The 54,928-nt window shown below is 68.0% G+C and carries 58 protein-coding genes and 1 tRNA gene (2 of these 59 cut by a window edge); 27 read left to right on the forward strand and 32 right to left on the reverse strand.

Going from position 1 to position 54,928, the window contains the following annotated elements; genetic code table 11:
• A protein-coding gene (locus AC3IRM_RS06920; protein ID WP_489205473.1) for a cold-shock protein crosses the window boundary here: on the forward strand, positions 1–61 show its end. 149 nt of this gene lie to the left of the window's left edge; the window shows 61 of its 210 coding nt (coding positions 150–210); the start codon falls outside the window, past its left edge; its stop codon occupies positions 59–61.
• Between the two features lie 71 nt (positions 62–132).
• Here AC3IRM_RS06920 and AC3IRM_RS06925 read toward each other — a convergent pair whose 3' ends face one another.
• Both AC3IRM_RS06925 and AC3IRM_RS06930 read right to left on the reverse strand, forming a co-directional pair.
• On the reverse strand, positions 133–612 hold the full coding sequence (locus AC3IRM_RS06925; protein WP_489205474.1) for a glycine zipper 2TM domain-containing protein: 480 nt from the start codon (positions 610–612) through the stop codon (positions 133–135).
• 156 nt (positions 613–768) lie between these two features.
• On the reverse strand, positions 769–1,230 hold the full coding sequence (locus AC3IRM_RS06930) for a hypothetical protein (protein WP_489205475.1): 462 nt from the start codon (positions 1,228–1,230) through the stop codon (positions 769–771).
• Between the two features lie 78 nt (positions 1,231–1,308).
• Between AC3IRM_RS06930 and AC3IRM_RS06935 the strand changes: the two genes are divergently transcribed.
• Entirely contained in the window at positions 1,309–2,112 is an 804-nt protein-coding gene (locus tag AC3IRM_RS06935; RefSeq protein WP_489205476.1) for a tRNA threonylcarbamoyladenosine dehydratase, read from the forward strand.
• Between the two features lie 9 nt (positions 2,113–2,121).
• Here the strand turns inward: AC3IRM_RS06935 and AC3IRM_RS06940 are convergent, their stop codons facing one another.
• Both AC3IRM_RS06940 and AC3IRM_RS06945 read right to left on the reverse strand, forming a co-directional pair.
• Entirely contained in the window at positions 2,122–2,889 is a 768-nt protein-coding gene (locus AC3IRM_RS06940; RefSeq protein WP_489205477.1) for a TatD family hydrolase, read from the reverse strand.
• A gap of 8 nt (positions 2,890–2,897) precedes the next feature.
• On the reverse strand, positions 2,898–3,137 hold the full coding sequence (locus tag AC3IRM_RS06945; protein WP_489205478.1) for a DUF6116 family protein: 240 nt from the start codon (positions 3,135–3,137) through the stop codon (positions 2,898–2,900).
• A gap of 175 nt (positions 3,138–3,312) precedes the next feature.
• On the opposite strand from AC3IRM_RS06945, the gene AC3IRM_RS06950 reads away from it, so the two are divergent.
• The 5 genes from AC3IRM_RS06950 to AC3IRM_RS06970 all read left to right on the forward strand — a co-directional run bounded on the left by AC3IRM_RS06950 (position 3,313) and on the right by AC3IRM_RS06970 (position 8,957).
• Positions 3,313–4,104, forward strand: coding sequence for a glycine zipper 2TM domain-containing protein (locus AC3IRM_RS06950; RefSeq protein WP_310234337.1), 792 nt, complete (start codon positions 3,313–3,315; stop codon positions 4,102–4,104).
• Between the two features lie 136 nt (positions 4,105–4,240).
• A complete protein-coding gene (locus AC3IRM_RS06955; RefSeq protein WP_489205479.1) occupies positions 4,241–5,404 on the forward strand; it encodes an acyl-CoA dehydrogenase family protein in 1,164 nt (387 codons plus the stop codon).
• Positions 5,405–5,483: 79 nt separating this feature from the next.
• A complete protein-coding gene (locus AC3IRM_RS06960) occupies positions 5,484–6,035 on the forward strand; it encodes a GNAT family N-acetyltransferase (protein ID WP_489205480.1) in 552 nt (183 codons plus the stop codon).
• Positions 6,032–6,676 carry a glutathione S-transferase family protein gene (locus AC3IRM_RS06965; protein ID WP_489205481.1) on the forward strand — a complete coding sequence of 215 codons (645 nt, stop codon included), beginning with the start codon at positions 6,032–6,034 and terminating at the stop codon, positions 6,674–6,676. Before AC3IRM_RS06960 ends, AC3IRM_RS06965 begins: the two co-directional genes overlap by 4 nt.
• Before the next feature lie 10 nt (positions 6,677–6,686).
• Positions 6,687–8,957, forward strand: coding sequence for a thiamine pyrophosphate-dependent enzyme (locus AC3IRM_RS06970; RefSeq protein WP_489205482.1), 2,271 nt, complete (start codon positions 6,687–6,689; stop codon positions 8,955–8,957).
• Positions 8,958–9,194: 237 nt separating this feature from the next.
• Here AC3IRM_RS06970 and AC3IRM_RS06975 read toward each other — a convergent pair whose 3' ends face one another.
• Positions 9,195–9,692: an OmpA family protein gene (locus tag AC3IRM_RS06975; RefSeq protein WP_489205483.1), complete on the reverse strand. Its 498-nt coding sequence runs from the start codon at positions 9,690–9,692 to the stop codon at positions 9,195–9,197.
• A 171-nt stretch (positions 9,693–9,863) separates the two neighbouring features.
• Positions 9,864–10,724, reverse strand: a complete 861-nt coding sequence (ygfZ, locus tag AC3IRM_RS06980; RefSeq protein WP_489205863.1) for a CAF17-like 4Fe-4S cluster assembly/insertion protein YgfZ — start codon at positions 10,722–10,724, stop codon at positions 9,864–9,866.
• Positions 10,725–10,749: 25 nt separating this feature from the next.
• Between ygfZ and AC3IRM_RS06985 the strand changes: the two genes are divergently transcribed.
• The 9 genes from AC3IRM_RS06985 (at position 10,750) to lolD (ending at position 17,208) form a co-directional block, all read left to right on the forward strand.
• Complete coding sequence (locus AC3IRM_RS06985; RefSeq protein ID WP_310154288.1) at positions 10,750–10,917, forward strand: DUF1674 domain-containing protein; 168 nt, start codon at positions 10,750–10,752, stop codon at positions 10,915–10,917.
• A gap of 81 nt (positions 10,918–10,998) precedes the next feature.
• Positions 10,999–11,394, forward strand: a complete 396-nt coding sequence (gene sdhC, locus AC3IRM_RS06990; RefSeq protein ID WP_310154290.1) for a succinate dehydrogenase, cytochrome b556 subunit — start codon at positions 10,999–11,001, stop codon at positions 11,392–11,394.
• Positions 11,391–11,810, forward strand: a complete 420-nt coding sequence (sdhD, locus tag AC3IRM_RS06995; protein ID WP_489205484.1) for a succinate dehydrogenase, hydrophobic membrane anchor protein — start codon at positions 11,391–11,393, stop codon at positions 11,808–11,810. The genes sdhC and sdhD overlap by 4 nt, the downstream gene beginning before the upstream one ends.
• A 7-nt stretch (positions 11,811–11,817) precedes the next feature.
• Complete coding sequence (gene sdhA / locus AC3IRM_RS07000) at positions 11,818–13,608, forward strand: succinate dehydrogenase flavoprotein subunit (RefSeq protein ID WP_489205485.1); 1,791 nt, start codon at positions 11,818–11,820, stop codon at positions 13,606–13,608.
• 14 nt (positions 13,609–13,622) lie between these two features.
• Positions 13,623–14,405: a succinate dehydrogenase iron-sulfur subunit gene (locus AC3IRM_RS07005; protein ID WP_232135770.1), complete on the forward strand. Its 783-nt coding sequence runs from the start codon at positions 13,623–13,625 to the stop codon at positions 14,403–14,405.
• Positions 14,406–14,497: 92 nt separating this feature from the next.
• Complete coding sequence (locus AC3IRM_RS07010) at positions 14,498–14,755, forward strand: FAD assembly factor SdhE (RefSeq protein ID WP_489205486.1); 258 nt, start codon at positions 14,498–14,500, stop codon at positions 14,753–14,755.
• Between the two features lie 34 nt (positions 14,756–14,789).
• Positions 14,790–15,173: a hypothetical protein gene (locus AC3IRM_RS07015; RefSeq protein ID WP_489205487.1), complete on the forward strand. Its 384-nt coding sequence runs from the start codon at positions 14,790–14,792 to the stop codon at positions 15,171–15,173.
• A gap of 69 nt (positions 15,174–15,242) precedes the next feature.
• On the forward strand, positions 15,243–16,484 hold the full coding sequence (locus AC3IRM_RS07020) for a lipoprotein-releasing ABC transporter permease subunit (RefSeq protein WP_310154300.1): 1,242 nt from the start codon (positions 15,243–15,245) through the stop codon (positions 16,482–16,484).
• Entirely contained in the window at positions 16,477–17,208 is a 732-nt protein-coding gene (gene lolD / locus AC3IRM_RS07025; protein ID WP_489205488.1) for a lipoprotein-releasing ABC transporter ATP-binding protein LolD, read from the forward strand. Before AC3IRM_RS07020 ends, lolD begins: the two co-directional genes overlap by 8 nt.
• A 79-nt stretch (positions 17,209–17,287) precedes the next feature.
• Here lolD and AC3IRM_RS07030 read toward each other — a convergent pair whose 3' ends face one another.
• The 7 genes from AC3IRM_RS07030 to AC3IRM_RS07060 form a co-directional block, all read right to left on the reverse strand.
• Positions 17,288–18,154 carry a DMT family transporter gene (locus AC3IRM_RS07030; protein ID WP_489205864.1) on the reverse strand — a complete coding sequence of 289 codons (867 nt, stop codon included), beginning with the start codon at positions 18,152–18,154 and terminating at the stop codon, positions 17,288–17,290.
• Positions 18,155–18,213: 59 nt separating this feature from the next.
• Positions 18,214–19,245: a UDP-N-acetylmuramate dehydrogenase gene (murB, locus tag AC3IRM_RS07035; RefSeq protein ID WP_489205489.1), complete on the reverse strand. Its 1,032-nt coding sequence runs from the start codon at positions 19,243–19,245 to the stop codon at positions 18,214–18,216.
• 8 nt (positions 19,246–19,253) lie between these two features.
• Positions 19,254–20,306, reverse strand: coding sequence for a quinone-dependent dihydroorotate dehydrogenase (locus AC3IRM_RS07040; RefSeq protein WP_489205490.1), 1,053 nt, complete (start codon positions 20,304–20,306; stop codon positions 19,254–19,256).
• Positions 20,306–20,596, reverse strand: coding sequence for a DUF4190 domain-containing protein (locus AC3IRM_RS07045; protein ID WP_489205491.1), 291 nt, complete (start codon positions 20,594–20,596; stop codon positions 20,306–20,308). The genes AC3IRM_RS07040 and AC3IRM_RS07045 overlap by 1 nt, the downstream gene beginning before the upstream one ends.
• Before the next feature lie 204 nt (positions 20,597–20,800).
• Entirely contained in the window at positions 20,801–22,336 is a 1,536-nt protein-coding gene (amaB, locus tag AC3IRM_RS07050) for an L-piperidine-6-carboxylate dehydrogenase (RefSeq protein ID WP_489205492.1), read from the reverse strand.
• 103 nt (positions 22,337–22,439) lie between these two features.
• A tRNA-Arg gene (locus AC3IRM_RS07055) sits at positions 22,440–22,516 on the reverse strand.
• Between the two features lie 76 nt (positions 22,517–22,592).
• Positions 22,593–24,410 (reverse strand): sensor domain-containing diguanylate cyclase, encoded by a 1,818-nt coding sequence (locus AC3IRM_RS07060; protein WP_489205493.1) that lies wholly within the window; start codon positions 24,408–24,410, stop codon positions 22,593–22,595.
• A gap of 155 nt (positions 24,411–24,565) precedes the next feature.
• Here AC3IRM_RS07060 and AC3IRM_RS07065 point away from each other — a divergent pair, with 155 nt between their 5' ends.
• Genes AC3IRM_RS07065 through AC3IRM_RS07075 form a run of 3 tightly spaced genes read left to right on the forward strand, consistent with a single transcriptional unit; the run spans position 24,566 to position 26,706 of the window.
• The gene (locus AC3IRM_RS07065; protein WP_489205494.1) at positions 24,566–26,125 is read left to right on the forward strand and encodes a calcineurin-like phosphoesterase C-terminal domain-containing protein; all 1,560 of its coding nucleotides are present in this window, start codon (positions 24,566–24,568) and stop codon (positions 26,123–26,125) included.
• Entirely contained in the window at positions 26,122–26,259 is a 138-nt protein-coding gene (locus tag AC3IRM_RS07070; RefSeq protein ID WP_489205495.1) for a hypothetical protein, read from the forward strand. The genes AC3IRM_RS07065 and AC3IRM_RS07070 overlap by 4 nt, the downstream gene beginning before the upstream one ends.
• On the forward strand, positions 26,260–26,706 hold the full coding sequence (locus AC3IRM_RS07075) for a YdeI/OmpD-associated family protein (protein WP_489205496.1): 447 nt from the start codon (positions 26,260–26,262) through the stop codon (positions 26,704–26,706). It begins immediately after the preceding gene.
• A gap of 348 nt (positions 26,707–27,054) precedes the next feature.
• Here AC3IRM_RS07075 and AC3IRM_RS07080 read toward each other — a convergent pair whose 3' ends face one another.
• The 7 genes from AC3IRM_RS07080 to AC3IRM_RS07110 form a co-directional block, all read right to left on the reverse strand.
• On the reverse strand, positions 27,055–27,909 hold the full coding sequence (locus AC3IRM_RS07080; protein ID WP_489205497.1) for a C13 family peptidase: 855 nt from the start codon (positions 27,907–27,909) through the stop codon (positions 27,055–27,057).
• Positions 27,910–27,949: 40 nt separating this feature from the next.
• Positions 27,950–28,639: an acireductone synthase gene (gene mtnC, locus AC3IRM_RS07085; RefSeq protein ID WP_489205498.1), complete on the reverse strand. Its 690-nt coding sequence runs from the start codon at positions 28,637–28,639 to the stop codon at positions 27,950–27,952.
• Positions 28,640–28,910: 271 nt separating this feature from the next.
• A complete protein-coding gene (locus tag AC3IRM_RS07090) occupies positions 28,911–29,465 on the reverse strand; it encodes a 1,2-dihydroxy-3-keto-5-methylthiopentene dioxygenase (RefSeq protein WP_489205499.1) in 555 nt (184 codons plus the stop codon).
• A gap of 110 nt (positions 29,466–29,575) precedes the next feature.
• Positions 29,576–30,223, reverse strand: a complete 648-nt coding sequence (locus AC3IRM_RS07095; protein WP_489205500.1) for a methylthioribulose 1-phosphate dehydratase — start codon at positions 30,221–30,223, stop codon at positions 29,576–29,578.
• A gap of 29 nt (positions 30,224–30,252) precedes the next feature.
• Positions 30,253–30,498: a hypothetical protein gene (locus tag AC3IRM_RS07100; protein WP_489205501.1), complete on the reverse strand. Its 246-nt coding sequence runs from the start codon at positions 30,496–30,498 to the stop codon at positions 30,253–30,255.
• Complete coding sequence (locus AC3IRM_RS07105) at positions 30,495–31,802, reverse strand: amino acid permease (RefSeq protein WP_489205502.1); 1,308 nt, start codon at positions 31,800–31,802, stop codon at positions 30,495–30,497. Before AC3IRM_RS07105 ends, AC3IRM_RS07100 begins: the two co-directional genes overlap by 4 nt.
• Positions 31,803–31,896: 94 nt before the next feature.
• On the reverse strand, positions 31,897–33,408 hold the full coding sequence (locus AC3IRM_RS07110) for an amino acid permease (protein ID WP_489205503.1): 1,512 nt from the start codon (positions 33,406–33,408) through the stop codon (positions 31,897–31,899).
• 198 nt (positions 33,409–33,606) lie between these two features.
• Between AC3IRM_RS07110 and AC3IRM_RS07115 the strand changes: the two genes are divergently transcribed.
• A complete protein-coding gene (locus tag AC3IRM_RS07115; RefSeq protein ID WP_489205504.1) occupies positions 33,607–34,203 on the forward strand; it encodes an NUDIX hydrolase in 597 nt (198 codons plus the stop codon).
• Between the two features lie 69 nt (positions 34,204–34,272).
• On the opposite strand, the gene serA is transcribed toward AC3IRM_RS07115, so the two are convergent.
• A complete protein-coding gene (gene serA / locus AC3IRM_RS07120) occupies positions 34,273–35,505 on the reverse strand; it encodes a phosphoglycerate dehydrogenase (protein ID WP_489205865.1) in 1,233 nt (410 codons plus the stop codon).
• Between the two features lie 132 nt (positions 35,506–35,637).
• Here serA and AC3IRM_RS07125 point away from each other — a divergent pair, with 132 nt between their 5' ends.
• From AC3IRM_RS07125 to AC3IRM_RS07135, 3 genes are all read left to right on the forward strand, one after another.
• A complete protein-coding gene (locus AC3IRM_RS07125) occupies positions 35,638–37,023 on the forward strand; it encodes an FAD-binding oxidoreductase (RefSeq protein WP_489205505.1) in 1,386 nt (461 codons plus the stop codon).
• Positions 37,024–37,099: 76 nt separating this feature from the next.
• Positions 37,100–37,399, forward strand: coding sequence for a DUF2388 domain-containing protein (locus AC3IRM_RS07130; RefSeq protein WP_489205866.1), 300 nt, complete (start codon positions 37,100–37,102; stop codon positions 37,397–37,399).
• Positions 37,396–39,210 carry a DUF7844 domain-containing protein gene (locus AC3IRM_RS07135; protein WP_489205506.1) on the forward strand — a complete coding sequence of 605 codons (1,815 nt, stop codon included), beginning with the start codon at positions 37,396–37,398 and terminating at the stop codon, positions 39,208–39,210. The genes AC3IRM_RS07130 and AC3IRM_RS07135 overlap by 4 nt, the downstream gene beginning before the upstream one ends.
• Before the next feature lie 155 nt (positions 39,211–39,365).
• Here AC3IRM_RS07135 and efpL read toward each other — a convergent pair whose 3' ends face one another.
• From efpL to AC3IRM_RS07155, 4 genes are all read right to left on the reverse strand, one after another.
• Positions 39,366–39,932 carry an elongation factor P-like protein EfpL gene (gene efpL, locus AC3IRM_RS07140; RefSeq protein WP_489205507.1) on the reverse strand — a complete coding sequence of 189 codons (567 nt, stop codon included), beginning with the start codon at positions 39,930–39,932 and terminating at the stop codon, positions 39,366–39,368.
• Complete coding sequence (locus AC3IRM_RS07145) at positions 39,929–40,510, reverse strand: retropepsin-like aspartic protease (RefSeq protein WP_489205508.1); 582 nt, start codon at positions 40,508–40,510, stop codon at positions 39,929–39,931. The genes efpL and AC3IRM_RS07145 overlap by 4 nt, the downstream gene beginning before the upstream one ends.
• Positions 40,510–41,280, reverse strand: a complete 771-nt coding sequence (locus AC3IRM_RS07150) for an SDR family oxidoreductase (protein WP_489205509.1) — start codon at positions 41,278–41,280, stop codon at positions 40,510–40,512. The genes AC3IRM_RS07145 and AC3IRM_RS07150 overlap by 1 nt, the downstream gene beginning before the upstream one ends.
• 79 nt (positions 41,281–41,359) lie before the next feature.
• Positions 41,360–43,936, reverse strand: coding sequence for a sensor domain-containing protein (locus AC3IRM_RS07155; protein ID WP_489205510.1), 2,577 nt, complete (start codon positions 43,934–43,936; stop codon positions 41,360–41,362).
• 366 nt (positions 43,937–44,302) lie between these two features.
• Here AC3IRM_RS07155 and AC3IRM_RS07160 point away from each other — a divergent pair, with 366 nt between their 5' ends.
• From AC3IRM_RS07160 to AC3IRM_RS07170, 3 genes are read left to right on the forward strand one after another with little or no spacing between them, the layout of a single operon-like run.
• Positions 44,303–44,533 carry a FeoA family protein gene (locus AC3IRM_RS07160; protein WP_489205867.1) on the forward strand — a complete coding sequence of 77 codons (231 nt, stop codon included), beginning with the start codon at positions 44,303–44,305 and terminating at the stop codon, positions 44,531–44,533.
• Entirely contained in the window at positions 44,530–46,386 is a 1,857-nt protein-coding gene (feoB, locus tag AC3IRM_RS07165; RefSeq protein WP_489205511.1) for a ferrous iron transporter B, read from the forward strand. Before AC3IRM_RS07160 ends, feoB begins: the two co-directional genes overlap by 4 nt.
• 10 nt (positions 46,387–46,396) lie before the next feature.
• Positions 46,397–46,639 carry a DUF6587 family protein gene (locus tag AC3IRM_RS07170; RefSeq protein ID WP_489205512.1) on the forward strand — a complete coding sequence of 81 codons (243 nt, stop codon included), beginning with the start codon at positions 46,397–46,399 and terminating at the stop codon, positions 46,637–46,639.
• A gap of 16 nt (positions 46,640–46,655) precedes the next feature.
• Here the strand turns inward: AC3IRM_RS07170 and AC3IRM_RS07175 are convergent, their stop codons facing one another.
• The 6 genes from AC3IRM_RS07175 to AC3IRM_RS07200 all read right to left on the reverse strand — a co-directional run bounded on the left by AC3IRM_RS07175 (position 46,656) and on the right by AC3IRM_RS07200 (position 51,104).
• Entirely contained in the window at positions 46,656–46,955 is a 300-nt protein-coding gene (locus AC3IRM_RS07175) for an EF-Tu C-terminal domain-related protein (RefSeq protein WP_489205513.1), read from the reverse strand.
• A 324-nt stretch (positions 46,956–47,279) separates the two neighbouring features.
• Positions 47,280–47,684: a hypothetical protein gene (locus AC3IRM_RS07180; protein WP_489205514.1), complete on the reverse strand. Its 405-nt coding sequence runs from the start codon at positions 47,682–47,684 to the stop codon at positions 47,280–47,282.
• 2 nt (positions 47,685–47,686) lie between these two features.
• Positions 47,687–48,277 (reverse strand): bactofilin family protein, encoded by a 591-nt coding sequence (locus tag AC3IRM_RS07185; RefSeq protein ID WP_489205515.1) that lies wholly within the window; start codon positions 48,275–48,277, stop codon positions 47,687–47,689.
• 623 nt (positions 48,278–48,900) lie between these two features.
• A complete protein-coding gene (locus AC3IRM_RS07190) occupies positions 48,901–49,260 on the reverse strand; it encodes a hypothetical protein (RefSeq protein ID WP_489205516.1) in 360 nt (119 codons plus the stop codon).
• Positions 49,261–49,466: 206 nt separating this feature from the next.
• A complete protein-coding gene (locus tag AC3IRM_RS07195; RefSeq protein ID WP_489205517.1) occupies positions 49,467–49,802 on the reverse strand; it encodes a hypothetical protein in 336 nt (111 codons plus the stop codon).
• A gap of 126 nt (positions 49,803–49,928) precedes the next feature.
• Positions 49,929–51,104: a thiolase family protein gene (locus AC3IRM_RS07200; protein WP_489205518.1), complete on the reverse strand. Its 1,176-nt coding sequence runs from the start codon at positions 51,102–51,104 to the stop codon at positions 49,929–49,931.
• A 173-nt stretch (positions 51,105–51,277) separates the two neighbouring features.
• On the opposite strand from AC3IRM_RS07200, the gene AC3IRM_RS07205 reads away from it, so the two are divergent.
• Complete coding sequence (locus tag AC3IRM_RS07205; protein WP_489205519.1) at positions 51,278–54,115, forward strand: S8 family serine peptidase; 2,838 nt, start codon at positions 51,278–51,280, stop codon at positions 54,113–54,115.
• Positions 54,116–54,648: 533 nt separating this feature from the next.
• Here the strand turns inward: AC3IRM_RS07205 and AC3IRM_RS07210 are convergent.
• Positions 54,649–54,928 carry the 3' portion of a carbonic anhydrase family protein gene (locus tag AC3IRM_RS07210; RefSeq protein ID WP_489205520.1) on the reverse strand. 443 nt of this gene lie beyond the right edge of the window, so 280 of the gene's 723 nt are visible here — the last part of the coding sequence; its start codon lies beyond the right edge, outside the window — the gene reads right to left on this strand; it ends in the stop codon at positions 54,649–54,651.

Genomic DNA, 54,928 nt, shown 5'->3' on the forward strand with positions numbered 1-54,928 from the left:
TTCATTTGAAGTCGTGCAGGGCCAGAAGGGTCTGCAGGCGGATGCCGTCACGCCGCTCTGATCCCGACGGATTCGAGCCAGAAAAAACCCGGCTTGCGCCGGGTTTTTTCCTGTCCGGTCGCGCGGCGCCGATCAGTAGGCGTAGGCCTGACCGTTCTGCACGCGCACGTTCGAACCCTCGCGCAGACCGCTGACGTCGCCCTGCGAGAGCACCGTCGTCCGGCCGTCCTGCATGCGCACGTGGACGTTGTACACATTGCCGCCTTCAGTGCGGTTCTGGATCGCGTTGCCGGCAACGGCGCCACCAATCGCACCCGCGCCGATCGCGACGTTGCGACGGCCGTCGCTGTCGGTATTGCGACGCGCGAGTTCCTTTGCAGCGACCGCACCAACGACGCCGCCGATCAGCGGGCCGGCGATATTGGGATTGCTGTTGCCGCGGACGGTTTCGATCCGGGTGACGGTGCCGCAGTCATAGCAGTTCGCGGGTCGCCCATAGCCGCTGTTGCCGTAGCCACTGTTGCCGTAGCCGGAGCCATATCCGGGTGAGGTCGCACAGCCGGCGAGCGCGATGGATGCGGCGAGTACGGTTCCGATCAGAGCAGTCTTCATGGGGGAAGCCTCCGCTGCTTACGCAGCACTTGTAAGGGAGCGCGGGCGGGATCGACCCGACGCCCCAACGCTAGGCAGGGTTGCGTGAATGCCGTAGCAATTCGGCCGGCGCGGTCGGAAGCGTGCAGCACCCGTTCAGTCGAGTCACGCGGCCCCTTATCCGCGCATGTCCTGGTGACAGCTGCTGCAGGTCGTTCCGATCGAGTCCATCGTCTTGCGCAGGCTGGTGCAGTCCGCAGGCGGTGACGCCAGGGCCGCGTCGAGCGTGCGGCGAGCATCGGCGGCATGCGCGGCGAAGCCACGGTGGTCACGCAGGTCGGGAAACGCGGGTTCGAGATCGTTCGACAGGGCCCGCATCGTCTGCAGGTGTCCAGAGGTGTCCGTCTGCCCGCAGCGGTTCGAGTCCAGCTTTTGCGAAAGCTGTGCCATCTGCGCCTGGTAGAGGTGCATGAGTGCGGCGGGATAGCGGTCCTGCCACGTCTTGCGGGCATCGAGCGTGCGCAGCATCACCACGATCAATACGACGCCGATCAGCAGACCGATCGCGAACACCACCAGATAGCCGGCTGCCGAAGACGGCGCGCCCGGCGGCGTGGTGGTCGGGGGTGGGGTGGACATCGCGATTCCTGGCAGGACGCTGGGCGGCGCGACACTAACATGCGGCCGCATGGGCACCACCGCCGTTAAACTGTGCACATGGATGAAGACGCACGCGCACGCTTTTCCGGCATCGAGCGCCTGTACGGGCAGGGCAGCGTCACGCGCCTGCTGCAGCGGCATGTCGTGGTCGTCGGTCTGGGCGGTGTCGGTTCGTGGGTGGCCGAAGCCCTGGCGCGGACCGGCGTCGGCGCGTTGACGCTGATCGATGCCGACGACATCTGCGTCTCCAACACCAATCGTCAGCTGCCTGCACTTGCGGGACAGTACGGTCGCAACAAGGCCGAGGCGATGGCCGAGCGCTGCCGCGCGATCAATCCTTCGATGACACTGCACGCCGTGCAGGCGTTCGTGACCCCGACCAATCTGGAGGAGATGCTGGGCGGCGGTTTCGATCTCGTCATCGATGCCTGCGACAGCTTCCGCAGCAAGGTGGAACTGATCGCCTGGTGCCGGCGCCGCAAGCTGCCGGTGATCACGGTCGGCGCCGCCGGCGGACGCATCGATCCGACCCTGGTCCGCGTGCGCGATCTGTCGCGCACGGAACACGATGCGATGCTCGCGCTGATCCGCAAGAAGCTGCGCGCGGAGTTCAATTTTCCGAAGACGGCCAAACGCTACTTCGGCGTTTCGGCGATCTACTCGCTGGAGAACGTGCGATACCCGCAAGCCGACGGCACCGTCTGCGGCCTGCGCCCACAGCTCGGTCCCGACGCGGCCCTGAATCTCGATTGCGGCAGTGGCCTGGGCGCGGCGACACACATCACCGGCGCGTTCGCGTTTGCGGCCGTGGGCCGCGCAATCGAACTGCTGCTCAAGCCGTCGGCTGAGGCTGCAGCCTGACGTCGCGTTTCAGCCCGCTGGGATCCGGAACAGCGCCAGCGCATTGCGCGAGGTCTGCGCCGCGACTTCATCGGGCGTGATGCCGCGCAGCTGCGCCACCACGTCGCGGATGCGCGTCAACCGTGCGGGCTCGTTGCGCTGGCCACGGTGGTCGGCGTCGGGCTGGTCGGGCGCGTCGGTTTCGAGCAGCAGCTGTTCGAGCGGCATGTCCGTGACCACACGATGCAGACGCTTCGCACGGTCATAGGTCAGTGGCCCGCCGAGTCCGATCAGAAAACCGATCTTCCACAGCTGCGTCGCCTGTTCGGGGCTGCCGCTGAAGCTGTGGACCACGCCACGCAATCCCTGGAACCGCCGCAGCAGGCCGATGGTTTCTTCCACCGCACGCCGCGCATGCACGATCACCGGCAGATCATGCGCATGCGCGAGCCGCAGCTGACCTTCGAAATAATGCAGTTGCGCATCGGGATCGAGGCCCTCGACAAAGTGATCCAGTCCGCACTCGCCGATGGCGACCGGGCGCTCGCGCTCGACCCACTCGGCAAGTGCATCGAGGTGCTCGGGCCGGTGGTGGGCCAGGAATGTCGGATGCAGGCCGTACGTCGCGTGCAGGCCGGGTGCGGCCGCGCAGACATCGCGCAGCTTCGGCCAGGCCTCAGCGTGGGTCGCCGGAATCACCTGGTGCGTGATCCCGGCCTGCCGCGCTCGCGCGATGACAGCCTCGCGATCGGGGTCGAACTCCGACGCATCGAGATGGCAGTGGCTGTCGACCAGCATGGCAGTGCTCAGGAGCGACGCGCCTCGCCGTCCAACGGCGGCCGGGGCGGTTCGTCGCCCGGCTTGGGCGTACGTTTGCGCTTGGCCAGTACGACGGTCGCCAGGCCCAGCAGCACCTCGTCGATCAGGATGATCGGGTCGGGAATCAGCAGGTTCACCCCGAACAGCACGGCGGTGACCATGAAGATGCGCGGATAGCTCAGCCGCGACAGCCAGGCGATAAGCGGGACGGACAGGGGATTGCGCACGGCGGCCTCCAGCGGCGGGATTCACAACAGCAAATGGACGCTAGCACGCGCTTGTGCAACCCCGGTTTAGCGGGTCCTCAGGCTGGAGGGTCATATTCCGGGGGCTGTTCAGCATGCGAATGCTGCAATCGGCACCAAGAACGCAACAGGCCGTCCAGGTCGAAAGGAGAGAGCGATGAAGAGCAACACGATCGCGATTGCATTGGCTTCCCTGCTCGTGGGCGGCGTGGCCGTCGGCGCGTATCACAACAGCCGCGATGCGGTCGATCCGGTTGCAGGCGCGGATGTGCCCGGCGCCATCGACGCGAAAACCGGCGAGCCTATCGGCACCGCAACCGATGCGCTGGACTATGCCGATGTCGTCGACGTCCGCCCGGTCACCGAAACCGGCGAACTCTACGCGACCGTGCTCGGCAGCGAGCCGATCCGCGAAACCATGACCAGCAGCTCGCCGCGTGAGGTCTGCGAAGACGTGGTGGTGCAGGAGCGGCTTCCGGAACGCGACGGCAATGTCGGCGGCACGGTGGCCGGCGCACTGATCGGTGGCCTGGTCGGCAACCAGGTCGGCAGCGGCAACGGCCGCAAACTGGCGACTGCCGCCGGCGCGACTGCCGGTGGCTTCGTGGGCAACCGGGTCGATCGCAACCATGTCGGCGGCCGGGTCGTGGAGCGCGTCGATCGCCAGTGCCGCACCGTGCAGGATTCGTCGCAGTCCTCGCGCGTCGTGGCCTACAACGTCAGCTACCGCAACCCGGATGGCACAACGGGCTCGATGCGCACCGACGCCAAGCCGGGCAACCGCATCCTGCTGGGCGATGAAGAGCGCACGGTCGGCTACGACGTGACCTACGTCTACGACGGTACGGAGCGCACGATCCGCATGGACGAGCGTCCGGAGGAGCGTCTGCCGGTCATCAACGGCCGGATCATGACGGCCGCGATGGAGTCGTCGGCCGAGCGCCAGTAACGATTCACCGCGTGATCGCGTGATCGCGTGACCCGAAGGGCCGGCCAATGCCGGCCCTTCGCACGTCGGGGCCCTGGTCGGCACGCAATCGTTGCCCTAGATACAATCGGCCCATCACCCTCCGGGACGATCCGCCATGGCCCTGCATCCCTACGATCTCTACGACGTGCGCTCGCTGTTGTCCGACGAGGAGCGTGCAGTACAGGATGCGGTGGCGCGTTTCACCGACGAACGCGTGCTGCCGATCATCGGTGACTGCTTCGACCAGGCGCGCTTCCCGAACGAACTGGTTCCCGAGATGGCCGGTCTCGGCCTGCTCGGCGCGACCTTGCCGGAAGAGTACGGCTGCGCCGGGCTTAATTCGGTCAGCTACGGCCTGATCTGCCAGGAACTCGAGCGCGGCGACTCGGGTCTGCGCAGCTTCGCCAGCGTGCAGTCCTCGCTGTGCATGTATCCGATCTTTGCCTACGGCTCCGAAGCGCAGCGCCGACGCTGGCTGCCCGACATGGCCAAGGGCGAGGTCGTCGGCTGCTTCGGCTTGACCGAGGCGCACGGCGGCTCGGACCCGTCAAACATGAAGACCCACGCCAAGCGCGACGGCGACGACTGGGTGCTCAACGGCTCGAAGATGTGGATCACCAACGGCAATCTGGCCCACGTGGCGATCGTCTGGGCGCAGACCGAGGACGGCATCCAGGGCTTCCTGGTCGAGAAGGATTTCGCCGGCTTCAACGCCCAGGAGATCAAGCACAAGATGAGCCTGCGCGCGTCGGTGACCAGCGCGCTGTATTTCGATGGCGTGCGCGTCCCGGAGGCCAACCGCCTGCCGAACGTCAAAGGCCTGAAAGGCCCGCTGGGCTGCCTGACCCAGGCGCGTTACGGCATCACCTGGGGGCCGATCGGTGCGGCGATCGCCTGCCTCGACGAAGCGCTCAATTACTCCAAAGAACGCATTCTGTTCGAGCGCCCGGTCGCGGCGACGCAGAGCGCGCAGATCAAGATGGCCGACTGGGCGCGCCGCATCACCGGTGCACAGCTGCTATCGCTGCAGCTCGGCCGTCTGAAGGACGCCGGCAACATGCAGCCCACGCAGGTGTCGCTGGCGAAGTGGAACAACTGCCGCATGGCGATCGACATTGCGCGCGAAGCGCGTGACCTGCTGGGCGGCGCCGGTATTACCACCGAACACTGTCCGATCCGTCATGCGCTCAATCTCGAATCGGTGATCACCTACGAGGGCACCGAAACCGTGCACCAGCTCGTGGTCGGGCGTGAGCTGACCGGCATCAACGCGTTCTGAAGAAAACCGGCTGGCCGATCGCCGGTGCGAGGTCGATCCGGTGCCGGCCCGCTGCGAAGACGTTCCAGGAGGCCGCGACGTGTCGTATCCGGATGTCCAGCTCGAAACCGAACGCCTGCTCCTGCGCTTGCCGCGGATCGAGGATTTCGAGCGCTACGCTGAACTGAGAGCCGACGAGGCCGCCTGCCGCCATATCGGCGGGCACCTGCCGCGCAGTGCGGCGTGGCGCAGATTCCTGCAGATGCCGGGCGCCTGGGCCGTGCAGGGCTTCGCGATGTTCTCGGTGATCGAGAAATCCAGCGGTCACTGGGTCGGACAAACGGGGCCGTGGAAGCCGGAAGGCTGGCCCGGGAACGAGATCGGCTACGTCTTCCATCCCGATGCTTGGGGGCGCGGCTTCGCGTTCGAATCTGCGGTGGCCGCGATTGATTGGGCATTCGATTTGCTCGGCTGGGATGAGATCGTCCACTGCATCGCGCCAGACAACATGGCCTCGCAGAGAGTCGCGCAGCGCCTGGGCTCGACCCTGCGCGGACCGGTGCGCCTGCCGCCGCCGGCGCACGAGGCCGCGGTCGAACTCTGGGGCCAGACGCGCGCCGAGTGGCAGGCGGGCAGGGCGTCCCGGGGATGACGACCGTCTACGGGTACTCGCCGTCCGGCAACTGCCACAAGGTGCGTTTGCTGCTCGAGCAACTTGGCCGGCCCTACACGTGGATCGAAACCGACAGCAGTCGCGGCGAGACGCGCACGCCGACGTATCTGGCGAAGAATCCGAACGGCCAGGTGCCGATGCTGGCACTCGAGGACGGCCGCGTCCTGGTCGAATCGAACGCGATCCTGTGTTTCCTCGCCGCCGGCACGTCGTTGTTGCCGACCGATCCCTGGCAGCACGCGCAGGCGCTGCGCTGGATGTTCTTCGAGCAGTACAGCCATGAGCCCGCGATCGCGGTTGCGCGTTTCATCCGCGGCTGGACCGAGGCCGATTCGCCGCGCCGCTCTGAACTGTCGGCGCTGCAGGCGCGTGGCCATCGCGCGTTGAAGGTGATGGACGGCCATCTCGCGGGCGGTGCCACCTGGTTTTCCGGCGATGTCTACGGTGTCGCCGACATCGCGCTGTTCGCCTACACCGCCGTCGCGCCCGACGGCGGCTTCGACCTGACCCGGTATCCGGCGTTGCGCGATTGGCTCGCGCGCGTGCGCGGCACGCCGGGTTTCATCGACATGCCGGCGCCTGCGCCGGTCAACGCCGCGAGGCTCGCGGCCACGGACTGAAGGTGCATCGATGTTCGCAGTCGTTCCCGATCCGATCCCCGCCCGCATGAAGGGGATCAACCGCGCCGAGATCTGCGACGCGAATTTCCAGCAGTTCGTTCGCGACTGGGACGGCCCGCGCGCTGCGGTGCCGGCCGACGGCGCGCCGGTTCTCCACGGCAGCGCGCTCGATGCACGTGGCTTCCGCGAGCTGTTCGAGTCGCAGCTGATCAGCCGGCATCTCGATCTGATGGCGCGGGTGCTGCGCGTGCAGAACAAGGTCTTCTACACGATCGGCTCCAGCGGCCACGAAGGCAATGCGATGGTCGCGCGGGCCACGCGGCATACCGATCCGGCCTTCCTGCACTACCGCAGTGGCGGCTTCATGGCCGAGCGGTTCCGCAAGGTGCCGGGCATGGATCCTGTGATGGATTCGGCGCTGTCGTTCGCCGCCAGTGCGGACGATCCCGCGAGCGGCGGTCGCCACAAGGTCTGGGGCAGCAAGCCGTTGTGGGTGCTGCCGCAGACCTCGACGATCGCCTCGCACCTGCCCAAGGCGCTCGGCACCGCGATCGCGATCGAGCACGCGCGCCGCATCGGCCATGCGCTGCCGGTGCCGGCCGACAGCCTCGTGGTGTGCTCGTTCGGCGATGCGTCGAGCAATCACGCGACCGCGCAGACCGCGTTCAACGCGGCGGCCTACACCGCGTACCAGAAGCTGCCTGCGCCGGTATTATTCGTCTGCGAGGACAACGGCATCGGTATTTCGGTGCGAACGCCGGATGGGTGGATCGCACGCAACTTCGCGCACCGGCCGGATCTCGACTACTTCGCCGCCGATGGTCTCGATCTGGCCTCCGGCTACGGGGAGGTGGAGCGCGCCGTCGCTCACTGCCGTCGCACACGACGGCCGACATTCCTGCATCTACGGACCACGCGGCTCATGGGCCACGCCGGCACCGATTTCGAGATCGAGTGGCGCGCGCTGGCGGAACTGTGTGCGGTCGAGGCCAGTGATCCCTTGCTGCGCAGCGCCGCGATCGCACTCGAATCCGGCCTGTTGTCGAAGGGCGAGTTGCTGGCGCTTTATGAAGCGATGCGAATTCGCTGCTTCGCCGCGGCGGAAGACGCCGACAGCCGTCCGCGACTGACCCGGCTTGACGATGTGATGGCGCCGCTCGCGCCGTATTCGCCCGGGCCGGTCCACGCTGAAGCAACGCGCGTTCCCGACGCGGCAGCACGCATCGCGGCCTTCGGCAGCGATGCCGCGCTGCCGGAACGCCTGCCGCCCAGACATCTGGCGGTGCAGATCAACCAGGCCCTCCACGACCTGTTCGTGAAGTATCCCGACGCGTTGCTGTTCGGTGAGGACGTCGCGCAGAAGGGTGGCGTCTACACCTTGACCAAGGGCTTGCAGAAAGCCTTCGGCGGCCGACGCGTGTTCAATACCTTGCTCGACGAAACCACGATCCTCGGTCTAGCGCAGGGTTTCGCGAACATGGGCATGCTCGCGCTGCCGGAGATCCAGTATCTGGCGTACTTCCACAATGCCTGCGACCAGATCCGCGGCGAGGCTGCCAGCCTGCAGTTCTTCAGCAACGGGCAGTACCGCAATCCGATGGTCGTGCGGATCGCATCGCTGGGCTACCAGCGCGGGTTCGGCGGGCATTTTCACAACGACAACTCGATTGCGGCACTGCGCGACATTCCCGGCATCGTCATCGGCTGCCCCTCGCGTGGCGACGACGCAGCGACAATGCTGCGCACGCTCACCGCGATGGCCAAGGTCGACGGCCGCGTCTGCCTGTTCCTCGAACCGATCGCGCTGTACATGGCCAAGGATCTGTACGCCGCAGGCGACGGCGGCTGGTCGACGACGTACCCGACACCAGACCAGGCGATGCCGTTCGGCGAAGCGCGCGTCTACGATGGCGACGCGACCGATCTGGTCGTGCTGACGTTCGGCAATGGTGTGCCGATGAGCCTGCGCGCCGCGCGGCTCATCGAGGCCGAGCGTGGCTGGAAGGTGCGCGTAGTTGATCTGCGCTGGCTGCTGCCGCTCAACGAAGGCGAGATCGCCCGCCATGTCGGCGAATGCGCACGCGTGCTGGTGGTCGACGAGGGGCGCCGCAGTGCGGGCGTAGGCGAGGGCATCGTCACCGCGATCGCGGAAGCGGGCTTCGGCGACACCCCGTTACGGCGTGTGGTGGGCGCCGATACGTTCACGCCGTTGGCAGCAGCAGCGTTGCTGGTAATTCCGTCGGAGGCGGACATCGTCACGGCGGCGTTGACGATGGTGTGAGGGATCGCCTTGAGGCGTTGCTGGCGCTTGCGTAGAACAGTCCTCCCCCGTTTGCGGGGGAGGGTCGGGTGCGGGTGACCTGTCAGTGCCGTGGATGCGTCATCGAGCGCGACAAGCGCACACAGTATTCGCTCGCTTCGAGTTGCGCGCTAACCGTTCGCCCCCATCGCATCCTTCCACCCGCGAAGGGAGCAATGCCTCAAAATGCTGGGGAGGGGACTCTACGCGGCGGTCGAATCAGTCCGCCAACCGCACCCGCACTTCCACGCGCCGGTTCGGCGCCAGACACGTGATCAACGCCTGGCCGCGCTCCGATCCACACTCGGCTACCGGCTCCACATCGCCGCGCCCGACCGCCGTGATGCGGTCCGACGGCACGCCGTGCTCGACCAGATAATCGCGGACGGCTTCGGCGCGGCGGTTCGACAGGCGCAGGTTGCCCTGGCGGTTGCCGATGCGATCGCTGTGTCCGATGACGTGGACGACTTCGAGACTGCGGCCAGTCAGGCGACCCGCGAGTGTGTCGAGTGCGGCGCGCCCCGCCGGGCTGATGTCGCGAATGTCGGCTTTTCCGAACGCGAACAGACCGTCGGCGTCGAGTTGCTCGACGAATGCGGTCGGCTCGGGTGGTGCTGGCGCGGCGGATTCCTGCACCGGCGCCGAGCTCGCGCAGGCAGCGAGTACACACGTGACTACGGATGCGGCAAGCGCCGCGGACAGCGAACTGTGCTTCATGACGACCCCTTGGATGGTGCCCCTGATCCAGATCTCCACACCGGCGGCAGCTCGTGCGGCGACGGCTTCGACATTTCCCCTGGGCGCGTGCGCGCCCCCTGTCGCGGCCGAGCATAGCAGCCGGATCACGACATTCGAATGGGGGTGGGCGGGGCGGCGAATCCGCAGGGATCAGCGGGCGAGGCCGTCCAGTAGCGGTGTATCGACGACATCGATGCCGCCGATCTGCAGCGGCGCGTCCAGGTGTTCGAGCGGCAGCACGGCCAGCACAAGATCGCCGGCGACGGACACGACCTTGCCTTGCACCTGCTCGCCGGTCCGCACGTCTTCGCCAGCTGCGGCATCAGGCGCGCCGCGCAGGACGGCCAGGCCGCGCTTCGCCTGTCCGAGGAAGTGCGTGCGTGCGACGATTTCCTGTCCCGGATAGCAGCCCTTGGCGACGCTGAAGGCACGCAGGCGTTCCAGCGACAGCTGTTGCGGGGTCCACTGCTCGCGCTGGTCCGCGTCGAGGCGGGGCAGGCCGTGGGTGATGTCGAAGGCGCGCCAGCGGCGTTGCGCATCCGGATCGACTGCGATCACCGGATCGGCTTCGCGCAGGGACAGGGTGCGCGGTTTCGACGGCGAGCCGAGGTCCAGCTCGATCACAGACGTATCGATTGCGGCAGTCGCACCGCGCGCAATCGACGGCAATGCGAACAGTCCCATCGCAGAAACGCCACTGCGCACCTCGATCGAGACCTTGCTGCGGAAGACGTAGCGTTTCAACGATGTCGCCAATGCAGCGATATCGGCGTCGAGCACGATCAGGTCTAGCCGCTCCGCGCTGTGCCGCAAGACGGCGAACAGGGCGATCACGCGCCCCTTCGGGGTCAACCAACCGCTCCACTGCCACTGTCCGTCACCGAGCGCCGCGATGTCGCTCATGAACTGCGCCTGCGCGAATGCGATGCAATCGCGTCCGTGAAGCGTCAGTGACGCGATGTCCGGAAGCGCGAATGCAGGGCCTGAAGTGGATTGCAGCTTGTCTGACATGCCTGTGGGAACTAAAATTGAACGAATGACCAACCCGGACATCATAGGCGAGCAGACGGACACGCCGTCGTCGACGCCTGCGGAAATGCCTGTTCCGGCATCGCCGCCCGCTGAAGAGATCGGAGGCCGCGAGGGCCTCGATCCGACGCGCTATGGCGACTGGGAAAAGAACGGTCGTTGCATCGATTTCTGATCTGTCACGTCGTGTCTGGCGGACAGATCCGCAGTACCAGCCACGCGGCGAGACGCCGCCAGCGAGGAGAGCACTACAACGATGGCACACCGTAACCGTCCTCTGTCACCGTTCATGCTCGGCACGCTGTATCGCCTGCAGATCACATCGGTGATGTCCCTGATGCACCGGGTCACCGGCATCATCGCCTCGGTCGGTGCATTCGGCCTCGCCTGGTGGTTGCTGGCCGTCGCCCAAGGCGGCGACGCCTACGCGAATGCGTCGGCCTGCCTCGCCTCGCCGCTGGGCACGCTCGCACTCGCCGCGTTCTCGTTCGCGCTGGTCTATCACCTGCTCAATGGCATCCGCCACCTGATGTGGGATGCGGGCATGGGCTTCGAACTGCCGGAGGTCTATCGCTCCGGCTACACCGTGATCACGCTGGCCGTCGTGCTGACCGCCGTGATCTGGTTCATTGCATTGCGGGGTGGCGCATGAGCGAGTCGAAGACACCGGTCGAGGTCGTGCGCCAGCGCGATTTCCGCACGCCGGTCGGTCGGGCACGCGGCCTGGGCTCGGGCAAGAGCGGGACCGGTCATTTCTGGTGGCAGCGCGTGACCGCCGTGGCGCTGGTACCGCTGGTCGCATGGTTCATCGGCACGCTGGTGTCGCTGGCCGGCGCCGACCTCGCCACCGTGCAGACCGTCATCGCGCGTCCGTTCAACGCGATCGCCTTCGCGCTCTTCGCGATCGCCATGTTCTGGCACGCCAAGCTCGGCCTGCAGGTGATCATCGAGGACTACATCCACCAGCGCGCGCTGGAGGTCAGTCTCCAGCTCCTCGTCACATTCGCCTGCGCCGCTGGCGCGCTCGCATCGCTGTACGCGATTGCGCGCATCGCACTGCTGGGCTGAGAACCACATGACCAACGCTTACAAGATCACCGAACACACCTACGACATGATCGTCGTCGGCGCCGGCGGCGCCGGCCTGCGCGCGACCTTCGGCCTGGCCCACAAGGGCCTGCAGACCGCATGTCTGACCAAGGTCTTCCCCACGCGCTCGCACACCGTGGCGGCGCAGGGCGGCATCTCCGCCGCGCTCGGCAACATGGGCGAGGACGACTGGCGCTATCACTTCTACGACACGATCAAGGGTTCCGACTGGCTGGGCGACCAGGACGCCATCCAGTACATGTGCCGCGAGGCGATCCCCGCGATCATCGAGCTCGAGCACCAGGGCGTACCGTTCTCGCGCACCGAAGAGGGCAAGATCTACCAGCGCCCCTTCGGCGGCATGACCACCCATTACGGCAAGGGCACCGCCCAGCGCACCTGCGCGGCGGCCGACCGTACCGGGCACGCGATTCTGCACACGCTCTATCAGCAGTCGCTGGCGCATGACGCACGCTTCTTCATCGAGTACTTCGCCCTCGATCTGATCATGGACGAGGACGGCGCCTGCCGCGGCGTGCTCGCCCTCGACATGGCCGAAGGCACGCTGCATCTGTTCCGCGCCCAGGGCGTGGTGCTGGCGACCGGCGGCTACGGCCGTGCGTACTTCTCCGCGACCTCGGCGCACACCTGTACCGGCGACGGTGGCGGTATGGCGCTGCGTGCGGGTCTGGGTCTGCAGGACATGGAGTTCGTGCAGTTCCACCCGACCGGCATCTACGGCGCGGGCTGCCTGATCACCGAAGGCGTGCGCGGCGAAGGCGGCATCCTGCGCAACGCCAGCGGCGAGCGTTTCATGGAGCGCTACGCGCCCAACGCCAAGGATCTCGCCTCGCGCGACGTCGTCTCGCGTTCGATGACGATGGAAATCCGCGAGGGCCGTGGCGTCGGCGAGCACAAGGATCACATCCATCTGGATCTGACCCACCTCGATCCGAAGGACATCCACGAAAAGCTCCCCGGCATCGCCGAGAGCGCGCGGATCTTCGCCGGTGTCGACGTCGAGAAGCAGCCGATCCCGGTGATTCCGACCGTCCACTACAACATGGGCGGCATCCCGACCAACTATCACGGCGAAGTCGTGCAGTTGAAGGATGGCAATCCGGATGCAGTGGTGCCGGGCCTGTACGCGATCGGCGAAGCCGCCTGCGTGTCGGTGCACGGTGCCAACCGCCTGGGTTCGAACTCGCTGCTGGATCTTGTCGTGTTCGGCCGTGCGGTCGCGAACCGCTGCGCCGAAACCATCACACCGAACGCGCGCCACAAGCCGCTCGCCAAGGATGCCTGCGACCAGTCGCTGGCGAACCTCGACAAGCTGCGCCATGCGACAGGCGGCACGCCGACCTCGGTGATCCGCGACAACATGCAGCGCACGATGCAGAACGACGCCGCGGTGTTCCGCACCAGCAAGACGCTGGCCGAGGGCGTCGACAAGATCCGCGAGATCCACGCCTCGTTCGCCGACGTCAAGGTCAGCGACCGCTCGATGGTCTGGAACTCGGATCTGATCGAAACCATGGAACTGCAGAACCTGCTGGGCCAGGCGCTGGTGACCATCGTCTCGGCCGAGAACCGCAAGGAATCCCGCGGCGCGCACGCGCACGAGGACTTCCCGGATCGCGACGACGAGAACTGGCACAAGCACACGCTGTGCTGGGCCGACGATGCCGGCAACACGCAGATCGATTACCGCCCGGTGCACATGTACACGCTCGACGACGAAGTCGAAGTCGTGCCGCCGAAAGCACGCGTTTACTGAGCCGGGGACCCCAGATGGCAGAATTTTCGCTTCCGAAGAATTCCAAGGTGCAGCAGGGCCGGCACTTCCCGGCCACGGGCGCCACGCGCACGCGCACCTTCAAGGTCTATCGCTGGAACCCCGATGACGGCCGCAATCCGTCGACGGACACCTACGAGGTCGATCTCGACAAGTGCGGTCCGATGGTTCTCGACGCGCTGATCAAGATCAAGAACGAGATCGATCCGACGCTGACGTTCCGCCGCTCGTGCCGCGAGGGTATCTGCGGTTCGTGCGCGATGAACATCGACGGCACCAACACGCTGGCCTGCACCCGCGCGATCGAGGACTGCAAGAAGGCCGAGGTGCCGATCTACCCGCTGCCGCACATGGAAGTGGTCAAGGATCTGGTACCCGACCTGACCCACTTCTATGCGCAGTACGCGTCGATCCAGCCGTGGATCCGCACGCAGAGCGCCGCGCCGCCGGACCGCGAGCGCCTGCAGTCCAAGGAAGACCGCGCCAAGCTCGACGGCCTGTACGAGTGCATCCTGTGCGCCTGCTGCTCGACCAGCTGCCCGAGCTACTGGTGGAACGGCGAGCGTTATCTCGGTCCGGCCGTGCTGCTGCAGGCCTACCGCTGGATCATCGACAGCCGCGACGAAGACACCGGTGCGCGTCTGGACGATCTGGAAGATCCGTTCAAGCTCTACCGCTGCCACACGATCATGAACTGCGCGCGGACCTGCCCGAAGGGTCTGAATCCGGCCAAGGCGATCGGCGAGATCAAGCAGCTGATGCTCGCGCGTCGCGGCTGATTGACCGGCGCCTGGTCGATGCGATGCATCGATCGGGCGCACAGGCGGGGCCAGTTCCCTTCGGAATACCTGCCCGTCAGGGATCGAAACGCATGACCCACGACGACGCCACCGAACTCCGTCGCCTGCGCTGGCGCAGCCGGCGCGGCATGCGCGAACTCGACCGCCTGTTCGAGCGCTGGCTCGAGCGCTGCTGGCCGTCATCCACCGAAGCCGAACGCGAGGTTTTCCGACGGTTGCTGGATTGTGAGGACGATAGGCTCTGGAAGTGGTTCCTCGGCCATGAGCGTCCCGACGATGCGCAGCTCGACACTCTCGTCCAGTCGATCCGGCAGCTCCCGCCAAGCTGAGCCATTGCCGCTGCGGCTGGCCTGGCGGCCTTCGATGCTGCTGCAGGGCGCCCTCGCGCTGCTCGGTGTTTGCGCCTGCATCGCGTTGTGGCTGTCGGAACTGTCGTTGCTCGCGACCGTCTGCGCGCTGCCGGTGATCGTCGCCATCACCCTGCACCGCATCGCCATCGAACGGCGCGCCCCGATGCGCGAGCTGGTCATCGATGCCGCAGGCGCCGCGCACCTCGACGGCGTGGCCCTCGACACCCCGCAACTCGAATGGCGTGGTCCGTTGGCGATCCTGCGCTGGCGCGACGGCCGGCGCAGGCGGCACCTGCTGTGGTGGCCCGACACGCTGCCGCCGGGTGCACGACGTGAACTCCGACTGGCCGCATCCGCGCTCGCAACGCGACCGCCAGCGGATTCGATGGCACCATAGCGACGCCCCGGGCGGGCGGCGTACCGGCTCGGAGGCCGCGGATGCCGCGGCCCCCATGACCGGACGTCCATGCTCAGACCCATTCCTGCCGCCATCGGCCTGCGTTACCTCAGGGCCAAGCGGCGCAACGGCTTCATCTCCTTCATCTCGCTGGCCTCGATCCTCGGCATCGCCATCGGCGTGACCGTGCTGATCACCACGCTCGCGGTGATGAGCGGCTTCCAGAAGGAAATCCGCGACCGCATGCTCGGCATGGTCGCGCACGCGACGATCAGCGCCGACGGCGACACGCTGTCGAACTGGCAGCGCGCGGTCGATGTCGCGCGCGAGGATCCCCGCGTCGCCGGTGCCGCGCCGTACGTCGACACGCAGGCATTGCTGCGCGGCCGTCGCAACGAGCCCGCCGCGGTGCGCGCGATCGTGCCCGAGGACGAAGCGCAGGTGTCGGACCTCACGACGTCGATGGTCATCGGCAAGCTCGAGGACCTGCAGCCGGGTACGTTCAACATCGTGCTCGGGCGCGAACTCGCGCTGTGGCTCGGTGTCGGCGTCGGCGACAGCGTCATCGTCACCACCGACTTCCAGGTCACGCCGATGGGCGCGGTGCCGCAGCTCAAACGCTTTACCGTGAGCGGCATCTTCGAAGCCGGCTACCAGGATTTCGACCGGCGACTGGCCGTGGTCAATCTCAGCGATGCCCAGCGTCTGCTCCGGATCGGCGACGGCGTCACCGGCGTGCGCCTGAAACTGCACGACATGGATCGCGCCCAGCAGGTCACGCGCGATCTGGTGCACAAGCTGGGCGGCGTGTACCGGGTGAGCGACTGGAGCATCGAGAACGCGAACATGTTCCGCGCGCTCAAACTCGAGAAGACGATGATCGGCATCCTGCTGTCGCTGATCATCGTCATGGGCTCCTTCAACCTCGTCGCGTCGCAGGTGAGCCTGGTGACCGACAAGCAGGCTGACATCGCGATCCTGCGCACGCTGGGGCTCACGCCCGGCGGCGTCATGCAGGTGTTCATGGTGCAGGGCACGATGATCGGCGTGATCGGCACGATTCTCGGCATCACCGGCGGCCTGCTGCTGACCTTCAATCTCGAACACATCCTCGGCGCGATCGAACGCGTGTTCGGCGTCGTGCTGATGCCCGAGGACGTCTATTACGTGACCGGCCTGCCGATCGACCTGCAGGTCAGCGACGTGGTGATGATCGCCAGCGTCGCGCTGGTGATGGCGTTCGTCGCAACGATCTATCCGGCGCTGCGCGCGGCGCGCACGGCCCCGGCGGAGGCGCTGCGCTATGAGTGACACGATCACGGCTGCACCCACGACCGCGCCCGACACCGTCGTGCTCGCGGCCGAGGGCCTGGGCAAGACCTACGCCGAAGGCACGTTGAACACGCCCGTATTCGACGGCCTGGATTTCGCGGTGCGCGCAGGCGAAACCGTCGCGATCCTCGGCGCGTCCGGCGCCGGCAAGAGCACGCTGCTGCATCTGCTCGGCGGGCTGGATACGCCGACCGCGGGCGAGGTGTTCGTGTCGGGGCAGAAGATGAGCGCGCTGTCGAACGCCGCGCGCGGCACGCTGCGCAACCGGTCGCTGGGCTTCGTCTACCAGTTCCACCATCTGCTGCCCGAGTTCACCGCGCTGGAGAACGTGATGCTGCCGGCGCTGCTCAACGGTGCCAGCGATGCCGACGCGACGAAGCGTTCGCGCGATCTGCTCGAGACCGTCGGTCTCGGTCATCGCCTCGCCCACAAGCCGGGCGAGCTGTCGGGCGGCGAGCGTCAGCGCGCCGCGGTGGCACGTGCGCTGGTCAACAAGCCGGCCTGCGTGCTCGGCGACGAGCCGACCGGCAACCTGGACGAGCGCACCGCGGCGACGGTCTTCGAGCTGATGCTCGAGCTCAACCGCGCGCAGCACACCAGCCTGGTGCTGGTGACCCATGACCGCCGGCTCGCGCGCAAGCTCGACCGGGTGATGGAGCTGCACCAGGGCAAGCTGCGCGAGGTCGCGAAAGACGACGTCTGAGGCGTGAGGAGCGCGCTTGCGCGCGGTGGGCTTCACCGGCAACCCCTCTTCGCGCGCCAGTGCGCTCCTACAGGTCCGGTTATTCGCTCGGTTTCGCCGCTTCCGCCGGCCGCTGCGTCGCAGCCCGGCGCGACAGCACCGCTTCGCGGTGCGCGATATAGCCGTTCGCACCGAATACGATCGCCGCGCCGATCGCGGTCCACATGTCGATGACCTCGCCGAACAGCAGCCAGCCGAACAGCACGACGATCGGCAGCTGCACGAAGCTGATCGGCTGCAGCGCCGACACCTCGCCCAGGCGCAGCGCCCGCGTCCACAGCCACTGGCCCAGCGTGCCGAGCACGCCGGTCGCGATCAGCCACAGCCAGACCGTCGGGCCTGGCCACACCCACTGGAACAGCGCGGGCACCAGCGACAGCGGGACCCACAGCAGGTAGGTGTAGAAGACGATCGTGTCGGGGGCATCCAGCTTCGAGAGCTGCTTCATCTGGATCGCCACGAGCGCCGCGAGCAGCGCGCCGATCACCGGCACCAGCATCGCAGCTGTGAACGCCACGCCCGGCCGCAGGATCACCAGCACGCCGAGAAACCCGGCGGACACCGCCATCCAGCGCCGGACGCGCACGATCTCGCCGAGCCAGATCACCGCCGCGATCGTCGCGAACAACGGCGCCGCATATGACAGCGAGATCGCCTGCGACAGCGGCAGGTGACCGATCGCCCAGAATGCGCACAGCATCGAGCCCAGGCCGACCACGGTGCGGACCACGTAACGGCCCAGATTGCGCGTGCGCGGCAGACCAGCGCCGGTGCGCAGGATGATCGGCAGCAGGGCGAGCAGGCCGAAGAAGTTGCGGAAGAACGCGACCTCGGTGGTCGGAATGGTCGCCGATGCGTAGCGGATCGCGATCGCCATCAGCGCGAAGGCCGAGGTGCTGCCGAGCATCAGCAGCGCGGCCTGTCCCTGCACGGTCGCGGGTCGCCAGTGGAGCAGGGCGCGCGCGTTCACCACGTCGCCCCGACGATCCTCGGTTCGGGTTCCAGCGTCACGCCGAAACGCATCTGTACCGAGGCGGCGATGCGCCGCGCCAGCCCCAGCAGTTCGGTGCCCTGCGCGTTGCCGTGATTCACCAGCACCAGGGCGTGGCCGGGCGCGACGCCGGCATCGCCATCGCGATGGCCCTTCCAGCCGCAGCGATCGATCAGCCACGCGGCCGACAGCTTGCGCAGACCTTCGTCGACGGCAAACACCGGGATGCCTGCATGCGCGGCGACCAGCGCCGCGGCCTGCGCGGCCGGCACGATCGGATTCTTGAAGAAACTCCCGGCGTTGCCGATCACCGCGGGGTCCGGCAGTTTGCTGCGGCGGATGTCGATGACGGCTTCGGCCACATCGAGCGGGCGGGGCGCGGTGATGCCGCGCGCGGCGAGCACGTCGCGCAGGCCGGCGTAGTCGAGCACCGGCTGTGCGAAGCGATGCAGCGCGAACTCGACCGCAGTGACGATCCAGCGATCGGGCATCTGCTTGAAGACGCTGTCGCGATACCCGAAGCCGCAGGCCCCGGCATCGAGCCGCACGAAGCTTCGCGCGTCCTGGTCGAATGCCTCGACCGCGACCACGTGTTCGCCGACCTCGACGCCATACGCGCCGATGTTCTGGATCGGCGCCGCGCCGACCGTGCCCGGAATCAGCGCGAGGTTCTCCAGTCCGCCGAGTTCCTGCGCCAGCGTCCACAGCACGAAGCCGTGCCAGTCGGCACCGGCCGCAGCGCGCACGATGACCTGTTCGCCATCGTCGGACACCACGCTGCGGCGCGCATCCACGATCGCGAGTGCATCGGCCGCGTCGCCCGCGAACAGCAGGTTGCTGCCGCCGCCGATGACCAGCGGGCGCGCGTCACCGTCGAGCATGGCGAGTGCCTGCGGCAGCGCCGCTGCGTCGAGCACCTCGATCAACCGGCGCGCATGCGCGGCCACGCCGAAGGTGTTGCGCGGGCGCAGGTCGGCCGGCTGCAGCAGACGGAAGGAATCGGACATCGCTGCGATCAGCGGCTGGGCAGGTTGCCGCGGCTCGGCGCTTCGCGGCGTCGGCGGATCGCCTCGACGCAATCGCCGATCAGTGCCGGCCCGCGATAGATCAGACCCGAGTACACCTGCACCAGCGACGCGCCGGCGGCCATCTTCTTCACCGCATCGGCGCCGGACAGGATGCCGCCCACGCCGACAATCGGAATCTCGCTGGCGAGGCGCGTGCGCATCATCCGCAACACGGTGGTCGATTTGTTCATCAGCGGCTCGCCCGACAGGCCGCCGGTTTCGTCGGCGCGGCGGTCGTCCTGCACGCTGATGCGCGAGATCGTGGTGTTGGTGGCGATCACGCCGTCGACGTGGAGATCGGACAGCACGCGCGCCGCAGCCTCGATGTCGTCGTCGCTCAGATCGGGTGCCACCTTGACCAGCAATGGCACGCGTTTGCCGTGCTGCGCGGCCAGACGCTCCTGGGCGTCGCGCAGCGTGCCGATCAGCCGGCGCAATGCCTGCTCTTCCTGCAGCTCGCGCAAGCCGGCGGTGTTGGGCGAGGAGATGTTGACGGTGATGTAGTCGGCCAGCGGATACACCCGCTCCATGCAGAACAGGTAGTCGTCGGCCGCCGATTCGTTCGGCGTGTCCTTGTTCTTGCCGATGTTGATGCCGAGGATGCCGGCGCGCTTCGCGCGGCTCACGTTGGCGACCAGCGCATCGACACCCTGGTTGTTGAAGCCCAGGCGATTGATCAGGCCGCGGTGGCGCGGCAGCCGGAACATGCGCGGCTTCGGGTTGCCGTCCTGCGCCCTGGGCGTGATCGTGCCGATCTCGACGAAGCCGAAGCCCAGTGCGAACAGCGCATCGATGTGGTCGCCGTTCTTGTCGAGCCCGGCGGCCAGGCCGACCGGGTTCGGAAACTGCAGGCCGAAGGCTTCGGTCGGCAGCGGCTGCGGTGGTGTTGCGATCAGCGACGACAGGCCCATGCGATGCAGCGCATCCAGTGCGGTCAGCGTGACGCCGTGCGCGCGTTCGGGATCGAGCCGGAACAGCAGCGGACGGGCACTCGCGTACATCAGGACGCCGCCGCGATGAAGGCCAGCAGGCCGCCGAAGAACAGGAACACGACCAGCAGTCCGATGATCGCCATCGCAACCATCAGATAGCCCAGCACGAGCCCCGCGACCGCCAGGCCATCGCCTTCCAGCGCCTCGGGACGCCGACGGATGTCGGCACGCGCGAGATGTCCGGTGATGATCGCCACGACACTGCCGATCACCGGCAACAGCGACCAGCCGAGCAGGCCGGCGACGAGACTCACGATCGCCATCGCACTGGTCTGGCGGTAGGCGACAGGTGTGTTCATGCGTGTGGACCTCGCATCGGGGCATCGGACACAGACAGGCGCACGGTGCGATCGCGCAGTGCGACGGACGAACGGGCCGGAAGTCGCGGCGCCATCGGCGGCGGTCCAGGGAAAGCGGGGGAAGACACGATTATTCAGACACCAGGGTGTCGCGCGCAAGCGCGCAGACGCCGCGGACCGGATCCGCGGCGTCCGGGATCGACCTCAGAGGTCGAACTTGATGCCCTGTGCGAGCGGCATGGAATCGGAGTAGTTGATCGTGTTGGTCTGGCGGCGCATGTAGGCGCGCCACGCGTCCGAACCCGATTCACGGCCACCGCCGGTTTCCTTCTCGCCGCCGAATGCGCCACCGATCTCGGCGCCCGAGGTGCCGATGTTGACGTTGGCGATGCCGCAATCCGAACCCCAGGCCGAGAGGAACTGCTCGGACGCGCGCAGGTCGGTGGTGAACAGCGACGACGACAGACCCTGCGGCACGTCGTTCTGCAGGTTGATCGCGTCTTCCAGATCGCGGTACTTCATGACGTAGAGGATCGGCGCGAAGGTCTCGGTCTGCACGACCTCGGCATCGTTGGTCAGGCCGCTGACCAGCGCCGGCAACACGAAGTTGCCCTTGCGGTCGGTAAGCGCCTTGCCGCCACTCTCGATCGTGCCGCCGCTGGCCTTGGCCTTCTCGATCGCGTCCAGGTACGCCTGCACGCCGTCGCGGCTGTTGAGCGGGCCCATCAGGTTGGCGGCATCGGTCGGATCGCCGATCCTCGATTCGACCTGGGCGTAGGCGGTCTTCAGCTTGCCCAGCACGTCGTCGTAGATCGACTCGTGCACGAACAGGCGGCGCGTCGTCGTGCAGCGCTGGCCGGCGGTGCCGACGGCGCCGAACACGATCGCCGGGATTGCCAGTTTCAGGTCGGCGGTGGGGTCGACGATGATCGCGTTGTTGCCGCCCAGTTCCAGCAGCGAGCGGCCCATGCGCTTGGCGACGCGCTCACCGACGTGGCGGCCGACCCGGGTCGAGCCGGTGAAGCTGACCAGCGCGATGCGCTTGTCGTCGACGAAGGCCTGCGCGAGATCGCTGCCGGCATCGTTGAAGAGGAAGAAGATGTCCGGGAAACCGGCCTTGTTCAGCGCCTCGTTGCAGATCTTCATCGACGCGATGGCGGAGAGCGGCGTCTTCGGCGACGGCTTCCAGATCGAGATGTTGCCGCAGACCGCGGCGACCAGCGCATTCCAGGCCCACACCGCGACCGGGAAATTGAACGCGCTGATGATGCCGATCACGCCCATCGGGTGCCACTGCTCGTACATGCGGTGGCCCGGGCGCTCGGAGTGCATGGTCAGGCCGTAGAGCTGGCGCGACAGGCCGACGGCGAATTCGCCGATGTCGATCATCTCCTGCACTTCGCCGTCGCCTTCCGGCTTGGACTTGCCCATCTCCAGCGCGACCAGCGAACCCAGCGCGTCCTTGTGCGTGCGCAGCGCGTCTGCGCACAGGCGCACGGCTTCGCCGCGGCGCGGCGCCGGCGTCTTGCGCCAGATCTTGAACGCCGCCTGGGCGCGCTCGACGATCAGGTCGTAATCGGCCTGCGAACTGGCCTGCACGCGGGCGAGCACTTCGCCGTCGGTCGGGTTGACGGGTTCGATGACACCGGCGTCGCGGGTCGTCGACCACTCGCCGTTGCCGAGATACGTGCCCGATTCGGTGGCCGACAGGCCGAGCGCGGTGAGGACGGAATGGGTCATGGACGGAACTCCTTGTGAGCGGACGCCGCCGATGTGAAAACCGGCGGACGTACGGTGGGAAGCGGCGCGACGCGGCGCAGGGCCGGCAGGGGGAAGTCGCGGTTGGTGACCCCGGCCCGATTCGAACGGGCGACCTTCCCCTTAGGAGGGGGACGCTCTATCCAGCTGAGCTACGGGGCCGTGAAGCCGTACAGGATACCGGACTGCCGCAGCGCCACGAAACCGCGGCGCCTGCGGAGGGGGCGCGGACGACGCGTCAGCAGGCGCCGGTCGACAGCTCCACGCAGTCGCGGCCGTTGGCCTTGGCGGCGTACAGCGCACGGTCTGCGCTGGCCAGGGCATCTTCGACGCCGCGCTCCGATCCCGGATCGAGCACATGCACGCCGATGCTGGCCGTGACCCGGATGCGGAGGTCGCCGCTGCTGCAGGGCTCGTCGCCGAGCGCATGCCGGATCGCCTCGGCGACTTCACCGGCGGCGGACAGATCGCAGCCCGGAATCGCGGCCACGAATTCCTCGCCGCCGAACCGGGCGAGCAGGGCGTCGTGCGGACGCAGGATGCGGCCGATGCGGCGCGCCGCCCAGCGCAGGCAATCGTCGCCGGCCAGATGGCCGTGGCGGTCGTTGATCGACTTGAAGTGGTCGAGATCGATCATCAGGACAGCGAGCGGCGTGCCGGCCTGCTTCCCCTGCGAGGCGAGCTCACGAAATGCCTCGTGGAACCACGTGCGGTTGTACAGGCCTGTCAGGCCGTCGCGCCGGCTCGAATCGCGCAGTCGTACATGCGCATCCTCAAGCCGCAGCAGGGCGCTGCGGACCTCCTGGGTGCGCTGCGCGACCTTGCGCTCCAGCCGCAGATTGGCCTCGGCGGTGATCCGCAGGTTCTCGTGGCGCAGCGCGGCGTAGCGATGGCCCAGCGCGATCGACAGCAGCAGCATCTCCAGCGCCGACCCGATCTGCACGCCGTATTCGGTGGCGAAGTTCTTCGGCAGCACGCCGAACGCCAGCAGGGTGAACGCCGCGGTGCCGAGAAGGAACATCGACCAGGCGAGCAGCAGCAGCGAGGCAGGCGCGTAGCCACGACGCAGCACGACGATCGTCGCGATGACGATGCCGACCACGCCCACCAGCACCGCGCGTGACGCGACGGGTGTGGAGACGCGCAGCGGCAGCCAGATCGATGCGATGCCGAACAGCACGAAGAACGCCATCAGGGCGAGCAGCAGCACATTGCCGTGCGGCCAGCGTCTGGGCAGTTCGAGGAACGTGCGCGAGAACTGCAGCATCGCCACGAGCGCCAGGCAGATCGAGATCGGCACCATGTGATCGGCCATCCACGACGAGCGCGGCCACAGGTATTCGAAGCCGAGACCGTTGAGCGTGAACAGCACCAGCCCGAACGCGGACACGTGGCACAGGTACCAGAAGTAGCTGGCGTCGCGCAGCGACAGCCACAGCACGAGGTTGTAGAAGAACAGCGCCAGCATGATCCCGTAGTACAGGCCGATCGCCAGCTGCGCGTCGCGCGAGACCTCGGTGAACGCCTTCGGCGTGTACAGCTGCAGCGGGACCTGCATCGAACTCTGGCTGCGCACGCGCACCAGCAGATCGACCGGCGCGCCCACCGGCAGTTCGAAGCTGAAATTCGGATGCCGGTAGCGCACGCTGCGCGACTCAAACGGGCGGTGGTCGCCGCTGGCGAAGTAGAGCGTGCGACCGTCCGCGTAGCGCACGTGCAGATCGACTTCGTCACTGAGCGGATATTCCTGCACCAGTATCCAGCGCGGCTCGAGCGGGTCGCGGTTGACCACGCGCGCATGGAACCAGAACGTACCGCGCTGGAAGCCGAACGCGTCGGCGCCATCGGGCAGGGGCGCCATGCGCGCCGCGTCGACCCGGCGCCAGATCGCGTCGAGATCGTCGACATCGTCACGGTCGTGGTGGTGGCCCAGTTGCGGTGCCAGTGCGACGCGCGCGATGCCGGGCGACAGCACGATCTCGGTTCGCGCCTGCGCCGATGCCGGCAACAGGCACCCCAGGGCGGCCAGCACCAGCCAGCATCGCCACCTCCGCATTGTCCCGCCGATCCGCGTCATCCCTTCGCCCCGAGTCCCTGGCTGCCACCCTGGCCGCGCCCATGGCCTCACAACGCGGTAAGCGGCGCTCACCGGCCGGCTGAAATCATGCGGCGGCATAATCGGGCGATTCCCGTACAGCCCAGGTCTCACCGATGCGCCCCATTCACCATCGTTTCTGCATACCGGCCGCGCTCGGCATGCTGCTGTCGACCGGCGCGGCGTCCGCCTGCGATACCGGTCGCGTCGTGGGGGCACAGGCCGACGGCCGCAGTGCGGGCATTGCGGGTGTGCGCGTCTCCGACGGGCGCCGCATTGTCGAAACGGACGCGGCGGGGCGCTACCAGGGTCTGTCGGGTCGTGACGCGCCGGTGTTCGTGATCAAGCCGGCGGGTTGGACGCTGCCGCGCGAAGGTGCGAATCCCGCGTACTGGCGCGAGCCTGGCAGCCGCGGCGAGGCCTGCACGTTCACCCTGCAGGCCGGCGAAGCGGAGGGCACGCTCGATGTCGCGGTGTTCGCCGATCCGCAGACCGGCACGGCCGACGAGGTGGGCTATTACGACCGCGCCGTGGTCGAAGCCGCGCGCAGCGCCGGTCCCTTCGGGCTCGGCCTGATGCTCGGCGACGTGACCAACGACGATCCGGCGCTGTACCCGCTGATCGATCGCGCGACTGCGCGCCTCGATGCGCCCTGGCTGCACGCGCCCGGCAATCACGATCTGGATTTCGACGCGGGTGACGACGAGGGCTCGACCGCCTCGTTCCGTGCCGCCTACGGCCCCGAGACCTATGCCTGGGAAACGCCGCAGGCGAACGTGCTGGTGCTCGACAATGTGATCTACCAGCCCGGCGCGCGACCGGCCTATGTCGGCGGTCTGCGCGAGGACCAGTTCGCGTTCGTCGAGGCGTATCTCGCCGACGCATCGGTCGACCGCCTGCTGGTGGTCGCCGCGCACGTGCCCTGGTTCGACACTGCATCTGCCGGCGCGCCCGAGACCATGCGCAGCGCGGATCGCGCGCGCCTGTTCGCCGCGCTCGAGCGTCACCCGCGCGTGCTGCTGCTGACCGGGCATCGCCACACCCAGCAGCACGTACGCCACGACGCGGCGACCGGCTGGCATGGCGCGACGCCGCTGCACGAATACAACGTCGGCGCCGTCAGCGGCGCGTTCTGGAGCGGTGCGCCCGATGCCGACGGCATTCCCGACGCGACGATGGCCGACGGCACGCCGAACGGCTTCGCGACGCTGCACATCGAAGCCGATGGCGCCTACCGTCTCGCCTGGCATCCGGCGCGCACGTCCGACGATCCGGCGACCACGCAGGCGATGGCGCTGCACGCGCCGCGCGTGCTGCGGCAGGGCGCGTATCCGGCCTGGGGCGTCTACGCCAACGTCTACATGGGTCAGCCCGACACGCGCGTCGAGTTCCGTGTCGGCGATGGCGCGTGGGCATCGATGCGTCGCGTCGAGCGCGCCGATCCGCGCCTGCTGCTGGAGAACGCGCGTGACGATCTCGCCGAGACGCTGCGCGGACTGGACCGCTCGCCCGAAGCGACGCCGTCGATGCATCTTTGGCGCGGCGCGCTGCCGACCGATCGCGAGGTCGGCGAACACGTCGTCGAAGTGCGGGTGTTCGATGCCTGGCAGGGCGAACAGCGCGCACGCACGACGTATCGCCTGGATCACTTCGACGGCGCGGGCGCCGCGCGATGAGCGCGGTGCCGCCCGACGGTTTGCCGGTACAGGCGTTCGCCGACGAGGCAGCGTGGGAGGCATGGTTGCGCGCGCACGCCGGTGCTGCCGGGCTGTGGCTGAAGATCGCCAAGCAGGGCAACGCGACGCTGTAGGTGACCTATGCGCAGGCGCTCGATGTCGCGCTGTGCCATGGCTGGATCGACGGGCAGAAGCGCGGCTTCGACGACGCGTGGTTCCTGCAGCGCTTCACGCCGCGGCGCGCGCGCAGTCTGTGGTCGGCACGCAACGTCGCGCATGTCGAACGTCTGCACGCGGCCGGGCGGATCGGTCCGGTCGGGCAGCGCGAGATCGACGCGGCGAAAGCAGACGGTCGCTGGGATGCCGCCTATGCCGGCGCTGCATCGATGGCGCCACCGGACGAACTGCGGGCAGCGCTCGCCGCGACACCCGGTGCGCAGGCTGCGTTCGACGCGCTCGACCGGGCCAACCGTTACGCGGTGTGCTTCCGGGTCGCGACGCTGAAGACCGCGGCCGGCCGCGTGCGACGGGCGCAGGCACTGGCGGAGATGCTGGCGCGGGGCGAGCGTTTGCACAGCTGATCCGCCGGATCACAGGCAACGAAAAAATCGTCTGGAGCGATTTCTGACGTCGCAACGCGACGGTCCAGCGGGTGGCTGTCATGCATGGCGGCTACAAAAAAAACCCGCACGCGGCGGGTTCTTCGAAGATGACCGGCTGGCGCGCGAAGGCTGGCGGGCGGGTCGTGTGCGTCGCTGGCTGGCGATGGCTGGCGTGCGTCGCAGCGCGATTCTAGCGAGGCACCCTTGGGCGATGACGAAACGAGAATCACTGTCAGCAGCGCGTTGCCGCGCGGATGGTGCCGGGTGTAAGAGCGCGCTCCTGCAAAACGCGTTGTGGCAGTGGCCGAACGCCGCCGCGCTGTGCGATCAGGGCGCGATCGGATACGGATACACCGCCGGTGGAGGATCTGCCGGCAGCGTGGTCTGCCAGCGCGACAACGTCTCGCCGATGCGTGCGCCGGCGGCGATCTGCGGGCCCGAGCGCGCGTAGCCGAGCTTGCGCTCGCGCTGCTTGATCGCGCGCGCCGCGAGGCGGTGCGCGTTCGCGAAATCTCGATCCGCGTTGAGCCCGTCCAGCAGCCAGGCGTGGCCGAAGAAGGTGATCGTCGACTCACTGCCGCAACCGAACGAAGGCCGGTCGGGACGGGCCGCGGTCAGCACCAGCGTGTCGGGATCCTTGAGCGCGGGGACGAAGCCACCCGAGTAGCAGGCCGAGATCACGATGACGCGGTGGACGATGCCCGAGTCGTCGAGCGCCGCGCGCAGTGCATCGGGCTTGATCGTGTCTTCGCTGCCGTCTGGCAAGGCCAGGCCGAGGGCGTGATCGGGCGAGCCGTGCATCGTGAGATACAACAGCAGCACGTCGCGCTCGCGATCCATGTGCGCACCGAGCGCGGACAGTGCGTGGCGCAGGTTCGCCGGGGTGGCGAGCGGCGTGCCGGCGCCCTTGAGACTGTCGACGTGGTTGACCAGCGCGAGTGCACGCGCGCCTGCGCCCAAGCGCGGCGCAACCCGTTCGGTGAGAAAACGTACCTCGTTGCGGAAGACGTCTTCACCGGCATCGCCTGCAACACCGACGACGTACAGCGCTGGCGCATCGCCGGTGCCGTTCGGCATCGCGGCGACGGCAGCTTCGATCAGCGCGTGATCGCGCGTCGCCAGCGGTCCGGTCGCCTGCAGCGGCGCGCAGACGAGCAGGCACAGCAGCGCCGTCGCCTGCATCCAGTGTTGAAGCAGGAGCCGACCAGACGCCGGCCGCATGTCAGCGGATCGCGTCGATCTGGTCGAACGCGGTCACGCGCGCGTGACCGTTCGCCGCCGCAGCATCGCGCGGCTGCGGGTAGTCGTCGAGGCGGTCGACCAGCACGGTGCGCATGCCGGCGTCGCGCGCGGCGTCGAGTTCCTCGACCACGTCCGACAGGAACAGGATTTCGGCCGGCGCCGCATCGAGTGCATCGGCGATGCGCGCGTAGCTCTCGGCCTCGCGCTTGCCGCCGATTTCGGTGTCGAACCAGTTCGAGACCAGCGCGGTCAGATCGCCCGCATCGCTGTGGCCGAAGAAGAGCTTCTGCGCCGGGACCGAGCCCGACGAATACACCGCCAGCGTTTCGCCCGCCGCATGCCAGCGATGCAGCGCGTCGGCGGCATCGGGATAGATGTGCGCGGTGAAATCGGCGTCCCGGTATCCGGCCGACCAAATCATGCCCTGCAGCGCCTTGAGCGCGGTGTGCTTGCGGTCGGCGTCGATCCAGCCCTGCAGCGTCTCGACGATCACCGCATCGTCGCAGATCGCGCCGTGTTCGGTCGCGACCACGTCGAGCCAGCGGCGCACTTCAGGATCGTCGCGATGCGCGGCGACGAAGCCGGGCAGGGCGCGGCGCGCATACGGAAACAGCACGTCCTTGACGAACGAGATGCTGCTGGTGGTGCCTTCGATGTCGGTCAGGATCATCCGTGCGTCAGCCGGTGGTTGCGGGCGTTGAAGTGTAAGGCGTCGGGTATCGGGCTGGCTTGCACAGCGCTTCGGCACGACGACTGGTGGCAGCACTTCTCTAGTCGGCCCTTGGAGAACGCGCGATCACTCAAAGCACGTCATTCCCGCGCAGGCGGGAATCCAGGGACGTCGTTCTAAAGTTGCTTTCCGAGGCAAATCAGATGGGCTACGAGACCGCAGCGCCCGTGCGCCAACGCACCCGGCGGCCCTCAGGCTGCCGGACGCAGTCTCACCGCGAACCCGGTTCGTAGCGCGGAAACTTCTGCGCGATGTCGGAGCCGGTGAAGTGCCCGATCCAGCCGTCGGGCTGCTCGAAGAAGCGGATCGCGACGAAGCGCGGTTCGCTGCCCATGTCGAACCAGTGGGTCACGCCGTCGGGCACGCCGATCAGATCGTCCTTGACGCATTCGATCTCGTAGACCTTGCCGTCGACGTGCAGGGTGAACAGACCCGAGCCGTCGACGAAGAAGCGCACTTCGTCTTCCTTGTGGAAGTGTTCGTCGAGGAACTTGGCGCGCAGCTCTTCGCGCTTCGGGTTGTCGGGCGCGATGCTGATCACGTCGACGGACTTGAATCCGCGCTCGGCGCTGATGCGGTCGATGTCGGCCTTGTAGGCGGCGATCACCTCGTCCTGCGACGCACCTGCGCCCACCGGCTGGGCAGCCTGCCAGCGTTCGAAGGTGACGCCGATCGCCTGCAGTTCGCGGGCGATCGCGTCGCCGTCGCGGCTGTCGAACAGCGGCGTGTCGGGGGCGGTGGCATCGAAAATGCGGAGGCGGCTCATGGCGGTCTGGCTCGGCGCGTGCGGGGCCATCCAGCCTAGCAAAGCCGCATGTCCGCAACGTTGACCGCGGCGGAACACCATGGTTCCACCGCTGGTGATGCTGTGGAGCCTCAGCGCTGCGCGCGCAGGCGGCGCAGCTCGAGTTCGCAGTGCAGCAGGAACTCGAAGGCCTCCAGGTGGCGGCGCGCCTCGGCCATGTCGGGGCCCCAGGCGTAGAGGCCGTGGCCGTCGATCAGATAGCCCCACATCGGGCCGGCGTCGAGCAGCGCTTCGACCTGCGCCGACAGCACCTGCATGTCCTGACTGTTGGGCAGCACCGGCACGTCGACCGCCATCTCGTGCGTGCGGTTGCCGGCGAACGCCTTCAGCAGTTCGTAACCTTCGAGGCGCACATGGCCCTCGGCGGCGAACAGGCGCGAGGCGATGGTCTGGGTCGGCGAATGCGTGTGCAGGATGCAGCCGATCTCCGGGAACCGGCGATACAGCTGGGTGTGCAACAGGGTCTCGGCCGAGGGGCGGTGGTCGCTGCCGACGGCGGCGCCGTCGAAGTCGACGACCATGATGTCGGCTTCCTTCAGCTTGCCCTTGTCGCGGCCCGACACGGTGATCGCGGCATGGCGGTCGTCGAGGCGGCGCGAGAAATTGCTGCTGGTGGCAGGCGTCCACCCGGACTGGGCGAGTTCGCGGATATTGACGATCAGCTCGCCGGCGAGCTCGCGCAGGCGGTGGATGTCGTAGGGCGTGGGCGTATCGGGCATGCCGCGATTCTAACGTGCAGGCGGCTGCGTCAGCGTGTCCAGCGCCAGCGCGGCGGTTCGCCCTTCAGGGCGCAGACCGCGACCAGCAGCGCGGTCGCGACGAACACGCAGAGACCGAACGCGGCGGGGTGCACCGACGGCGGAAACCGCCACGCAATGAGCGCGATCGCGCCGAGGTAGACGGCCAGCACCACCCAGCCCTGCCAGCGCCGCGGCAGCCCCCAGCCGTAGCCGAGCGTCTTTGCGGGAAACCAGTACGCCTCTTCGCGGCTCATCGCGGCGTTGCGTCGTTGCGACGTCGCGAGAAGCCGCGGAACGCGGCCAGTGCCAGCAGCGCGATGATCGCCGCGCCGACCAGCGTGTCGATCGGCGTCGACCACACCAGCAGGCCGCAGGCGATCAGCGCGCCCATGCCGAGCAGGCGTTCGCGTCGACCGGCCGGATGCGCGCGGTTGCCCAGCAGCAGGCTCAGGCCGGCCGCGGCATACGCCATGACCACCAGGGTCACCGCCATGTTGATGATGGTCTCGAACTGGCTGCCCACCGTGTCCGACACCGTGGTGAAGGCGATCAGCGTCATCGAGATCACGACGATCAGCAGGCCCGGCCCGGCGGCGCCGTTCTTCAGCAGGCGCCCGAAGATCGCCGGCAGGAAGCCGCGCTGCGCGGCGCGCGCGCCGGATTCACCGGTGACCAGCATCCAGCCGCCCAGCGTGCCGGTGGCCTTGAGCGCGGCGGCCGCGGCGATGACCGGGATCGCCCACACACCGAACATCTGCCCGGCGACGAGTGCGAACGGGGCGCTGGAGGTCGCCAGCTGTTCGACCGGCACGATGCCCATCATCAGCACCGAGGACACCATGTAGACCACGCCGGCGAGCAGGATGCCGCCGAGCGTCGCGATCGGCACGTTGCGCTCGGGATTGCGCACCACGCCGGCGACCATCGCGCCGGTCTCCAGGCCGATGAAGGCCCAGAACACGGTCGCCAGCGAACCGATCGCCACCGCCGCATCGGACTGCCCGCTGACGTTCCAGCCGGCGCGGTAGATGTCGGGATCGAAATACGCCCAACCGGCGATCAGGATCGCCGCGACCGGCAGCAGGCCGAAGACCACGCAGAACGACTGGAAACGCGCGATGTTGCGCGGGCCCAGCAGGTTCAACGCGAACATCGACCAGATCAGCAGCACCTGACCGGCGAGCTGTACGCCGGAACTGTCGCCCACCGGCAGCAGGATCACCAGATAGCCGACGGCCGCCACCGCGATCGCGTTGTTGCCGACCCAGGACGACAGCCAGTAGGCCGTGGTCGCGAGAAACCCCATGTCGCGGCCGAGGCTCGGGCGGATGTAGTCGTCCGGCGAGGTGAGATCCGGATACTGGCGCGCGAGGCGGGCGAACGCGCCGCCCAGCGCGACCGCCAGCAGGGTGCCGATCAGCCACGAGAAGACAGTGACCGCGCCCGAGCGCGCGAGCGTGGCCGGCAGCAGGAAGAAACCCGAGCCGATCATGTTGTTGGCGACCATGAAGGTCGCCAGCACGGGGCCGATCTTCTTGGCCGTGGCAGTCGTGGACATCGTGCGATCCGCGTGGTGGCGGCGCGAACGGCCGCTGGTCGTGGGGCTCAAGGACACACGGCCCGCTTTGGGCGGGCCGTGCGGTTGGAGCGGGTCAGCGCGGCGGCAGCTGCTGCCGGAGGCGGCTGTGCTTGTAGCCGTAGAGGAAATAGATCGTGAAGCCGATGATCGTCCACACCAGCAGCACCATCCAGTTCAGCAGCGGCATCGTCGCGACCAGACCCAGGCAAGCCAGCACGCCGAGCGTGCCCACCAGGAACACGGCCGGCACGCGGAACGGGCGATGCAGGTTCGGCTGGGTGCGGCGCAGGACCATCACGCCGAGGCACACGGTGGCGAACGCGACCAGGGTGCCCATCGACACCACGTCGCCGAGCAGCTGGATCGGCAGGAACGCCGCCATGACCGCCGCTACCAGCGCGACCACCACCGTGCCCTTGTGGGGTGTGCGGAAACGCGCGTGGATCGCGCCGAAGAAACGCGGCAGCAGGCCGTCCTGCGCCATCGAGAAGAAGATGCGCGGCTGGCCCATCAGCATCACCAGGATCACCGTCGTGAGGCCGGCGATCGCGCCGATCTCGACCAGTGTCTTGAGCCACAGCAGGCTGGGATACGCCTCGAGCGCGGTCGCAACCGGCTTCGCCGTGCCGAGCACCGTGTACGGCACCATGCCGGTCAGCACCGCGGACACCGCGATGTAGATCAGCGTGCACAGCGCCAGCGAGCCGAGGATGCCGATCGGCATGTCGCGCTGCGGATTCTTGACCTCCTGCGCTGCGGTCGAGACCGCATCGAAACCGATGTAGGCGAAGAACACGATCGACGCGCCGCGGAGCACGCCTTCCCAGCCGAAGCGGTCGCCGCCCTGGTTTTCCGGCACGAACGGCAGCCAGTTCTGGGTGTCGACGTACTGCGCGCCGAAGCCCAGCAGCAGCAGGATCACCAGCACCTTGATCGACACGATGATCGCGTTGGCGGTCGCCGACTGGGTGATGCCCACGTAGCACAGCACGCCGACCGCGCCGATGATCAGCACCGCCGGCAGATTGAACAGCGCGCCGGTGGTGACGAACTTGCCGAACTCGCACGCGCCGGCCAGAGCGGCTTCATGCGTACAGAAGTTGATGGGTGCCTGGGTCAGCGCCGCGGGCAGATGCACGCCGAGGCTGTCGAGGAAGCTCACCGTGTAGCCCGACCAGCCCACCGCGACGGTCGACGCCGCGAACAGGTATTCGAGCACCAGACTCCAGCCGACGAACCAGGCCAGTGCCTCGCCGAGCGTCGCGTAGGTGTAGCTGTAGGCGCTGCCCGAGGCCGGGATCATCGCCGCGAATTCCGCGTAGCACAGACCTGCCATTGCGCAGGCGAAGCCGGCGATGACGAAGCTCAACATGATTGCCGGGCCGGCGTGGTTCGCCGCCGCGGTACCGGTGATGACGAAGATGCCTGCACCGATGACCGCGCCGAGCCCCAGCATCACGAGATGCTTGGCGGTGAGTGTCCGCTTGAAGCCGACTTCGCCGCCGAGGCTGCCTTCGACGGGCTCGCCCGCGTCGACATGCGGCTGCGCCGCGATCGGCTTGGTAATCATCAGGTTCTTGAACATCGGTGTCCCCGGTTGGTCATTCGGTGCGGTCCGCGGAAGCTGACGGACGTGCCGTCGAATCCCCCGCGGCCACGCGGCAATCGCCGTACCATGCCAAACGCTGCGTTCCGGCACAAGCAACGCAAACGCCGCTTGTGTGCACGCACGGGAACGCCGATGCTGCGCCTCCCGTCACGCCGCTCTGCAGCAAATCCGCCGATGTCGCATCCGTCCGCGCCCGATTCCGACCGCCCAGCCACTGTCCCCACCGCAGTGCAGAGACTGGCGGACGCCTTCGCCGATTTCGGCGAGCGGCATCCGATCCAACAAGCGCTTGCCAGTGAATTCATCGATCTGCTCGGCGACGCCGAAGACCCGTTCGAGCGCGCGCGCCTGGCCGGTCATTTCACCGCGTCGGCACTGGTGGTCAGCGGCGACGGCATGCGCACGCTGCTGACCCATCACCGCAAGCTGGGCATGTGGCTGCAGCCGGGCGGACACGCCGACGGCGATCGCGATCTTGCGCGCGTGGCGCTGCGCGAGACGGAAGAGGAGACCGGGCTGCTCGATGTGACCGTGCAGGCGGGCATCTTCGATCTCGACCGGCACTGGATTCCCGAGCACAAGGGCGTGCCCGGGCACTGGCACTACGACGTGCGTTACGTGGTGCGCGCGGGACGCAATGAGACCTTCGCCGTCAGCGAGGAATCGCACGCGCTGGCGTGGATGCCAGTGGCCGACGTCGCCGAGGATGCGGCCTACGATGCCTCGCTGCGCCGCATGGCGCTCAGATGGCTCGAGCGCCGCAATCCGTAGTTCGTGGAAGCGGAGCCGGAGCGCGCGCTGGCGCCGTTCCAACCCCGCCGCCCCAATCCCGAATCCCCGCTAGTAGAGCACCCGCGTCCGCATCGTCCCGTCGATCTTCGACAGTTCGCTGCGCAGATGCGCGGCCTGCGCTTCGGTTGCGGAGACGTCGATGACCACGTAGCCGATGTTCGCGTTCGTGCGCAGGTACTGGCCGTCGATGTTGATCGCCTCGCGCGAGAACACCTCGTTGATCTTCGACAGCACGCCCGGCACGTTGCGGTGCAGATGCAGCAGGCGATGGCTGCCGATGTGTTCGGGCAACGTGACCTCGGGGAAGTTGACCGCCGACAGCGTGCTGCCGTTGTCGCTGTAGCGCACGAGCTTCGCCGCGACTTCGATGCCGATGTTGTCCTGCGCCTCGAGCGTGCTGCCGCCGACGTGCGGGGTCAGCAGCACGTTGTCGTGGCCGAGCAGCGGTGATTCGAATGCATCGTCGTTGCCCTTGGGCTCGACCGGGAACACGTCGATCGCGGCGCCGCCGACCTGGCCGCTGCGCAGGGCGGCATCGAGCGCGTCGATGTCGACGACGGTGCCGCGCGAGGCATTGATCAGGTGCGCGCCGGGTTTCATCGCGGCGATTTCGGGCGCGCCGAACATCAGCTTCGTCGACGGCGTCTCCGGCACGTGCAGGGTCACCACGTCGCTGCGCGCGAGCAGATCATCCAGACTCGTCGCGCTGCGCGCATTGCCGAGCGAGAGCTTGGCTTCGATGTCGTGGAAGAGCACCTGCATGCCGAGCGATTCGGCGAGCACGCCGACCTGGGTGCCGATATGGCCGTAGCCGACGATGCCCAGCGTCTTGCCGCGCGCCTCGTGGCTGCCGAGCGCGGACTTGCTCCAGCCGCCGCGGTGGCATTCGGCATTCTTCTGCGGAATCCCGCGCAGCAGCATGATCGCCTCGGCGACGACGAGTTCGGCCACCGAGCGCGTGTTCGAGTAGGGCGCGTTGAAGACCGGGATGCCGGCCAGCTCCGCCGCCTCGACATCGACCTGGTTGGTGCCGATGCAGAAACAGCCGATCGCCATCAGCCGGCGCGCATCCGCCAGCACCTCGGCGCTCAGGTGCGTACGCGAGCGGATGCCGATGATGTGCGCGTCGGCGATCTTCGCCCGCAGCTGGTCTTCGGGCAGCGACTTGGGGTAGACCTCGACCTGCGAATAGCCGGCGGCATGGAAGGTGTCGACGGCGCTCTGGCTGACGCCTTCGAGCAGCAGAACGCGGATGTCCTGCCGGGGAAACGAGGTCTTCATCGAGTGGGATTCGCGCATGGGGGACAGCGCGGGCCATGGTGCCAGAATCCCACCGGGTGTGTTGCGCCGCAGCGCTGGACGCACCCGGAGCGCGCTGGCACGCTGGCGTCCCGTTTGACCGGCGCCCCGACGATGTCCGATTCCCGCATCTCCAGCCTCCAGGCCGCCGTGCCCACATTGCGGCTGCTGACCGAGCCTGCGGACCTCGCGCATTACGGCGTCGACTGGACCCGCCGCTGGACACCGGCGCCGCTGGCGATCGCGTTGCCGGCCAGCATCGACGAGGTGCAGGCGACGATGCGCTGGGCGCACGCAGAAGGCGTGGCTGTGGTGCCGTCGGGCGGTCGTACCGGACTGTCGGGCGGCGCGGTCGCGGCAAACGGCGAACTGGTGCTGAGCCTGCAGCGCATGCACAAGGTGCTCGGTTTCGAGCCCGCCGACCGCCTGCTGACGGTCGAGGCCGGCATCGCGCTGGAAGCGGTGCAGGACGCGGCGCGTTCGCACGATCTGCAGTACCCCGTGGATTTCGCCGCGCGCGGTTCGTGTTCGATCGGCGGCAACATCGCGACCAATGCCGGGGGCATCCGCGTGGTGCGCTACGGCAACACGCGCGAGTGGGTGGCCGGCGTCAAGCTGGTGACCGCGACCGGCGAGCTGCTCGATCTCAATCGCGGCCTGGTCAAGAATTCCAGCGGCTACGACCTGCGGCATCTGGTGGTCGCATCGGAAGGCACGCTCGGCGTCATCGTCGAGGCGACGCTGCGCCTGGCCGCGCCGCCGCCGGAGACGCGGGTCATGCTGCTCGCGCTGCCGTCGTTCGAGGTGCTGATGGAAGTCTTCCAGGCGCTGCGTGCGCGCCTGCCGCTGGAGGCGTTCGAGTTCTTCACCGATCGCGCGCTGCACCACGTGGTCGCGCACGGCGCGCAGCCGCCGTTCGAGGCGGTGTATCCGTATTACGTCGTCGCCGAGTTCGCCTGCGAAGGCGAGGCCGGCGAGTTGCAGGTGCTGTCGGCGTTCGAATACTGCATGGAGCAGGGCTGGGTCGAGGACGGCGTGATCAGCCATGGCGACACCCAGGCCGCGGCGTTGTGGCGCCTGCGCGAGGGCATCACCGAAAGCCTCGCCCCGCACGTGCCATACAAGAACGACGTGTCGGTGCGGATCTCGGCGATGCCGGCCTTTCTTGCACGCACGCAGGCGCTGCTGGCAGCCGAGTATCCGCAGTTCGACGTGGTCTGGTTCGGCCATATTGGCGACGGCAACCTGCACATCAATGTGCTCAAGCCGGCCGACATGGACAACGACGACTTCGTCGTCGAATGCGACCGCGTCACCAAGCTGCTGGCGGCGACGCTGGCCGAGCACGGCGGCAGTATCTCCGCCGAGCACGGGATCGGCCTGGTCAAGAAGCCGTATCTGGGGTCGACCCGCAGCCCGGCGGAGATCGCGGTGATGCGCGGCATCCGTCATGCGCTGGATCCGGCCGGCATCCTCAACCCCGGCAAGTTGTTCGATTGAGCGCCCGGTTCAGCCCGCTGCAACACGTCGACGCTAGAGTGTCGGCTGCCGTTCCCGTTCCGGAGATCCCCGCATGATGGTCCGTACCGCACTCGTTCTCCTGCTGAGCGGTCTGTCCGCGTCGGCGTTCGCCGGCAGTTTCGCCGGCACCAGCGCGGGCGCGTCGTCCGGCGGCTCGTCGGCTTCTTCGGGCAGCACGTCCGGCGACGACAAGGTGGTGCTGCAGGCGCGCGAAGATGCCGCGGGCTTCGTCGCCAGCGACGGTCGCATCCGCGGCGCACGACTGGAGGCGGCGTTGCGTCATCTGCGCGAAACGCAGAGCGCGGCGCGTGACGCGTCCGATCTCGCACTCGCCCAGGCGATCCTGGCGCGTTGATCCCGCAGGCGCGCCTGCATCTGCGCGCTGCCCTGTGTCTTGCCGCCGTGTTGCTGGCGCCGGTCGCGTCGGCAGCCGGTTGGTCCGTTGCACAACGGGCGGATGGCGCGCCGCTGACATCCGCCGAGTCGGCGCGTGCCGATGCCGCGATCTCCGCCGTACTGGCGCGTCTGCCATCCGCGTGGCGTGATGCGTCTGGACTCGATGTGGTCATCGACTGGCGCGATGATCTGCCCGACGATGTGCACGGCCGGACGTTCGGCGCGCATCTGCGCTTGCGTCGCGCGTTGCTGGCCGACGACGCGTCGGTGCAGTCCCTGCAGGTCGCGCTGTTGCACGAGTTCGCGCATCGTTACGACCGTTCGCCGCATGGCCATCTGTCACGCGATCCGCGACTGCGCGATCTCGCCGGCTGGCCGCAACGTCCGCTGCGTTTCGGCATGCGTGTGCGTGACAACGCGATGCGCGACCGCAGCCCCGATGCCTACGAGCGCGCGTCGCCCGCCGAGTTCGTCGCGGTCAATCTCGAATATTTCCTGCTCGACGCCGAATACGCCTGTCGCCGGCCGGCGCTGCACGCCTACTTCGCGGCGCACTTCGACTGGGCCCCGCCACACACGCCCTGCGCGCCGGATCTTCCTTTCGTGGAGGCCGAACCGGCTGCCGAAACCGCGCCACTGCGCGCGCTGGATCCGGCGCGCGTCTACGCCGTCGATTACCTGCTGGCCGAAGGCAATGCACGGCCGATGAGCCGCTGGGGCCACAGCATGCTGCGGCTGGTGATCTGCGCGCCCGGTCGTGCGCCCGGACCGGATTGCCGTTTCGATCTCGCCCATCACCGCGTGCTGTCGTTCCGCGCCTTCGTCGACGACGTGCAGATCTCCAGCCTGCGCGGGCTGACCGGGCGCTATCCCTCGCGCCTGTTCGTGCTGCCGCTCGACCAGGTGATCGATGAGTACACGCGGATCGAACTGCGCGGCCTGCAGTCGATTCCGCTGCAGCTGTCGAACGGCGAGATCGCCTCGCTGCTGACGCAGGCCGCGAACCTGCACTGGAGCTACGACGGCCGCTACTACTTCGTCGGCAACAACTGCGCGGTCGAGACCTGGAAGCTGCTGCAGACCGGCGTGCCGCGCCTGGCCGATGCGCGGTTGCGCAGCATCACGCCGACCGGATTGTTGCGGAAACTCGTGCGCAGTGGCGATGCGGATCCGACGGTACTCGATCGCGAGGACGCGGTACGCGGCGGCTACTACTTTCCGTCCGCCGACGCGGAGTACCAGGCATTGCTGGACGTCGCCCGCGCGGTGCAGCCGTTGCCGGTCGCGCGGGTCGACGACTGGCTGGATCTGCCGCCGGATGCGCGCGCGCCGTGGCTCGCCGACGCGCAGCTGCGCGATGGCGCGGCGCTGCTGGTGCTCGAGCATGCGGCGCGGCGGCGGGAAGAGTTGCGGCTGCGCGATGTGCTGAAGCGCCAGCTGCTCGATCCACGGCACGCGGCTGGTGCGGCGCCGGCGGTCGCAACCCTGCGTGCGTTACTGGCGGCTGGCGACGGTCTCAGTCGGCCGGCGCAGTTGCTGACGGTCGGATACGGTTTGCCGCAGGCGGCGGAACGCGCGTGGCTGCAGGGCGACCTGGACGCGCGCGCGCAAGGACTGCGTGGACTGCGTGGGCAGCTGGAGGATGAAGCGCGCGCGGCGCTGGCGCCCGAGGCACAGGCGCGAATCGCGGCGCTGGTCGGGAACGTGGATGCGCTTGGTGCGCGGCTGCGCGCGCTGCATCGAGAGGCGGGCGGGCTGCAGTTGGACTGAGTGATCGGTGATGGGTGTCGCTGCGCCCGACCCATCCTGCGAAGGTGCGTCCTGCCGTTTGCGGACTTGGGTCGCGGTCGCAGACAGCCACATGCACGCGCGTTGGTCTGCAGAACAACGGCGCGCTGCCTCTGCAGCGCGCCACCACGGCACGCTCAGTCCGCGCGACCGCCGAATTCGCCGGTACTGGTGCTGACCAGAATCCGCTCGCCGTTGGTGATGTATTCCGGGACCTGGATTTCGATGCCGGTGTTGAGCTTTGCCGGTTTCGGACGCTTGGTCGCGGTTCCGCCCTTCAGTTCGGGCGGCGTCTCGATCACTTCCAGCACCACGCTCGGCGGCAGCTGCAATCCGACCGGTTGTTCGTCGATGATCTGCACGTAGCAGCCCGACAACGCATCGGTGATGTAGCCGCTGGCTTCGCCCACAACGTCGGCGTCGAGCGTGTAGGGCGTGTAATCCTCGTCATCCATGAACACGAACGCCTCGCCGTCCTTGTACGAGAACGTCGCCTGCCGGCGCTGCAGTTCGACTTCCTTCAGATCGTCGTCGCCGCCGATGTTGAGGTCGAACTTGTTGCCGCCCGGCACGCTGTAGAGCGTGAAACGCATCTTGAGTCCGCCGCCGCGACCCTGCGGCGCGCTGCGCTCGATATCACGCACCTGGTAGACGGTGCCGTTGTGTTCGATCACGTTTCCTTTCTTGACGTCGTAGGCTTTCATCTTTGTTCGCTGCTGGATGGAGGGGACGCCGCCGCGTCCGCGGCAGCCGGAGTGCGGAGGTAGAGCCGCAGGTTGGGATAGTCGATCACGGCGCCGCCGCGTTCGAGGATGTCGGCGCCGATCACACCGTCGACCGGCGCTTCGCCACGCTGCGAAAACGCCGCGTTGACGTGGTCCAGCGCGAGGAAATGCACGGTGAACGCGTCGTCGCGGTAGCCGCCGATGTGCAGGCGGTTGCCGGGCAGGGCACCGATCGCCATGCCCGTGCCGCCGGCGCCTGTCGCCCGGCCGCCGGCCACCACGTCACGGCCCTCGTCGAACCGGGACTGCGCCGCGCGGTCGATGACCGTGCGGCCCGCGCCGGTGTCGAGAATGAAGGTGCCGGCCACGCCGTTGATGCGCACGTCGACGGTCAGGTGCGCATCGCCGTGACGTTTCATCGGCACCGCGGTGTAGCCCGCCGGCGTCAGCGCGGCGGCGAGCGCCGTCGGCGCCGCCTCGCGCGCGGCCACCGGCAGGCTGCACAGCAGCGCAGCCAGTCCACATGCGATCGCCGATGTCGGAACGACGCGCCGCATCACTTCGGTGCGAGACGCACCGCACCGTCGAGGCGGATGGTCTCGCCGTTGAGGTAGCGACTGCCGACGATGTAGGCGACGAGATCGGCGAATTCCTCGGGACGTCCCAGACGCGACGGGAACGGGATCGAGGCCGACAGCGACTGCTGCACCTCGTCCGGCATGCCGTCGACCATCGGCGTCCAGAAGATGCCCGGCGCGATCGTGTTGACGCGGATGCCGAAGCGCGAGAGCTCGCGCGCCATCGGCAGGGTCATGGCGACCACGCCACCCTTGGACGCCGAGTACGCGGCCTGGCCGATCTGGCCTTCGTACGCGGCTACCGACGCCGTATTGACGATCACGCCACGCTCGCCGTCTTCGCCCGCATCGTTGCGCTGCATGACGGCGGCCGCGGCCTTGGCCACATTGAAGCTGCCGACGAGATTCACCATGACGGTGCGGCTGAAGGTATCCAACGGCATCGGCGCTTCGCGGCCCAGCACGCGGCCGGCGCCGAGAATGCCGGCGCAGTTCACCGCCACGTTGAGTCCGCCCAGGAACTCACGCGCCGCGTCGACGTTCTCGGCCACGCCGGCTTCGTCGGTGACATCGGTGCGCAGGTAGCGCGCATTGGCGTCGCCGAGCGCGGCGACCGCTTCGGCGCCCTTGTCGTCGTTGACGTCGAACAGCACGACCTTGCCGCCGCCGGCGACGAGGTGACGGGCCACGGCGAGGCCGAGGCCGGAGACGCCACCGGTGACGAGGGCGCGGACGGAATCAGGCGTCATGTGCGGATCCTTGAACGGAAAACCCGCAGTTTAACCGGCCGGCCGCGTGCGCCGGTCAGGTCAGCACCGACAGGCGTGTTCAGACCGCCGCGCCGGGTCCGCCCTGCAGGCGCCGGGAGAATTCGTCGGGTGACAGCCCCGGTGCGAACAGGAAGCCCTGACCGACCGTCACACCGAGATCGAGCAGGAACCTGCGTTGCGCTTCCGACTCGACCCCTTCGGCCACGAGCCCCAGACCGAGACTGCGCGCAATGCCCGCGACGGCCTGGCACACCGCGACGTCGGAGCGGTCGCCCGGCACGCCGCCGACGAAGAGCTGGCTGAGCTTGAGCCCGTGGATCGGCAACCGCCGCAGATAGTTCAGGCCGCTGTAACCCTCGCCGAAATCGTCGATGCTCAACTGCACACCCATGTCGCGCAGCGCAGCGAAGGTGCGCAGCGTGTCGGGCGCGTCCTCGATCAACACGCGTTCGGTGAATTCCAGTTCAAGCGCGCTGCCCGGCAAGGCGAACTCCGCGAGCACGTCGCGGACATTGGCGGCCAGCTCGTCGCCGAGGAACTGCCGGTAGGACACGTTCACCGCCACCCGCACGATGCCGAGTCCGGCATCGCGCCACGCCGCCGTCTGCCGGCAGGCCTCGCGCAGCACCCAGGCGCCGATGCGGACGATGTCGCCGGTGCTCTCGGCGTGCTCGATGAAGTGGTCGGGGCGCATTTCGCCGAGCTGCCGGTTGCGCCAGCGGATCAGTGCCTCGGCGGCGATCACGCGGCGGCTGCGCAGGTCGACCTGTGGCTGGTAGACGAGATGGAACTCGTCGTTGTCGATCGCGCGGCGCAGGTGCGTCTCCACCCGCAGCCGGTCCTGCTGGCTCTGCGCCAGCGCCGGCGTGAACAGCTGCCAGCCGTTGCGGATGCGCCGCTTGCTCTCGTACATCGCCGCGTCGGCGTTCTGGATCAGCGTCTGCGGCCGGTCGCCGTCCTCGGGAGCACGCGCAATGCCGATGCTGGCCGTGATCGAGAACTCCTCTTTGTCGAACCGGAAACCGTCGCCGAATCCGTCGAGGATCGCATTGGCGACCCGTTCTGCATGGCTGGCGCCGACTCCGGCGTCGCAGATCACCAGGAACTCGTCGCCGCCGAAGCGGGCGATGTGGCCCGACGCCCCGACGGCCTGACGGATGCGATGCGCGGCGGCGATCAGCAACTCGTCGCCGGCCGAGTGGCCGAGTGCGTCGTTGACGAACTTGAAGCGGTCGAGATCGATGTAGAGCACCGCCACCCCGGCGCGCGCGGGGTCGGCCATTCGCGCTTCCAGTTCGCACAGGATCGCGTCGCGGTTGAGCAGGCCCGTCAGCGGGTCGGTGCGCGCCTGCGCCCGCAGGATCGCCTCGTCATGCTTGTCGCGGGCGATGTCCTGCAGGGTGCCGGTCAGCCGCGAGGTCGCCGGATCCCCCTGGCGTGGTCCGCCGATCGCGCGCACCCAGAACGCGCTGCCATCGCCGCGCAGTCCCTGCAGTTCGAGATCGAAGCCGACCGCGTCGAGCAGGGCCGCGCCGAGCGCATCGCGCAGGCGGCTGCGGTCGGGCGGCAGCAAAAGCTCGACCAGTGCTTCCATCGTCGTCGGCGGCTGCGCGGGATCGAGGATCTGCGCCGCTTCGGCGGTGAGGTAGAGCCGATCGGTCCCGCAGTCGAGTTCCCAACCGCCGATATGCGCCAGCGCCTGTACGCGGTCGAACATGGCGCTGTCGCGTTTGAGCGCGCTGACGTCGGAGAACAGCGAGAGCACCTGATGCGGGCGATCGCCCCCTGGCGGGTATTGGGGCACTGCGGTGACCGTCAGCCAGTACAGCTCGCGGCGCATGCGGTGGTAGAGGCCGACCAGCGTGCTCTCGACGATGCGGCCGTCGCGCAGCGCCCGGACCGGCGGCAGTTCATCCCACGGCATCTCGTTGCCGTCGGGTCCGATCGCGACCCAATCACCGAGGTTGGACGTGTCGCCGAGCGAGGTGCCCTGGCGGATGCCGAGCAGACGCAAGGCCGCCGGATTGCCGTAGACGAACCGGCCGGCGACGTCGTGGATCGCGATGCCCCGATCCATGACGTCCATCAGTTCGCGGTAGCGCACCTCGGCCTCGCGGCGCTCGCTCAGATCGCGCGCCACCGCGACGAGGCAGGGCTGGCCATCGTGTTCGAACCCGGCGGTGTGCACCTCGACCGGAAAACGAGAGCCGTCGCCGCGCATGTTGGTGACTTCGATGACATAGGTGCGCCCGCGGTTGACCGCGTCCCAGACGGGGGCGAGGTGGTCGCGCGGGAGATCCGGATTCAGCACCTCGATCGGCTGGCCGACGATGTCGGTGCGCGGTCTGCCGTAGGCCTGCTCGCCGGCGCGGTTGAGGTCGAGCACGATGCCGCTCGCGTCGAGGATGCTGACCGGGTCGGGCACGGCGTCGAACAGCGCGTGGTATCGCAACGCCGCGGCGTCGGCTTCGGCGCGCGCAGCCGCCAGCGCATCGCGCGCCCGGGCGAGCAGAGCCCGGACATCGGACGGCAGGTCGGTGTCGTCGGCGGCCAGCGACAGTGCGTCGGGCAGCGCCAGCGCGTGGGCCTGGCGTTCCAGCAGTCCGGTGTTCCCCGTGCCCGATGGATGCGTCATGTGCGCGGCGCCAGCGCCCGTCCGAGGTGGGGAGGAGTACGACCAGTTTTAGCGCCGACGCACGGCTGCGTCCAGACGGCTGCCCGCCGGCGCGGCTCGCACGTCTTGCCTAGGCGGATGTCGTGGGGATCCATGTCGTGCAGACAACGGCCGATCCTCGACCGATCGGCCATCCGCGGTGCCAGGGGTTCCGAATCGGGCGCCAGGTCCTGGCTTCACGCGGCATGTCGGAGCGGCGCCGGCCATGCCGCTGGCGAAACGGACTGGATCCGTAACGCCAGTCCGCGGGCCCCGCGTCCGCGCCATCGCGGGCGTAGAATTGCGAACCATTCTCGATACCAGATCACCGCCGTGAATCTCTGCCAGCTGCAGCGCCGCACGCCCGCCCTCGTCGAGGGGGTCGAGACCGTCGGCACCGTCGATCCCATCGCGCGGCGGCTCGGGGAGCTCGGATTCGTGCCCGGCGAGCCGGTGGAGGTCATGGCGGCAGGTCCGTTCGGGGGCGATCCGCTGCTGGTGCAGGTCGGCTACACCCGCTTCGCACTCCGCCGCAGCGAAGCCGCTCGCGTGCGCGTACGCGTGGCCCCTGCGGCATGAGCCCTGCGATGGCGGCACCGCGTTTCGCGCTGGTCGGCAGTCCCAATGCCGGCAAGACGGCGCTGTTCAATCTGCTGACCGGCAGCCGGCAGAAGGTGGCGAATTACGCCGGCGTGACCGTCGAACGCAAGGAAGGCCGCATGCAGGGGCCGAACGGGGAAGCCTGGGCACTGCTCGATCTGCCCGGGGCCTACAGCCTGCAACCGGCGAGCCTGGACGAGGCGATCACACGTGACCTGTGCCGCGGTTTCTATCCCGGCGAGCCCGCGCCCGACGTGCTGGTGTGCGTGGTCGATGCGACCAACCTGCGCCTGCATCTGCGCTTCGTGCTGGAACTGCGCACGCTCGGCGTGCCGATGATCGTGGCACTGAACATGGCCGACGCCGCGCAGCGCCGGGGCATCGTGATCGACGGTGCGGCGCTGGAAGCGAAGCTGGGCGTGCCGGTTGTGGAGACGGTCGCCATTCGCCGCGACGGCGCGCAGGCGTTGCTGGCGCGATTGGCTGAAGTCGCAGCACATCCGCACGCACCACACGCGGAGAGCCTGAGCGACGACCTGCACGCCGAAACGCGCGCGCTGCTCGCCGCGACGGTGACGATGCCGCGCCGCACCGCGCGCATCGACGACGCGCTCGATCGCTGGTTGCTGCATCCGGTGTTCGGTCTGCTCGCGCTGGCGACGATCATGTTCCTGATCTTCCAGGCGGTGTATGCGTGGGCCGCGCCGATGATGGATCTGATCGATGCCGGCACGTCGGCGCTCGGCGCGTGGGTGTCGACGACACTGCCGGCCGGCCCGCTGAACAGCCTGCTCGCCGACGGCATCATCGCCGGCCTCGGCGGCGTGATCGTGTTCCTGCCGCAGATCCTGATCCTGTTTCTCTTCATTCTCGCGCTCGAGGAGTCGGGCTATCTGCCGCGGGCGGCGTTCCTGCTCGACCGGACCATGAAGGGCGCTGGGCTGTCGGGCCGTTCCTTCATCCCGCTGCTGTCGAGCTTCGCCTGCGCGATCCCCGGGATCATGGCGACGCGTTCGATCCAGGATCCGCGCGATCGCCTCGCGACGATCATGGTCGCGCCGCTGATGACGTGTTCCGCGCGCCTCCCGGTCTACGCGCTGCTGATCGGCGCCTTCATTCCGCAGCGCCAGATCTGGGGCGTGTTGAGCCTGCAGGGGCTGGTGCTGTTCGCGTTGTATCTGGCGGGCATTCTCAGTGCACTGGCTGTTTCGTATCTGATGAAGACATGGCGCCGCGACAAGCGCGAGCACGCATTGCTTCTCGAGTTGCCCTCGTACCGCCTGCCGCATCCGCGCGACCTTGCGATCGGGCTCAAGGAGCGCGCGATGATCTTCCTCAAGCGCGTGGGCGGGATCATCCTCGCGCTGACGGTACTGCTCTGGTTCCTGTTGTCGTTCCCGGGGCCGCCCGATGGCGCAACGGGCGCGGCGATCGAGTACAGCTTCGGTGGCCGCATCGGGCATGCACTGGCGGTGCTGTTCGCACCCCTTGGTTTCAACTGGCAGATCTGTATCGCGCTCATTCCCGGGCTCGCCGCGCGCGAGGTGGCGGTGGCGTCGCTGGCGACGGTATATGCACTTTCGGCCACCGATGACGCCGCCGCCGCGCAGGCGCTCACGCCGATCATCACCGACGGCTGGTCGCTGGCCACCGGTCTGTCGCTGCTCGTGTGGTTCATCTACGCGCCGCAATGCCTGTCGACCTGGGCGACGATCAAGCGCGAGACCGGTTCATGGAAGTTGATGGCGGTGAACGCCGGTTACCTCTTCGCGCTGGCGTATTTCGCATCTCTGGTGACCTACCAGATCGCGCGCGCGCTGGGCGCGGGCTGAGCGCGCTGCGATGACCACTGGACTGCTCCTGCAATACGTCGCGGTCGCCCTGGCCGTGCTGCTCAGCGCGGGGGTGGTGCTGAAGACGCAGGCCCCGAATGCGACGCGACGTCTGCGCATCGCGCTCGCACTGCCGCTGATGCGCGAGGGCCGAGCCGCCTGGGTGCGCGCGCTGGGGAGACGCATCGCACCGGTGCCGACTGCGGGCCCAATGTGCGGCGGCTGCAATAGTTGCGGTCCAGCCAAGCGCTGACTGCATCGCGGCACCTTCAGGCGGTCGGCAGAAGCACCGTGCCTCTGCCGACCTCACGGCCACCTTCGACCAGCACGAACGTGCTGCCGTCTTCGATGTCGACCGGCCCCTCGCACTTCAGCAAGGCGGCGACGGTGCTGCCTGGCTCGACAGCGCCTTGGGCGTCGAAGCGCAACGCACACACGGGGGCTGCCACGACTTCGCCATTCGTGCCGATGAAGCGGACATTGGGTCGATAGTGACTGAAGACCGCGCTGCGGCGTCCACCGTCCGCCTGCGTGCGGAAACTCACGCAGGCCCGGATGTCGTCGCGCAATGCGAATGCATGCGTACGGGGCGGCGTCTTTGCGGACCGCGACGCGACGTCCTCGGCAGTTGTCGCGCAGGGCGCGCCGTATGTGGGGCCGGCGATCGATTCGGCAGACGGCGTCGCTGCGGTGTCAGTCGACGCGGGAATGACCCGCTCCGTACCGCTCGATGCTTCGACCGCGGTCGCCGTGGTCGGCGTGCCGGGCGCGCACGCGGCACATGCCAACCCGGCAACGAGCAGGCATGCGGAAGAGAGGGATCGGGCAAAAAGACGCATCGGACATCCTTGCCGTGGAGACGCGCGTCATTGCGCGTCGTAAATGCGGAGACGCTAGTGGCGTCCCCGACTCAAAGGTGAGCGTGTGGGGCGGCGCACATCGCTGGTCGGGGTGACTTCCACCGACAGGCTGAAGGTGCGCTCATCGCCTACCAGCAATGCGCCGACGCCGACGACCTGGCGGTTGATCTCCTTGCCGTCCTCGTCGCGGATCACCAGCACGACCGAGTATTCCCAGGCGCCGCCTTCCGACGGATGCCGGATGCGGCCCTCGACCTGCAGCGCGGTTGTGGTCTCCTCGCGCTGCACGGTGTTGCGCGCCACGATCGGCGAACCGGGGGCGGCGTCGATCTTCAGGTGGTGCTGACACGCTGGACAGCGCGAAGCGCTCTCCAGGATCAGGGTCCTGCAGTGCGGGCAGGTGCGCGTGGCACCTGCCGCGCCCGGGCGACTGCTCACGGTCAGTCGCTGGACTTGTCGTTGGCGGCCTTGTCCTTGGCATTTCCGGTCGGCGCCGGCGTGGATTTGACATCGCCCCAGCCGCACTCGATGTGGCCACGGATCTTCGAGCCCGATGCCACCGTCAGCGAGCCTGCCTTGAGATCGCCGGTGAGTACCGCAGAATCGCGCAGCTCGACCAGCGACGCCGACTCGATGTTGCCTTCCAGTTCGCCCGACACCAGCACCTGCTGGGCGCGGACGCCACCGTTGAGCTTGGCGCCGTGTTCGATGGTCAGGTTGCCCTGCACGTTGACGTCGCCCTTGAAGCGGCCGGCGATGCGGACATCGCCGGTACCTTCGATCTTGCCTTCGATCGTGAGGTCGGCGGCAATGATCGATTCCTTGTTGACCGGCGCTGCAGGACGCGGTGCCGCAGCCGCCGTCGCCGCGGGCGCAGGCGTGGTGGCAGCCGAGGTCGGCGGTGTCGCGGTCTGGAAATCCGCAACCGCGGGCGGGGGCGTTTCGCGTGCCGGAGCGGGCGGCGGCGGTGCGTCGGTACCGAAAGTGGGGGAATCTTTCTTGACGGTGCCGGACTGCTGGAAAATGGCCATGTCGCGCGTTACCTCGGAAATGGACAGGAGAGCGGAAACGACCGCTCGAACAGGGGAATTCCACGCCGCCGCGAGGGCAAACGCGGACTCCGAGCCTAGCACGCAATCGGCGACACCCGACTGTGACCGGCAGACCGGATTCGAGACATGGCAAGGACTTGCCGCATGTTCAAGACGCGTTACGCGAGATGTGGTCGGGCGGTCTTTTACCGATCCAGGCACGCAGGGCCACTGCGGTTGCTGGACGAGCTGAACGGCGGATCGATGCGTGATCGCCCGTGTCGCGGTCGGCATCTGGGCAGTGCCGACGTACAACCGCGGGCATTCCGCCACCGTTGCACGCCAAAGAAGGCAATGGCTCACTTGGTGCGCGTATCCCGCGCTGCCCTATGGTCAGGGACGCGCGGCGCGGGCGTGCCTGCGTACAACTGAAACCGCGAGATGCCAGGCCGGTCGAAGGACGGCATCGGCGCAGGCCTGGCGATCGATGGCACGCGACGGATGGCATGCCTCAAGGCGAACGCCAGATGCCTTCGCGCCGTGAGCTCGAACGCTTGCTTCGCATTCGCGCAGAAAAAAGCCCGCCAATCGGCGGGCTTTTTTTGCATCGGCAGTCGCGGGAATCAGCGATCGGCGCGCTCTTCCACGCGCTCACCGGCGTTCTCGATGGCCCGGCCTGCGTCTTGCGTCGCCTGGCCCGTTGCGCGGGCGGCTTCGTCGGCAGCGGCGTCCGCACGGCGTGCAGCGTCCTGCGCGGCGACTTCCGCGCCCTGGGCCGCTTCACGAGTCTGCTGGGCTGCAGCGTCGGCAGTGGCGCGCGCGGCGTCCGCGGTTGCGGATGCGGCGTCGGAAATGGCCCGGCCCGCGCTCTCGGTCGCCGCGGCGGCTTCGGCGCGCTCACGCTCGGCATCGGTGGAATTGCTGCAGGCGGCAAGCGCCAGCAAGCTCGCGGCGGCGATTACGGTCATCGGCTTGAAATGCATGGCGTGTCTCCTGTGAGGGTGCGGACGGCGCGAAGATTGAATGCGCCTGCGTGAGGGCCGCGCAAAGACATCGACGTTGGCCGGTGTCCGGCTGGACCGCCGTTCTGCAGAGGCGGGCCGGCGATCCGCGCGCACAAAAAAAGACCGCCGGGCGAACCCGGCGGCCTTCGAATTCACTGGCGATGGCGCGAGGCCATCGAAGCAAATTACGGCGTCACTGCTTCAGCAGCGTCGGCGGCGTCTTCGGCCTTGGACTCTGCGTGGTCAGCGGCGTCAGCAGCGTGCTCGGCGGCGGTGTCGGTACCGGCAGCAGCAGCCTGGGCAGCTGCGTCGGCAGCGGCGTCAGCAGCAGCAGCGGCGTCGTCAGCAGCAGCCTGCGCGGTGCCGGCAACGGCCGGATCCTGCGTCTCGTTGGCAGCAGCCTGTGCGTCGGCAGCTGCTTCAGCAGCGCCTTCAGCCGAGCTGTTGGCCTGGTCGGCATTGCTGCAAGCAGCCAGAGCCATACCCAGAGCCAGGGCAAGCAGAGCCTTGTTGATCGTCATTGTGTCTTCCTCGTCTGAAAGTTTGGGCAACGCGCTTAATGCGCGCCGCCGACATGATGACAAGCCTCTGACGGGTGTCAAGCGGGACGTGCGTGGTTTTTTCGTAAAAAACACGTTATCCGAAGTTCACGCCATTTGCACGGCAATTGCCGTCGCTTCGCCACCACCGATGCAAAGCGTTGCCACACCGCGATTTAGCCCGCGCGCCTGCAGTGCGTGGATCAGGGTGACGATCAGTCGCGCGCCGCTCGCGCCGATCGGATGGCCGAGCGCAAGTGCGCCCCCATTCACATTGAGACGGTCGTGCGGGATGCCCAGATCCTTCATCGGCGCCATCGCCACGTTGGCGAAGGCTTCGTTGACTTCGAACAGGTCGACGTCCTCGACCTTCCAGCCGGCCTTGTCGAGCACGTTCTGGATCGCGGTGACCGGTGCGGTGGTGAACCATTCCGGCGCCTGCGAATGGCGTGCGTGGGCGACGATGCGCGCCAGCGGCTTGAGGCCGTGCGCGGCGGCTTCATCGGCCGAGGTCAGCACCAGCGCCGCGGCGCCGTCGGAAATGCTCGAGGAGCTGGCGGCGGTCAGCACGCCGTCCTTGCCGAATGCGGCGCGCAGGGTCGGGATCTTCTCGACCTGGATCTTGCCGGGCGCCTCATCGGTGTCGAACGTGGCATCACCCTTGCGGGTCTTGACCGTGACCGGAGCGATCTCGTTCTTGAACGCGCCGCTTTCGATCGCCCGCTTCGCACGGGTGGCGCTTTCGACGGCGTAGGCATCCAGGTCTTCGCGGGTGAAGCCGTACTTGTGGCTGGCGATGTCGCCGAACACGCCCATCGACTTGCCGTCGTCGGGATTGGTCAGGCCGTCCCACGCCATGTGGTCGAGCATCTCCGCGCTGCCGTAGCGGATGCCGGTGCGCGAGCCGTTGAGCAGGTGCGGTGCGTTGGTCATCGACTCCATGCCGCCGGCGACGACGAACTTCGCGGTGCCGGCCTTGATCAGGTCGTGGCCGAACATCACCGCCTGCATGCCCGAGCCGCAGACCTTGTTGATGGTCACGCAGCCGGCCTTGTCCGGAATGCCTGCCGCGCGCGATGCCTGGCGCGCCGGTGCCTGGCCCAGACCGGCCGGCAGCACGCAGCCGATGATGGCTTCGTCGATGAGGTCGGGCGACACGCCGGCATGTTCGAGCGCGGCGGTGATCGCGGTCGCGCCGAGGGTCGTCGTGGGAACGCCGGTGAACTGGCCGAGCATGGAACCGATGGCGGTGCGCTTGGCGCCGACGATGACGATGTCAGTCATGGGGGAGGTGACTCCAATTGGGTGAACTGCTTGGTCCGCCGATTATCGCACCCGGCGCCTGCGCGTGCGGAATGAGCCATGCGCCGATGGCACGCGATTCCGATTGCGGGTATAGATGCGGCGACAGGGGCACAGGCGGATGCAGCGCGTCCGCATCGAAGAGGGAAGACATGATGTCGAGAGCGAGCAACCGGCGCGGCGGCGCGCGGGCAATTCCACCGACCTTGCTGGCCTGTGCGCTGGGCATGGCGCTTGCGGGCTGCGGCGGCGGCGGATCCGGGGACGGGCTGGTGATGCCCACGCCACCACCGCCGCTGGCCCCCCCGCCGACGAGTCCACCGCCGACGGTCGTCCAGCCACCCAATCCGGCCTACAGCCGCCATCTGATCGACACCAATACCTATGCGGCCCAGGAAGCCGGGTTCACCGGCCGCGGTGTCCGCATCGGGTTTCTCGACAGCGGCGTCAACCGCAACCATCCCGCATTGCGCGGCCGGGTGGTGGCCAACCTGACCTATGTCGGGTCCGGCAACAATCTGTCGGTGGACGATGCGGACGGGCACGGGACTGCGATCGCCCAGACGGCGGCCGGCCAGCCCTTCGGCACCTGGCCCGGCGGTGTGGCGCAGAACGCGGAGATCGTGTCGGCCCGCATCATCAACGACAAGCCGCCGGTGGATGACGGCACCGGAAACGGCAATCCCGTGACCGGCCGGATCGGCGTGGAGTCGATCCATGCCGACCTGATCCGACGCGACGTGCGGGTCATGAACAACTCCTGGGGCGGCCTGTATCTGACTGGAGACGCCGCCGCGGGTGCGATCGCCGGCGAGTACCGGCCGTTCGTGGTGAACCATGGCGGACTGGTCGTGTTCGCCTCCGGCAACTCGAGTCGTCGGGACCCCTCGGACCTGGCTGCATTGCCGAGCCAGCGCGGGCCGGGTGGCACCCTGCCTGCCGCCGATCTGGAGCGCGGCTGGCTGACCGTCTCCGCATTGGCGGAAAACAGTACGACGGCGCTTGCGGGTTACTCGAACGCGTGTGGCGTCGCGATGCGCTACTGCCTGGTGGCGCCGGGCACGGTGATCGTCACCGGCACCAACGACGCACCCAACGCGCCGACCTACTTCCGCTACAGCGGCACCTCGCTGGCTGCGCCGCTGGTCTCGGGCGCCGCCGCGCTCGTCTGGGAAGCGTTCCCGTACTTCGACAACGATCTCGTGCGGCAGACCATCCTCGGAACCGCGACCGATATCGGTGCGCCTGGCGTCGATCCGGTGTTCGGCTACGGTGCGCTCAACGTCGGCAAGGCGGTGCGCGGCCCGGCGAAGTTCGACTGGGGAGACGTCACCGCGAACTTCAGCAGCGGCACTTCGACGTGGGCCAACGACATCAGTGGCGCGGGCGGACTGGTCAAGCGCGGCGCCGGCACGCTGCAGGTGACTGGAGTGAGCACCTATGGCGGCGCGACGCGCGCCGAGGGGGGCACGCTCGCATTTGCCTCGTCGATTCCAGGGCCTGCGACGGTCGCTTCCGGCGCTGTGCTGCAGTTCGCCGGTGTGCGCGTGGGCGGCAATCTGGTCAACAACGGCACGTTCGCGGTGACCGGCAACACGCCCGCCCGCACGATCGCCGGCAACTTCCAGCAAGGGTCAGGCGGTCGTCTCGCATGGCAGATGGGTGCGCCGCTGCAGGTGAGCGGCACCGCCAGTCTTGCCGGTGAGCTGCAGGTCACGGGCGTCATCAGCGGCTATACGACCCAGCGCCGCGAGAATGTCGTGGAGGCCGCCGGCGGCATCAACGGAACCTTCGGCAGTCTGACCAGCGGACCGGGGGTGTTTCTCGAAGGCAATCTCCGTTACGACACCAATCTCGCCTGGATCGACGTGATCCGCCTCAACGTGACGGCAGCGGCGGCGTCGTTCTCGGCCATCACCGCGCAGTCCCTGGGCGCTGCGGAGCGTGTCGAGGGCGCCTTCGCGCAGATCGATGGACAGGCCCCGGTGGTCGACGGCCCCATCGCCGATGGATTCATCCGGGTTGCCGGCGAGTTCCAGGGCATCCAGGGAGAAGCGGCTGCGGTCGCCGCGCTCGAGAGCCTGTCCGGCGCCCAGCATGCGGCGGCGATGACGGCGACGTTCGACAACGTCGACATGGGGCGGCGTGCGATCGCGTCGCGCGTGGGCGCATTGGCGGCGCGCGATGCGACGGCCGGCGTGTGGCAGGAATCGCTGGGGCAGGGCGGCAGCGGCGGCTTCGCGCGCGATGGGTTCAGCGTCGATGGCTGGAGCATCGGCCGCGATCATCTGCTCGGCAATGGTCTTGTCGCCGGCTTCGCATTCGGCGAGCTGCGCGGCGATGGCTACGCCGGCGGGCGCGGTGACCGCAACCGCGACCGGCAGACGCAGGCGCAGGCGTATCTGGCGCGCAGCTTCGGCGACAGTTACGTCATGGCGCAGCTCGGCAGCGGGCGTTTCGATCGCGACATGCAGCGGCAGCTGTTCGCGGGCGCGGACTGGCAGGGGGTGTCTGCGCGCTACGCAGGCAGTTACACGCAGGCGGCGGTCGAGGCGGGGCACCAGTGGCGGCTCGGCGCGACTGCATTCGGGCCGTATGTCGGCGCCGAGCAGGTACGCCTGCGCAGCGACGGGTTCGACGAGCGCGGCGGCGATGGCTTCGGCCTGCGCAGCGCCGGCTGGGATGTGGCACGCAGCCAGGCGATCGCCGGCCTGCGCGCGCGCTGGGATGGGCCCGGGTTCTCGTTGCACGGGTACGGCGAATGGCAGCAGACGCTGTCGTCGAGCGGTTTCGATCTGCAGGCGAGCTTCACCGGTATCGAAAGCTGGGCGCCGATCACAGGGTTCGCGCCGGCACGCTCGGGTGGACTCGTCGGCATCGGCTTCGAATCCTGGCTGACCCCGCGCGCGCGGATGCTGCTGGGCGTCGACCAGCGCTTCGGCCCACGCGGCAATGACCTGATGGCGTCGATGCGGGTTGCGGTCGGGTTCTGAGTTCCGGTTGTGTCGAAGAAGGCCACCCTCGGGTGGCCTTTTTTTTGCTGGTGCGGCGCGAGGGGAGCTCTGCGGCGCAACAGAGGTTCTGCAGCGAGATGGAAATTCTGCAGCACGAAGGAGGTTCTGCAGCACCTCTCCCTTTGGGAGAGGTCGACGCGCACAGCGCGTCGGGTGAGGGCAAGCGAACCCTTGGCAGCGCGACCTGGCAGGCGATCCCGCAGATCCACTTCTTCACGATCTATCGCAATGCAACGCACCCATCTGCTGCTTGTCTCTGCCTTTCACACGACGCACTCCATGCGTCGGCCTCTCGCGGAAGGAGCGGTGCAAACGGAACCTCTATCGCCCGCAGGGCTCGGCCCTCACCCGACACGCTGTGCGTGTCGACCTCTCCCGGAGGGAGAGGTGCAAGCGGAACTTTTATCGCACGCAGTGTTCGGCCCTCAGCCGACACGCTGTGCGTGTCGACCGCTCCCCGAGGGAGAGGTGCAGCGCAAAAAAAGCGAGGCGGCCGCTGGTCAATCCCGTACTCAATGCGCCGCGTAATGGATCAACGGGCGTTCGTTGAGGGGTTGGACCTTGCGGTTGTTGTGGCTGTAACGGGCGTTGAAGCCGGCGATCTGTGCCGGCGACAGCGTCACCGGGGTGTCCAGCACGTACCACTCGACGTTCTCCGTCAGCGGCGGCGTGGTGAGTGAGCCCAGATAGTGGTGATAGCTCTTGTCGCGCGGCAGCATGATCGCGATGTCCTCGCGTTCGATCTCGCCTTCGCGTGCATCGCCCAGTGCTTCGAGAACTTCGCCGGCCAGT

The sequence above is a fragment of the Luteimonas sp. KH_071 genome (genome assembly GCF_057838005.1).

Bases quoted from the DNA above. Each gene is read 5' to 3' on its own strand.
- AC3IRM_RS06925 (WP_489205474.1), bottom strand. From the start codon at position 612: ATGAAGACTGCTCTGATCGGAACCGTACTCGCCGCATCCATCGCGCTC.
- AC3IRM_RS06930 (WP_489205475.1), bottom strand. From the start codon at position 1,230: ATGTCCACCCCACCCCCGACCACCACGCCGCCGGGCGCGCCGTCTTCG.
- AC3IRM_RS06935 (WP_489205476.1), top strand. From the start codon at position 1,309: ATGGATGAAGACGCACGCGCACGCTTTTCCGGCATCGAGCGCCTGTAC.
- AC3IRM_RS06940 (WP_489205477.1), bottom strand. From the start codon at position 2,889: ATGCTGGTCGACAGCCACTGCCATCTCGATGCGTCGGAGTTCGACCCC.
- AC3IRM_RS06950 (WP_310234337.1), top strand. From the start codon at position 3,313: ATGAAGAGCAACACGATCGCGATTGCATTGGCTTCCCTGCTCGTGGGC.
- AC3IRM_RS06955 (WP_489205479.1), top strand. From the start codon at position 4,241: ATGGCCCTGCATCCCTACGATCTCTACGACGTGCGCTCGCTGTTGTCC.
- AC3IRM_RS06965 (WP_489205481.1), top strand. From the start codon at position 6,032: ATGACGACCGTCTACGGGTACTCGCCGTCCGGCAACTGCCACAAGGTG.
- AC3IRM_RS06970 (WP_489205482.1), top strand. From the start codon at position 6,687: ATGTTCGCAGTCGTTCCCGATCCGATCCCCGCCCGCATGAAGGGGATC.
- AC3IRM_RS06975 (WP_489205483.1), bottom strand. From the start codon at position 9,692: ATGAAGCACAGTTCGCTGTCCGCGGCGCTTGCCGCATCCGTAGTCACG.
- ygfZ (WP_489205863.1), bottom strand. From the start codon at position 10,724: ATGTCAGACAAGCTGCAATCCACTTCAGGCCCTGCATTCGCGCTTCCG.
- AC3IRM_RS06985 (WP_310154288.1), top strand. From the start codon at position 10,750: ATGACCAACCCGGACATCATAGGCGAGCAGACGGACACGCCGTCGTCG.
- sdhC (WP_310154290.1), top strand. From the start codon at position 10,999: ATGGCACACCGTAACCGTCCTCTGTCACCGTTCATGCTCGGCACGCTG.
- sdhD (WP_489205484.1), top strand. From the start codon at position 11,391: ATGAGCGAGTCGAAGACACCGGTCGAGGTCGTGCGCCAGCGCGATTTC.
- sdhA (WP_489205485.1), top strand. From the start codon at position 11,818: ATGACCAACGCTTACAAGATCACCGAACACACCTACGACATGATCGTC.
- AC3IRM_RS07005 (WP_232135770.1), top strand. From the start codon at position 13,623: ATGGCAGAATTTTCGCTTCCGAAGAATTCCAAGGTGCAGCAGGGCCGG.
- AC3IRM_RS07010 (WP_489205486.1), top strand. From the start codon at position 14,498: ATGACCCACGACGACGCCACCGAACTCCGTCGCCTGCGCTGGCGCAGC.
- AC3IRM_RS07015 (WP_489205487.1), top strand. From the start codon at position 14,790: ATGCTGCTGCAGGGCGCCCTCGCGCTGCTCGGTGTTTGCGCCTGCATC.
- AC3IRM_RS07020 (WP_310154300.1), top strand. From the start codon at position 15,243: ATGCTCAGACCCATTCCTGCCGCCATCGGCCTGCGTTACCTCAGGGCC.
- lolD (WP_489205488.1), top strand. From the start codon at position 16,477: ATGAGTGACACGATCACGGCTGCACCCACGACCGCGCCCGACACCGTC.
- AC3IRM_RS07030 (WP_489205864.1), bottom strand. From the start codon at position 18,154: ATGCTCGGCAGCACCTCGGCCTTCGCGCTGATGGCGATCGCGATCCGC.
- murB (WP_489205489.1), bottom strand. From the start codon at position 19,245: ATGTCCGATTCCTTCCGTCTGCTGCAGCCGGCCGACCTGCGCCCGCGC.
- AC3IRM_RS07040 (WP_489205490.1), bottom strand. From the start codon at position 20,306: ATGTACGCGAGTGCCCGTCCGCTGCTGTTCCGGCTCGATCCCGAACGC.
- AC3IRM_RS07045 (WP_489205491.1), bottom strand. From the start codon at position 20,596: ATGAACACACCTGTCGCCTACCGCCAGACCAGTGCGATGGCGATCGTG.
- amaB (WP_489205492.1), bottom strand. From the start codon at position 22,336: ATGACCCATTCCGTCCTCACCGCGCTCGGCCTGTCGGCCACCGAATCG.
- AC3IRM_RS07060 (WP_489205493.1), bottom strand. From the start codon at position 24,410: ATGCGGAGGTGGCGATGCTGGCTGGTGCTGGCCGCCCTGGGGTGCCTG.
- AC3IRM_RS07065 (WP_489205494.1), top strand. From the start codon at position 24,566: ATGCGCCCCATTCACCATCGTTTCTGCATACCGGCCGCGCTCGGCATG.
- AC3IRM_RS07070 (WP_489205495.1), top strand. From the start codon at position 26,122: ATGAGCGCGGTGCCGCCCGACGGTTTGCCGGTACAGGCGTTCGCCGAC.
- AC3IRM_RS07080 (WP_489205497.1), bottom strand. From the start codon at position 27,909: ATGCAGGCGACGGCGCTGCTGTGCCTGCTCGTCTGCGCGCCGCTGCAG.
- mtnC (WP_489205498.1), bottom strand. From the start codon at position 28,639: ATGATCCTGACCGACATCGAAGGCACCACCAGCAGCATCTCGTTCGTC.
- AC3IRM_RS07090 (WP_489205499.1), bottom strand. From the start codon at position 29,465: ATGAGCCGCCTCCGCATTTTCGATGCCACCGCCCCCGACACGCCGCTG.
- AC3IRM_RS07095 (WP_489205500.1), bottom strand. From the start codon at position 30,223: ATGCCCGATACGCCCACGCCCTACGACATCCACCGCCTGCGCGAGCTC.
- AC3IRM_RS07100 (WP_489205501.1), bottom strand. From the start codon at position 30,498: ATGAGCCGCGAAGAGGCGTACTGGTTTCCCGCAAAGACGCTCGGCTAC.
- AC3IRM_RS07105 (WP_489205502.1), bottom strand. From the start codon at position 31,802: ATGTCCACGACTGCCACGGCCAAGAAGATCGGCCCCGTGCTGGCGACC.
- AC3IRM_RS07110 (WP_489205503.1), bottom strand. From the start codon at position 33,408: ATGTTCAAGAACCTGATGATTACCAAGCCGATCGCGGCGCAGCCGCAT.
- AC3IRM_RS07115 (WP_489205504.1), top strand. From the start codon at position 33,607: ATGTCGCATCCGTCCGCGCCCGATTCCGACCGCCCAGCCACTGTCCCC.
- serA (WP_489205865.1), bottom strand. From the start codon at position 35,505: ATGAAGACCTCGTTTCCCCGGCAGGACATCCGCGTTCTGCTGCTCGAA.
- AC3IRM_RS07125 (WP_489205505.1), top strand. From the start codon at position 35,638: ATGTCCGATTCCCGCATCTCCAGCCTCCAGGCCGCCGTGCCCACATTG.
- AC3IRM_RS07130 (WP_489205866.1), top strand. From the start codon at position 37,100: ATGGTCCGTACCGCACTCGTTCTCCTGCTGAGCGGTCTGTCCGCGTCG.
- efpL (WP_489205507.1), bottom strand. From the start codon at position 39,932: ATGAAAGCCTACGACGTCAAGAAAGGAAACGTGATCGAACACAACGGC.
- AC3IRM_RS07145 (WP_489205508.1), bottom strand. From the start codon at position 40,510: ATGCGGCGCGTCGTTCCGACATCGGCGATCGCATGTGGACTGGCTGCG.
- AC3IRM_RS07150 (WP_489205509.1), bottom strand. From the start codon at position 41,280: ATGACGCCTGATTCCGTCCGCGCCCTCGTCACCGGTGGCGTCTCCGGC.
- AC3IRM_RS07155 (WP_489205510.1), bottom strand. From the start codon at position 43,936: ATGACGCATCCATCGGGCACGGGGAACACCGGACTGCTGGAACGCCAG.
- feoB (WP_489205511.1), top strand. From the start codon at position 44,530: ATGAGCCCTGCGATGGCGGCACCGCGTTTCGCGCTGGTCGGCAGTCCC.
- AC3IRM_RS07170 (WP_489205512.1), top strand. From the start codon at position 46,397: ATGACCACTGGACTGCTCCTGCAATACGTCGCGGTCGCCCTGGCCGTG.
- AC3IRM_RS07185 (WP_489205515.1), bottom strand. From the start codon at position 48,277: ATGGCCATTTTCCAGCAGTCCGGCACCGTCAAGAAAGATTCCCCCACT.
- AC3IRM_RS07190 (WP_489205516.1), bottom strand. From the start codon at position 49,260: ATGCATTTCAAGCCGATGACCGTAATCGCCGCCGCGAGCTTGCTGGCG.
- AC3IRM_RS07195 (WP_489205517.1), bottom strand. From the start codon at position 49,802: ATGACGATCAACAAGGCTCTGCTTGCCCTGGCTCTGGGTATGGCTCTG.
- AC3IRM_RS07200 (WP_489205518.1), bottom strand. From the start codon at position 51,104: ATGACTGACATCGTCATCGTCGGCGCCAAGCGCACCGCCATCGGTTCC.
- AC3IRM_RS07205 (WP_489205519.1), top strand. From the start codon at position 51,278: ATGTCGAGAGCGAGCAACCGGCGCGGCGGCGCGCGGGCAATTCCACCG.